The organism is Empedobacter sp. UBA3475, from assembly GCF_002378465.1.
Taxonomy (GTDB): domain Bacteria; phylum Bacteroidota; class Bacteroidia; order Flavobacteriales; family Weeksellaceae; genus Empedobacter; species Empedobacter falsenii_B.
Map to the genome: position 1 here is coordinate 1 of NZ_DFRA01000068.1, position 57,671 is coordinate 57,671.

At 31.0% G+C, this 57,671-nt stretch carries 49 protein-coding genes and 2 riboswitches (1 of these 51 running past the window's edge); of the genes, 26 read left to right on the top strand and 23 right to left on the bottom strand.

Annotation, left to right across the window (positions count from 1 at the left end; genetic code table 11):
- Window positions 1-105 precede the first annotated feature (105 nt).
- Window positions 106-471: a DUF1573 domain-containing protein gene (locus B3I31_RS13800; RefSeq protein WP_038334454.1), complete on the top strand. Its 366-nt coding sequence runs from the start codon at window positions 106-108 to the stop codon at window positions 469-471.
- Between the two features lie 74 nt (window positions 472-545).
- Here B3I31_RS13800 and B3I31_RS13805 read toward each other — a convergent pair whose 3' ends face one another.
- Window positions 546-1,202, bottom strand: coding sequence for a metal-dependent transcriptional regulator (locus B3I31_RS13805; RefSeq protein WP_286496173.1), 657 nt, complete (start codon window positions 1,200-1,202; stop codon window positions 546-548).
- 106 nt (window positions 1,203-1,308) lie between these two features.
- Between B3I31_RS13805 and B3I31_RS13810 the strand changes: the two genes are divergently transcribed.
- Both B3I31_RS13810 and B3I31_RS13815 read left to right on the top strand, forming a co-directional pair.
- On the top strand, window positions 1,309-3,363 hold the full coding sequence (locus tag B3I31_RS13810; RefSeq protein ID WP_219035242.1) for a TonB-dependent receptor plug domain-containing protein: 2,055 nt from the start codon (window positions 1,309-1,311) through the stop codon (window positions 3,361-3,363).
- Window positions 3,363-3,809, top strand: a complete 447-nt coding sequence (locus B3I31_RS13815; RefSeq protein ID WP_125350313.1) for a thioredoxin fold domain-containing protein — start codon at window positions 3,363-3,365, stop codon at window positions 3,807-3,809. The genes B3I31_RS13810 and B3I31_RS13815 overlap by 1 nt, the downstream gene beginning before the upstream one ends.
- 56 nt (window positions 3,810-3,865) lie before the next feature.
- Here the strand turns inward: B3I31_RS13815 and B3I31_RS13820 are convergent, their stop codons facing one another.
- Window positions 3,866-5,047, bottom strand: coding sequence for a homoserine dehydrogenase (locus B3I31_RS13820; RefSeq protein ID WP_221856801.1), 1,182 nt, complete (start codon window positions 5,045-5,047; stop codon window positions 3,866-3,868).
- A 124-nt stretch (window positions 5,048-5,171) separates the two neighbouring features.
- Window positions 5,172-5,270: riboswitch (SAM riboswitch) on the bottom strand.
- Window positions 5,271-5,715: 445 nt separating this feature from the next.
- Window positions 5,716-5,814: riboswitch (SAM riboswitch) on the top strand.
- 43 nt (window positions 5,815-5,857) lie between these two features.
- Here B3I31_RS13820 and B3I31_RS13825 point away from each other — a divergent pair.
- The 4 genes from B3I31_RS13825 to B3I31_RS13840 all read left to right on the top strand — a co-directional run bounded on the left by B3I31_RS13825 (window position 5,858) and on the right by B3I31_RS13840 (window position 11,809).
- Window positions 5,858-6,856, top strand: a complete 999-nt coding sequence (locus B3I31_RS13825; RefSeq protein WP_219035074.1) for a homocysteine S-methyltransferase family protein — start codon at window positions 5,858-5,860, stop codon at window positions 6,854-6,856.
- Window positions 6,844-9,507 carry a methionine synthase gene (metH, locus tag B3I31_RS13830; RefSeq protein WP_291059358.1) on the top strand — a complete coding sequence of 888 codons (2,664 nt, stop codon included), beginning with the start codon at window positions 6,844-6,846 and terminating at the stop codon, window positions 9,505-9,507. The genes B3I31_RS13825 and metH overlap by 13 nt, the downstream gene beginning before the upstream one ends.
- A gap of 274 nt (window positions 9,508-9,781) precedes the next feature.
- Window positions 9,782-10,738, top strand: coding sequence for a methylenetetrahydrofolate reductase [NAD(P)H] (gene metF, locus B3I31_RS13835; RefSeq protein ID WP_125350316.1), 957 nt, complete (start codon window positions 9,782-9,784; stop codon window positions 10,736-10,738).
- Between the two features lie 456 nt (window positions 10,739-11,194).
- On the top strand, window positions 11,195-11,809 hold the full coding sequence (locus B3I31_RS13840) for an alpha-ketoglutarate-dependent dioxygenase AlkB family protein (RefSeq protein ID WP_219035071.1): 615 nt from the start codon (window positions 11,195-11,197) through the stop codon (window positions 11,807-11,809).
- On the opposite strand, the gene B3I31_RS13845 is transcribed toward B3I31_RS13840, so the two are convergent.
- On the bottom strand, window positions 11,810-12,346 hold the full coding sequence (locus B3I31_RS13845) for a hypothetical protein (protein ID WP_219035070.1): 537 nt from the start codon (window positions 12,344-12,346) through the stop codon (window positions 11,810-11,812). It lies immediately after the preceding gene.
- Window positions 12,347-12,449: 103 nt separating this feature from the next.
- Window positions 12,450-13,196, bottom strand: a complete 747-nt coding sequence (locus B3I31_RS13850) for a M15 family metallopeptidase (protein ID WP_291088176.1) — start codon at window positions 13,194-13,196, stop codon at window positions 12,450-12,452.
- A 69-nt stretch (window positions 13,197-13,265) separates the two neighbouring features.
- Between B3I31_RS13850 and B3I31_RS13855 the strand changes: the two genes are divergently transcribed.
- Window positions 13,266-14,540, top strand: coding sequence for a hemolysin family protein (locus B3I31_RS13855; protein ID WP_125350320.1), 1,275 nt, complete (start codon window positions 13,266-13,268; stop codon window positions 14,538-14,540).
- A 297-nt stretch (window positions 14,541-14,837) separates the two neighbouring features.
- On the opposite strand, the gene B3I31_RS13860 is transcribed toward B3I31_RS13855, so the two are convergent.
- The 6 genes from B3I31_RS13860 to B3I31_RS13885 form a co-directional block, all read right to left on the bottom strand.
- The gene (locus B3I31_RS13860; RefSeq protein ID WP_125350321.1) at window positions 14,838-16,277 is read right to left on the bottom strand and encodes an MFS transporter; all 1,440 of its coding nucleotides are present in this window, start codon (window positions 16,275-16,277) and stop codon (window positions 14,838-14,840) included.
- Between the two features lie 297 nt (window positions 16,278-16,574).
- Window positions 16,575-17,402, bottom strand: coding sequence for a 5'-nucleotidase, lipoprotein e(P4) family (locus B3I31_RS13865; RefSeq protein WP_125350322.1), 828 nt, complete (start codon window positions 17,400-17,402; stop codon window positions 16,575-16,577).
- Between the two features lie 56 nt (window positions 17,403-17,458).
- Complete coding sequence (locus tag B3I31_RS13870) at window positions 17,459-18,010, bottom strand: hypothetical protein (RefSeq protein WP_219035068.1); 552 nt, start codon at window positions 18,008-18,010, stop codon at window positions 17,459-17,461.
- Between the two features lie 58 nt (window positions 18,011-18,068).
- Entirely contained in the window at window positions 18,069-18,275 is a 207-nt protein-coding gene (locus B3I31_RS13875; RefSeq protein ID WP_125350324.1) for a hypothetical protein, read from the bottom strand.
- A gap of 237 nt (window positions 18,276-18,512) precedes the next feature.
- Window positions 18,513-19,088 (bottom strand): acyl-CoA thioesterase, encoded by a 576-nt coding sequence (locus B3I31_RS13880; protein WP_376741545.1) that lies wholly within the window; start codon window positions 19,086-19,088, stop codon window positions 18,513-18,515.
- The gene (locus B3I31_RS13885; protein ID WP_286496170.1) at window positions 19,085-20,587 is read right to left on the bottom strand and encodes a GH3 family domain-containing protein; all 1,503 of its coding nucleotides are present in this window, start codon (window positions 20,585-20,587) and stop codon (window positions 19,085-19,087) included. The genes B3I31_RS13880 and B3I31_RS13885 overlap by 4 nt, the downstream gene beginning before the upstream one ends.
- A 349-nt stretch (window positions 20,588-20,936) precedes the next feature.
- On the opposite strand from B3I31_RS13885, the gene B3I31_RS13890 reads away from it, so the two are divergent.
- Window positions 20,937-23,267 carry a tetratricopeptide repeat protein gene (locus B3I31_RS13890; RefSeq protein WP_291088180.1) on the top strand — a complete coding sequence of 777 codons (2,331 nt, stop codon included), beginning with the start codon at window positions 20,937-20,939 and terminating at the stop codon, window positions 23,265-23,267.
- Between the two features lie 21 nt (window positions 23,268-23,288).
- Window positions 23,289-24,551: a DUF3472 domain-containing protein gene (locus B3I31_RS13895; protein ID WP_286495172.1), complete on the top strand. Its 1,263-nt coding sequence runs from the start codon at window positions 23,289-23,291 to the stop codon at window positions 24,549-24,551.
- A 57-nt stretch (window positions 24,552-24,608) separates the two neighbouring features.
- Here B3I31_RS13895 and B3I31_RS13900 read toward each other — a convergent pair whose 3' ends face one another.
- The 3 genes from B3I31_RS13900 to B3I31_RS13910 form a co-directional block, all read right to left on the bottom strand.
- Window positions 24,609-25,625: a PTS transporter subunit IIC gene (locus tag B3I31_RS13900; protein WP_286495173.1), complete on the bottom strand. Its 1,017-nt coding sequence runs from the start codon at window positions 25,623-25,625 to the stop codon at window positions 24,609-24,611.
- Between the two features lie 37 nt (window positions 25,626-25,662).
- Entirely contained in the window at window positions 25,663-27,078 is a 1,416-nt protein-coding gene (locus B3I31_RS13905; protein WP_291049241.1) for a DUF4932 domain-containing protein, read from the bottom strand.
- Between the two features lie 76 nt (window positions 27,079-27,154).
- Window positions 27,155-30,616 (bottom strand): methylmalonyl-CoA mutase family protein, encoded by a 3,462-nt coding sequence (locus B3I31_RS13910; protein ID WP_291049238.1) that lies wholly within the window; start codon window positions 30,614-30,616, stop codon window positions 27,155-27,157.
- A 184-nt stretch (window positions 30,617-30,800) separates the two neighbouring features.
- On the opposite strand from B3I31_RS13910, the gene B3I31_RS13915 reads away from it, so the two are divergent.
- On the top strand, window positions 30,801-31,703 hold the full coding sequence (locus B3I31_RS13915; RefSeq protein ID WP_280049674.1) for a hypothetical protein: 903 nt from the start codon (window positions 30,801-30,803) through the stop codon (window positions 31,701-31,703).
- A 1-nt stretch (window position 31,704) separates the two neighbouring features.
- Here the strand turns inward: B3I31_RS13915 and B3I31_RS13920 are convergent, their stop codons facing one another.
- Window positions 31,705-32,382, bottom strand: a complete 678-nt coding sequence (locus tag B3I31_RS13920; protein WP_219034364.1) for a uracil-DNA glycosylase — start codon at window positions 32,380-32,382, stop codon at window positions 31,705-31,707.
- Between the two features lie 45 nt (window positions 32,383-32,427).
- On the opposite strand from B3I31_RS13920, the gene B3I31_RS13925 reads away from it, so the two are divergent.
- The 7 genes from B3I31_RS13925 to B3I31_RS13955 all read left to right on the top strand — a co-directional run bounded on the left by B3I31_RS13925 (window position 32,428) and on the right by B3I31_RS13955 (window position 38,961).
- The gene (locus B3I31_RS13925) at window positions 32,428-32,811 is read left to right on the top strand and encodes a DUF5004 domain-containing protein (RefSeq protein WP_115000084.1); all 384 of its coding nucleotides are present in this window, start codon (window positions 32,428-32,430) and stop codon (window positions 32,809-32,811) included.
- A gap of 68 nt (window positions 32,812-32,879) precedes the next feature.
- Window positions 32,880-35,027, top strand: a complete 2,148-nt coding sequence (locus B3I31_RS13930; protein ID WP_286495176.1) for an endonuclease MutS2 — start codon at window positions 32,880-32,882, stop codon at window positions 35,025-35,027.
- A gap of 561 nt (window positions 35,028-35,588) precedes the next feature.
- Entirely contained in the window at window positions 35,589-35,864 is a 276-nt protein-coding gene (locus B3I31_RS13935; protein ID WP_219034361.1) for a hypothetical protein, read from the top strand.
- A gap of 417 nt (window positions 35,865-36,281) precedes the next feature.
- Complete coding sequence (locus B3I31_RS13940; protein ID WP_038336698.1) at window positions 36,282-36,908, top strand: peroxiredoxin; 627 nt, start codon at window positions 36,282-36,284, stop codon at window positions 36,906-36,908.
- A 159-nt stretch (window positions 36,909-37,067) separates the two neighbouring features.
- Window positions 37,068-37,385, top strand: coding sequence for a thioredoxin family protein (locus B3I31_RS13945; protein ID WP_286495177.1), 318 nt, complete (start codon window positions 37,068-37,070; stop codon window positions 37,383-37,385).
- Window positions 37,366-37,617: a DUF6952 family protein gene (locus B3I31_RS13950; RefSeq protein WP_038336694.1), complete on the top strand. Its 252-nt coding sequence runs from the start codon at window positions 37,366-37,368 to the stop codon at window positions 37,615-37,617. Before B3I31_RS13945 ends, B3I31_RS13950 begins: the two co-directional genes overlap by 20 nt.
- 171 nt (window positions 37,618-37,788) lie before the next feature.
- Complete coding sequence (locus B3I31_RS13955; protein WP_225542925.1) at window positions 37,789-38,961, top strand: IS4 family transposase; 1,173 nt, start codon at window positions 37,789-37,791, stop codon at window positions 38,959-38,961.
- Between the two features lie 87 nt (window positions 38,962-39,048).
- Here the strand turns inward: B3I31_RS13955 and B3I31_RS13960 are convergent, their stop codons facing one another.
- Both B3I31_RS13960 and B3I31_RS13965 read right to left on the bottom strand, forming a co-directional pair.
- A complete protein-coding gene (locus B3I31_RS13960; protein WP_219034359.1) occupies window positions 39,049-39,669 on the bottom strand; it encodes an L-threonylcarbamoyladenylate synthase in 621 nt (206 codons plus the stop codon).
- Window positions 39,670-39,732: 63 nt separating this feature from the next.
- Entirely contained in the window at window positions 39,733-40,608 is an 876-nt protein-coding gene (locus B3I31_RS13965) for a DUF808 family protein (RefSeq protein ID WP_286495179.1), read from the bottom strand.
- A 197-nt stretch (window positions 40,609-40,805) separates the two neighbouring features.
- Here B3I31_RS13965 and B3I31_RS13970 point away from each other — a divergent pair, with 197 nt between their 5' ends.
- The 7 genes from B3I31_RS13970 to B3I31_RS14000 all read left to right on the top strand — a co-directional run bounded on the left by B3I31_RS13970 (window position 40,806) and on the right by B3I31_RS14000 (window position 46,496).
- Window positions 40,806-41,390, top strand: coding sequence for a Crp/Fnr family transcriptional regulator (locus B3I31_RS13970; protein WP_286495180.1), 585 nt, complete (start codon window positions 40,806-40,808; stop codon window positions 41,388-41,390).
- Between the two features lie 54 nt (window positions 41,391-41,444).
- Window positions 41,445-41,879 (top strand): carboxymuconolactone decarboxylase family protein, encoded by a 435-nt coding sequence (locus tag B3I31_RS13975; protein WP_286495181.1) that lies wholly within the window; start codon window positions 41,445-41,447, stop codon window positions 41,877-41,879.
- 93 nt (window positions 41,880-41,972) lie between these two features.
- Window positions 41,973-42,686, top strand: a complete 714-nt coding sequence (locus tag B3I31_RS13980; protein ID WP_115000956.1) for an AAA family ATPase — start codon at window positions 41,973-41,975, stop codon at window positions 42,684-42,686.
- A gap of 74 nt (window positions 42,687-42,760) precedes the next feature.
- A complete protein-coding gene (locus B3I31_RS13985; protein WP_260392513.1) occupies window positions 42,761-43,183 on the top strand; it encodes a GNAT family N-acetyltransferase in 423 nt (140 codons plus the stop codon).
- A 79-nt stretch (window positions 43,184-43,262) separates the two neighbouring features.
- Window positions 43,263-44,300 carry a sulfite exporter TauE/SafE family protein gene (locus B3I31_RS13990; protein WP_291059367.1) on the top strand — a complete coding sequence of 346 codons (1,038 nt, stop codon included), beginning with the start codon at window positions 43,263-43,265 and terminating at the stop codon, window positions 44,298-44,300.
- A gap of 81 nt (window positions 44,301-44,381) precedes the next feature.
- Window positions 44,382-45,665, top strand: a complete 1,284-nt coding sequence (locus B3I31_RS13995) for an MFS transporter (RefSeq protein ID WP_291059369.1) — start codon at window positions 44,382-44,384, stop codon at window positions 45,663-45,665.
- Window positions 45,666-45,731: 66 nt separating this feature from the next.
- The gene (locus B3I31_RS14000; RefSeq protein ID WP_280051168.1) at window positions 45,732-46,496 is read left to right on the top strand and encodes an Eco47II family restriction endonuclease; all 765 of its coding nucleotides are present in this window, start codon (window positions 45,732-45,734) and stop codon (window positions 46,494-46,496) included.
- Here B3I31_RS14000 and dcm read toward each other — a convergent pair.
- Entirely contained in the window at window positions 46,472-47,710 is a 1,239-nt protein-coding gene (gene dcm / locus B3I31_RS14005) for a DNA (cytosine-5-)-methyltransferase (protein WP_115002090.1), read from the bottom strand. The two genes, B3I31_RS14000 and dcm, sit on opposite strands and share 25 nt — an antisense overlap.
- Before the next feature lie 121 nt (window positions 47,711-47,831).
- Entirely contained in the window at window positions 47,832-50,216 is a 2,385-nt protein-coding gene (locus tag B3I31_RS14010) for an outer membrane beta-barrel family protein (protein ID WP_291059372.1), read from the bottom strand.
- Between the two features lie 165 nt (window positions 50,217-50,381).
- Here B3I31_RS14010 and B3I31_RS14015 point away from each other — a divergent pair, with 165 nt between their 5' ends.
- Complete coding sequence (locus tag B3I31_RS14015) at window positions 50,382-50,936, top strand: DUF4303 domain-containing protein (protein WP_291059375.1); 555 nt, start codon at window positions 50,382-50,384, stop codon at window positions 50,934-50,936.
- 37 nt (window positions 50,937-50,973) lie between these two features.
- On the opposite strand, the gene rpoN is transcribed toward B3I31_RS14015, so the two are convergent.
- The 5 genes from rpoN to frr all read right to left on the bottom strand — a co-directional run.
- Window positions 50,974-52,446: an RNA polymerase factor sigma-54 gene (gene rpoN / locus B3I31_RS14020; RefSeq protein WP_286485672.1), complete on the bottom strand. Its 1,473-nt coding sequence runs from the start codon at window positions 52,444-52,446 to the stop codon at window positions 50,974-50,976.
- An 81-nt stretch (window positions 52,447-52,527) separates the two neighbouring features.
- Window positions 52,528-53,976: an asparagine--tRNA ligase gene (gene asnS, locus B3I31_RS14025; protein ID WP_180904648.1), complete on the bottom strand. Its 1,449-nt coding sequence runs from the start codon at window positions 53,974-53,976 to the stop codon at window positions 52,528-52,530.
- Window positions 53,977-54,139: 163 nt separating this feature from the next.
- A complete protein-coding gene (locus tag B3I31_RS14030; RefSeq protein ID WP_280051165.1) occupies window positions 54,140-54,577 on the bottom strand; it encodes a hypothetical protein in 438 nt (145 codons plus the stop codon).
- 58 nt (window positions 54,578-54,635) lie between these two features.
- Window positions 54,636-57,047, bottom strand: a complete 2,412-nt coding sequence (locus B3I31_RS14035; protein WP_219034348.1) for a DUF5686 family protein — start codon at window positions 57,045-57,047, stop codon at window positions 54,636-54,638.
- A 76-nt stretch (window positions 57,048-57,123) separates the two neighbouring features.
- Window positions 57,124-57,671: the 3' portion of a ribosome recycling factor gene (frr, locus tag B3I31_RS14040; RefSeq protein WP_115000990.1), read on the bottom strand. 7 nt of this gene lie beyond the right edge of the window; only the last 548 of its 555 coding nucleotides appear in the window; its start codon lies beyond the right edge, outside the window; it ends in the stop codon at window positions 57,124-57,126.

Genomic DNA, 57,671 nt, shown 5'->3' on the forward strand with positions numbered 1-57,671 from the left:
CCTAAATGCACTACGGGTATATTAATTATTTTAGTACTAAAATACAAAAAAAGGTAGACTTTTTGTATTATTTATTTTAACTTTGGTTACAAATTAATTATCGTCATGAAAAAATTAATGTTTTTAGGTGCTTTTGCTTTAGGCGTTACAAGTTTATTTGCTCAAACACTTAGTTTAGAAAAAGAAGAAATTCAATTTGGAAATATAAAGTTGAATACCGAAGTAACAGCTAAGATGAAAGTAACCAACTCAGGTGATAAACCTTTAATTCTTAAAAGCGTTGTTGGTTCTTGTGGATGTACAGTTCCTGAATATCCTACAACACCTATCGAACCAGGAAAATCTGCGGATATTACCGTTAAATATTCAAGTGGTTCTGTGACTGGAGATTTCAATAAATCTGTAACAATCACATCTAACGATCCAGTTTCTTCTCGAAAAATTTTCAGAATAAAAGGAAAAGCGGAATAATTGTAAAGCAAGTTAAATAACTTGCTTTTTTAAGTTAAATAACTTGCTTTTTTCTTTTTATAAATTAAAAACCATTATCTACCTAATAATCTTGAAGTCACATGATTACTAAATATTTCAATTTCATTTGATTTTAGGAACTTAACCTTCATTGTTCCATCAAAATCTTCAACAGAAATGATTTCAATTTCATCATTCAAATGAATATTTTTTGAATTCAAATACTTCAAAAATTCATCAGAAGAACCAATAACAGCGCATATTTCTACTTTATCACCTTCTTTAAATTCGGCCAATTTTTTGTAATTGATAATTTCTATTTTTCCATTTTTATCTGGAATTGGAGAACCATGCGGATCTAATTTAGGAAAATTCAATAATTCGTCCATTTTATCGAAAAAAATTGGACTTTGAATATGTTCTATTTGCTCAGCAATTTCATGAACTTGTTCCCAACCAAATCCCATTTTATCTACCAAAAACATCTCTGTTAATCGGTGTTTTCTTACAATCAAAGAAGCTTTCAGAATTCCTTTATCAGATAACCGAAGTGGTTTATACGATTCATAAATCACCAATTCTTTTTCAGCTAATTTTTTCATCATACTGTTTACAGTAGGCATTTTTATTTCCAAATGCTTACTCAAATCCTTCACATTCACTTCTCCTTTCCCATTTTCAGAAAGATGAAATAATGCTTTTAGGTAATTTTCTTCGACCAATGAATTCATGGAAACAAATATAGTTGAAAATTAAGTAAAATTTAAAAATTCATTTTTAATAATATTTTTGTTAGATTTGTCTAACTTTTTAATTTGATTATAAATTTTACTTAACATGAAAACAACATTTTATTTATTCATCACCTTAACCTCCATTCTATCAAATGCTCAGGAACAAAAAGATTCTATTTATATGGAAGATTCTTCAGAAAATTTAGATGAGATTGTAATTACAGGAACAATGAAAGCTGTAAGAAAATCTGATAGTCCAGTTCCAATTGAAATCTATACACCAAAGTTTTTTCAAAAAAATCCAACACCTTCATTATTTGACGCTGTACAATTAATAAATGGTGTTCAACCACAACTAAACTGTAATGTTTGTAACACAGGTGATATTCATATTAACGGAATGGAAGGTCCATATACCATGATTTTAATTGACGGAATGCCAATTGTTTCTTCTTTATCTACTGTTTATGGTTTGAGCGGAATTCCGAACTCTTTGGTAGAACGAATAGAAGTTGTAAAAGGACCAGCATCTTCCCTTTATGGAACAGAAGCCATGGGTGGTATAATTAATGTAATTACGAAATCTCCTAAATCTGCTCCAAAATTATCTTTGGATGCTTTTACAACTTCTTGGTTGGAAACCAATCTTGATGGTGGATACAAATACAATTTAGGAGAAAAGGTAAATAGTTTATTTGGTTTTAATTACTTTAAATATGGTAATAAGAAAGATAAAAATAACGACGGTTTTACGGATGTAACGTTACAAGATCGCATCACGTTATTCAATAAATTTGATTTTGAACGTCAAAAAAATAGAACAGCATCAGTTGCTTTACGTTATTTATACGAAGATAGATGGGGAGGTCAAATGAATTGGAAAAGAAAACTACACAGAGGAAGTGACGAAGTTTATGCCGAAAGTATTATGACAAATCGTTTTGAAGCGATAGGAATGTATCAATTACCTATAAAAGAAAAAATAATGACTCAATTTTCTTATAATTTTCATCAACAGAATTCATTTTATGGTCCAGAATCTTATCAAGGAAAACAACAAGTTATTTTTGCTCAAGCTTATTGGGATAAGATAATTGGACAACATAGCTTACTTTTAGGATCTTCATTTAAATATACTTATTATGATGATAACACAAGAGGTACTGGAGAATATGATGAGGATAATAATCTAATCAAGAATAACCCAATGAATACACAGATTCCTGGTATTTTTGTACAAGACGAATGGACATTAAATTCTGAAAACAAATTATTACTTGGTTATCGATTTGATTATGATAAAACACATAAAGGAATACATTCTCCAAGAATTGCATACAAATTTTCACCTTCATCTCATCATACTTTAAGAGCAAGTTTTGGTACGGGATTTCGTGTTGTGAATGTCTTCACAGAAGATCATCGTGCATTAACTGGAGCTAGACAAGTAGTTTTTGAAAATGAATTAAAACCTGAAAAATCATATAATGGAAATATTAATTATGTATTCAAACTACCAACTTCTTTCACCGCTTTAAACTTTGATTTTACAACATTCTATTCTTATTTCACAAACAAAATTATTGCTGATACAGATACTGACGAAACAAAGATTATCTATGACAATTTAGATGGACACGCAATATCTCAAGGAGTTTCTTTAAACATAGATGCAACATTTGACTTTCCTCTAAAAATAATGCTTGGCGCAACCTATATGGATGTATACAAAAAAGAAGATGGAGAAAAAGAAGTTCAATATCATGCACCAAAATGGTCTGGAAATTTCTTAGCAAGTTATACATTCAAAAAAGGTTTTACTGTTGATTTAACCGCCAATTATAATGACAAAATGAAATTACCTCAAGTAGAAAATGATTATCGACCAGAATATTCAAAACCAACTGTTATTGCAAATATTCAATTAAGTAAATCATTTAAGAATAATATTGAAATCTATGGTGGAATCAAAAATATTTTTAATGTTTTACCAAAAGGCGATGTTATTGCTCGTTGGTGGGACCCATTCGGAGAACCTGGAAATGGCGTTACTCCTCCTAAAGGAAGAAACGATGTTATTTTTGAACCAAATGATTACAGCTATACACCTATGCAGGGAACAAGAGGTTTTATAGGTGTTCGATACAATTTACGTTAATGAAAATCTGGTACTTCATATTCATTTTATCATCATTGAATCTCCAAGCACAGATTTCATTAGAAAAATTTAATTCAATTTCTAATGAAAATCCTAAACCAATTCTACTTTATTTTTCGACAAATTGGTGTAGTTACTGTATGATTCAAAAGAAACAATTAAAAAAGGATAAAGAATTACTTCAAATTCTAAATAATGACATTTATTTTATTGAATTTGAAGCAGAAACAAATGAATCTATTATCTTTTTAAACAAAAAATATGAACCTAAATCGAATAAAAAAACTCACCTATTTTTAGAAGAATTCATTGATAAAAATGAACAAATTAGTTATCCATATTGGGTTTTAATCTCAAAAGATTATAAAATTGAAATGACTTATACTGGATTAATTAAAAATAAACCCCTAAAACTTTTATTGGAAAAGTATTTACAAAAACCTTAATTTTTAGATTTACAAAAAAGCCTCAATTAATATTGAGGCTTTTTAATCACAAAAATTTACTCAAACGCAATTATCGAAAGTTTTGGATTTTCAATAGTCTCTTTTTGTTTGAGCTTTTCTATATCAATCACACCAACAATATGATTGTAATTTTTACTCTGATAACGTTCTTCTATTTCATCAAAAATATTTGAAACATCATCTGCTTGATTCTCAAAACCGATATAAATTCGCTTCTTTCCTGTTTGATTAAAAACTCCTTCTTCTTTGTTTTCATATTTTCGAATCGAATATTGATAATCATATTTCAACGCAGAAATATCACTCAAAACAGCCGAAGAAGTTGGGAAACGCCCTGCTCCTTTTCCATATAAAAATTGCTCATCTGAAAGCGAACTTCCAATCAAAACTCCATTATATTCGTTATTCACAAGCGCAATTGTTTTATTTAATTCAACAAAAGTTGGCAAAACTGTTGATGTAATTTCACCCGTTTGATGATTAATTTTAGAATTAGCAATCAACTTTATTGTATAATTTTTTTCTTTTGCGTATTTAAAATCTTCAACTTTCAATGAAGTAATTCCTTTTCGAATAACTTGATCAACATCAATCTTTTTACCGAAAGCATGCAACGTAATAATTGCTAATTTACTCGACGCATCAAAACCTTCTACATCAGCCGTTGGATCAGCTTCTGCAAAACCACTTTCTTGCGCTGCTTTTAAGGCATCTTGATACGACTCATTTTCATTCGCCATTTTCGTCAAAATGTAATTTGTTGTCCCATTTACAATTCCAGATACATAATTCAATAAATCGTTATCAAAATATTCTTCTAGATTTCTAATAATCGGAACTGACCCGCAAACAGAGGCTTCATAAAGAAAAGAAACATTGTTTTGTGCTTGCAAATCCAATAATTCTTTGTGATGATCTGCAATCAATTTTTTATTTGCACTTACCACATGTTTACCTTTATTGAACGCTTTTATAATGATATCATGTGCCGCATCAGCATCCGAAATTAACTCAACAACAACATTTATTTCATCGTCATTTAAAATATCATCCGCATTAGTCGAAAATAATTCAGACGGAGCATTTCTAGATTTAGAATTATCTTTAATTACAATTTTTTTAATTGCAGCATTCAATTGTGGTTTTTCTTCCAATACCTTGTAAATTCCTTCTCCTACAACTCCAAATCCGAACAATCCGATATTTATTTTTTTCATTTATTTGTTTTGTTTTTAATTATTTACCAAAGAAAAGTGAAGAAAAAAAATGGTTCAATCGCATAAAAACAATTGAACCATTTTGAATAAAGAATATTATTGAAGATTGGTTTACAGTAGTTTTTATTCATCTTTCCTATAAGGATGGATTTAGCACCTTGATTCATTAATCAGGTTGCTAAAGTTTCTTTGGGCCATTTCCCTCCACTTTTCTTGATAAAATGTAAATTTTAATGAACTATTTCTGAGGACAAATTTAGGCGAAAGAATTCTATATATCCAAATTAATTTCATTTCTTTAATTTAATATTTTCCGTAATTATAGATAAAAATACACAAATAATGAATTTTATTCTATAAATATTTATAGACAAAAATAATTTTCTAAAAAATACAATTAAAAGAAAAAACAAATCTTAATAATTTTTAATAAAACCCTATTTTTATTAAAAATATTCTAAAAACTACAATTTTCAATAACTAATTAAAATATTATTTCTTTAAAATAGTAATTTTAAAGAAATATTTTCTAAAATAAATTTCAAAAATGACCTATTAGAGATTTTGAACTATTTCAAACAAAAATTATTTCTATGAACCAAGTTTCGAACTCGTTTTTTTCAATCTTGATTTTTTTATTCTCAATACTTTAAATAATTTTGCACATAGCTTTATAAAGAAAGATGGAGGGAATAGGCCCGTTGAAATCTTAGCAACCCAAAGTATAGTTGGGTGCTAAATCCTACTCAAATAGAGAAAGATAAGGACTTACCTCACACTTCTTCCCATAAGGCTTTTAAAATATTTAGAATGAAATTAGACGATATACTAAAAGAGCGTATTGTTATTTTAGATGGTGCAATGGGAACGATGATCCAAAAGCACAATTTACAAGAAGAAGATTATCGTGGAGAACGATTCAAGGATTTTCATACTTCTTTAAAAGGAAATAACGATTTATTGGTTTTAACCCAACCTCAAATCATAAAAGATATTCACCGAGAATATTTGGCTGCTGGTGCAGATTTAATCGAAACAAATACGTTCAATGCCAATATTATTTCTATGGTTGATTATGATATGGTTGATTTGGTTGATGAATTAAATTACGAAGCCGTTCGCTTAGCAAAAGAAGCTTGTGAAGAGTTTTCTACCCCAGATAAACCTCGTTTTGTAGTTGGATCTTTAGGTCCAACCAACAAGACAGCCTCTATTTCGCCACAAGTAAATGACCCTAGTTATCGCGATGTGGATTTTGATTTATTGGCAAATGTATATTATCGTCAAGCAAAAACAATGTTAGAAGCTGGTGCAGATATTTTACTTGTCGAAACTATTTTTGATACTTTAAATGCAAAAGCAGCATTTTATGGAATTCAAGATGCGATAGAAAAAACAGGAATCAACGTTCCTCTAATGGCTTCTGGTACAATAACAGATAAATCTGGACGTACACTTTCTGGACAAACAACAGAAGCTTTCTTGATTTCATTAGAACATATTGATTTAATTTCAGTTGGGTTAAATTGTGCTTTAGGTGCAACAGATTTGATTCCATATTTAGAAGTATTAGCCGAAAAAGCACCATTTTATGTCAGCGCATACCCAAATGCTGGTTTACCAAACGCTTTCGGTGGATACGATGAAACTCCTGAAATGATGCGAGATTTTATCAAACCTTTCTTAGATAAAAAATTGGTTAATATTTTGGGTGGATGTTGTGGAACTACACCAGATCATATCAAATTGATGGCAGATTTAGCAAAAGAATACGAACCTCGAAAAATTAGTGAACAATGTCAGGCGTAAAAATTCAACTTTCTGGATTAGAACCTTTAATTGTACGAGAAAATTCAAACTTTGTAAACGTTGGCGAACGTACAAATGTAACTGGTTCTAAAAAATTCTTGCGATTAATCAAAGAAGAAAAATTTGAAGAAGCACTTCAGGTTGCACGTGACCAAGTGGATGGTGGCGCGCAAATTATCGATATCAATATGGATGAAGGTATGCTTGATGGTGTAGCTTCTATGGTAAAATATTTGCGTTTGATTGCTTCTGAACCTGATATTTCGAAAGTTCCAATTATGATTGATTCTTCGAAATGGGAAATTATTGAAGCTGGTCTAAAAAATGTTCAAGGTAAAGCGATTGTCAACTCAATTTCTTTAAAAGAGGGAGAAGAATTATTTATCGAACATGCGAAGAAAATTAAACGTTACGGTGCTGCAACAGTGGTTATGGCGTTTGATGAGAAAGGTCAAGCGGATAATTATGAACGTCGAATCGAAATCGTAAAACGTTTGTATGATATTTTGGTAAATCAAGTAAATTTCAATCCAAGAGATATCATTTTTGATGTGAATATTTTCCCAGTTGCAACAGGAATGGAAGAACATCGCCGTAATGCCATCGATTTTTTTGATGCAACAAAATGGATCAAAGAAAATCTTCCACATGCGTTAGTTTCGGGTGGAGTTTCGAATGTTTCGTTTTCCTTCCGTGGAAACAATGCGGTTCGTGAAGCGATGCACACGGCGTTTTTATATCACGCCATCAAACACGGAATGGATATGGGAATCGTCAATCCAGAAATGATTGAGATTTACGATGATATTCCAAAAGATTTATTAGAGCACGTTGAAGATGTTTTATTGGATCGACGTGACGATGCAACAGAGCGTTTGATTGATTTTGCCGAACATCTAAAAGGTGTTACAAAAGAGAAAAAGAAAGATGATACTTGGCGCGAATTACCTTTGGAAAAGCGTATTGAAATTTCTTTAGTAAAAGGAATTACAGAATTTATTGACGAAGATACTGCAGAAGCTTTGGAAAAAATTGGTTCTCCATTACGTGTTATTGAAGGTCCTTTGATGGACGGAATGAATGTCGTTGGAGATCTTTTCGGAAGTGGTAAAATGTTCTTACCGCAGGTAGTGAAATCGGCTCGCGTAATGAAAAAATCTGTTGCTTATTTAACGCCATTTTTAGAGGAAGAAAAACTTAGAAATAAAACAGACAAAGAGCCTTCTAAGATCTTGATGGCAACTGTAAAAGGTGATGTTCACGATATCGGAAAAAATATTGTTTCAGTCGTTTTAAGCTGTAATGGTTTCGAGATTATCGATTTAGGCGTAATGGTTTCTTCTGAAACAATTTTAGACGAAGCGCAAAAAAATAATGTCGATGTGATTGGTCTTTCTGGATTGATTACTCCATCTTTAGATGAAATGGTGCATGTTGCCAGAGAAATGAAACGCCTTAATCTTGATATTCCATTGATGATTGGTGGCGCAACAACTTCTAAAGCGCATACAGCTGTAAAAATTGCACCAGAATATGACAAAGCAATTCATGTTTTAGATGCTTCGCGTTCGGTTACGATTTGTCAAAAATTGATTGGAAATCAACAGGCGGAATTGCTAACAGAAACTACTACTGATTATACAAAAATTAGAGAAGGTTTCTTGAATCGCGCTGTATCAAAGGAATATCTATCGATTGAAGATGCTCGAAAAAACAAATTAAAAGTTGATTTTGAAGAAAATAAACCTTTTAAACCAAATAAATTAGGTGTTTTTACACATCAAACAACAGTTTCTGAATTAAGAGATTTTATCGATTGGACGCCATTTTTCAAAACATGGGATTTACATGGTAAATTTCCTGCGATTTTAGATGATGAAATTGTCGGAACAAATGCCAAAGAACTATATGTAGATGCTTTGTCAATGTTAAATAAAATTGAAGCTGAAAATTTAGCTAAACCGAAAGCTGTTTTTGGACTTTTTAAAGCGAATACAGTAAACGATGATACGATTGAATTGTTTGATGAAAATAATAATAAAATAGAGGAGTTTTATACACTTCGTCAACAAGCGAAAAAATCGAAAAAACAACCAAATATTTCGATTGCTGATTTTATTGCGCCGAAAGATTCAGCAATTCAAGATTATATCGGTGCATTTGCTGTCACAGCTGGTCATGAAATTGAAGAAGTTGCTAATGCTTACGAAACAAATTTAGATGATTACAATTCGATTATGGTGAAAGCAATTGCCGATCGTCTAGCTGAAGCTTATGCAGAATATTTGCACAAATATGTTCGTACAGAAGTTTGGGGTTATGCGAAAGATGAAACTTTATCAAATGACGAATTAATTTCAGAAAAATATAAAGGAATTCGCCCTGCTCCTGGTTATCCTGCATGTCCTGACCATTTAGAAAAAGAAACAATTTTCAAAATTTTGGATGTAGAGAAAAATGCAGGGATTGAGTTAACAAGTTCGTTGGCGATGTATCCAGTTTCATCTGTTTCGGGTTATTATTTTGGAAATCCAGAAGCAAAATATTTCGGAGTTGGTAAAATAAAATTGGATCAGGTTGAAGATTTTGCGAAACGTAAAAATATAGAACTTGATAAAGCTGAACGTTGGTTGAGTCCTAATTTGGCGTAAAAGCGTTAAGTAAAAATAAAATTTATCATTCAAAATGAGCATTTCGAAATAAAGAATCTCAGATTCCTCGACAAGCTCGGAATGACAACGAACGTAGAACAAAATAAAAAAATGCGTTAGGGATTGTAGTGAAAATCCTTTTTTGTTGATTGGACGAAGTCGAAATTAACAAAAAAGATTGTAACGAAAAGCCCGCCCGAAGGAAACGCCCATATAAAAGAAAATATATAATCGAAATTCGAGATTCGAACTTCGCTAAACGATAAAATAAAGAATGAAAGTTACCGAACATATAGAACGCGCAAACGGAAAACCATTATTTTCTGTAGAGATTTTACCGCCTTTGAAAGGACAAGATGTCAATGCGACGTTCAAAACTTTAGACCCGTTAGTTGAGTTAAATCCAGCTTTTATCGATGTAACTTATCATCGTCAAGAGTATATTTACAAACAGAAAGAAAATGGGTTATTGAAACGTTATCAGGTACGAAAACGTCCTGGTACAGTTGCAATTTGTGCTGCAATACAGAATCATTATAAGATAGACGCAATTCCGCATTTGATTTGTGGTGGATTTACAAAAGAAGATACAGAAGATGCGTTAATCGATTTGAATTTCTTGGGAATTGACAATCTTTTGGTTTTACGTGGAGATCCTATAAAATCGGAAAAATCTTTTGTTCCTGAAGTTGGTGGACATGCAAATGCTTCGGAATTGATTGAGCAAATTACTGCTTTGAATACAGGAAATTATCTAGACGACGAACTACAAGAATCGCATGCAATGGATTTTTGTATTGGTGTAGCGGGTTATCCTGAGAAGCATTTCGAATCACCAAATCTTGCAATGGATTTGTATTATTTGAAAAAGAAAGTGGAATTGGGAGCTGATTATATCGTGACGCAAATGTTTTTTGATAATCAGAAATATTTTGATTTCGTTAAAAAATGTCGCGAAATGGATATTAATATTCCGATTATTCCGGGTATAAAACCTTTGACAACTTTCAATCAACTAACGTCGATTCCACAAAATTTCTATTTGGACTTACCAGAAGCTTTGGCAATGGAAGTTTTGAAGTCGAAAGATAAGGAACGAATCAAGGAAATCGGAATTGAATGGTGTATTCAACAATGTAAAGAGTTGATCGATTTTGGTGTTCCTGGATTACATTTTTATACAATGAGTAATTCTATAAATACAAAAAGAATCGCTGAGGCAGTTTATTAAAATAACAATAGTTGGTTGTTTATCTTTTCACAAATAAACAACCAAAATTATTAATTAAATTAATACGTAAAAATTAATCCATAGAAAAATTGTTTTTCCCCCTTATAGTCTTATAACTCATCATTACAGCGATAAGCGAAATAATTGTAACCGAGAAACTGATGTTCAAGATAAAATCCGCATGATCTACACTTAACATTTTTAAAAAGACAGAAACAAGAAGTAAAATACTACTTACAAGGAAGAACTTAATTGTGTTCTTAAAAATCAATTTATTCATATTGTGTTAAATTTTGGTTAAATAAAAATAAATAAAAAATTATATAATCCAATTTTTTTTTGACTTATTCAATATTAAATTTTAAATAACAAACGTTAGTAAAACTTTATTTATCTGCACATTACATTAACTGAATTAAATCTAAATTCCTTATTTTTGATCATATAAAACTATAAATGGATCTTTTTAACGATTTATTTGACGGACAACAAAATCTACTTCCAAAAGATGGAACTGTAAATTATTTTGGACAAATTATGACCGATGAAAAAGCGCATCATTATTATTCTATATTATTAAATGAAATTGAATGGAAAAACGATCAAGCAATAATATTTGGAAAATTGATAGAAACTAAACGAAAAATTGCTTGGTATGGAGATTTTCCATTTGCTTATACCTATTCCAAAATCATGAAAACAGCTTTGCCTTGGACTGATACTTTACTTGAATTAAAAAAATTAGCTGAGGAAAAAACTGGCGAAACTTATAATTCTTGTTTGGTAAATTTATATCACGATGGTTCCGAAGGGATGGCTTGGCATAGTGATGGTGAAAAACAATTGAAACGTCATGGCGCAATTGCCTCGCTAAGTTTCGGCGCTGAACGTAAATTTGGTTTTAAACATAAAGAAACTAAAGAAGTAATTGCTTTAAATCTTGCAAGTGGTAGTTTATTAGTTATGAAAAATGAAACACAAGATTATTGGCTGCATCGCTTACCTCCTACTAAAAAAGTAAATTCGCCACGAATTAATCTAACATTCAGAACAATAGATTTGGAGCAATAATTATTTTTGCTTGGAGATTTCAGCTTTATAAAAAGTCAAACTTTGTTGATTAAATTTATTCAGAAATGCATCATTAAAATCATTCAAAGAAATAACATCCAAATCAATTTTAGTTTTTAGCGTTGGTAAAGCAATCACTTTATTTGATGATTTATCCAAACTATTCCATTTCGCAATAAACTCTTTTGTAGCTGTAATAAAAGTTGATTCGCCATTTTCTTTCGAATAATCATCCGAAACTATTGAACGTTTTATGGCAGATAATTCAATCTTTTTTGTCTGACGATTGTATCGAAAATAAGATGTAAACAAAACATCTCCTATTTTATTGATAATCTTGAAACCTTTCTTTGTTTCCTCAATCTTCGTATTACGATCCAATTCATTAAAAGCTAAACTACTCTGCTTTTTATATTCAGTATCAGAAAGTAAAAACTCTATTTTATTCGTTTCAAAATTAATTGAAACCTTGTCAAACTTTCCATCGCCATCCAAATCTTTCACAATCGATTGTTTGGCAAAAGTTAGTAAACTCATGCTCAAAAATAACGATATGAAAAATGTTAATCTCATCAGAAAGTATAATCTCTTAAATTTTATTTAAAGATACCACAAAAAAAGCTCCAAAAAGGAGCTTTAACTATTTAATAACAGGATTTATATCCAAAATATTTTCTTTTCGATATTTTTCGATAAAATCATCTGTAAAATTTTCGCTTCCTAACAATTTATTTTCTTGTAAAACCTTTTTAATATCAAGCTTTTTATAAGCTTGTAACATCGGTTCAGAAATCGCTTTATACGTAAAATGCCACGGTTCATATTTGAATCCTTTTCTCGCTGAATTATCCGTGTACACCAAATAAAAACCATATTTAGATGCATTTTCATCTAACCAAAGTTTAAATTTATGCATTGATCCTCCTTCGTTAAAATGTTTCTCATTCAACGGATCTGCTGGTATTCCGCGCGTTCCGTCTATAATATCCAAATCAGTTCCCCAATGGTGACGAGAAGTTCCTGGAATGGTAGAATATTCAATAATCTTTTCGATGTTTTCTTTCGCTGCAATTTTCTTCGCTTGATTTGCTTTATACTTGCGCTCCCAAATTCCGTTTTGATACGTATAATTTCTATAGCTCGAAATCACTTGTATTTTAAAACCTGCTTTTTGTGCATCAGCTTTCATTAATTCAAATTGTTTTGCAACTACTGGCAACAATTTATACCCATTTCCAACCATCGTAGGGTTGCCTTTACCAATCAATTCAGCCGTTGTAAAAGTAGGTAAAATAGTATCTGTTTCTTCTGGAGTTTGATCGCTGTTACCGAAAGCACAACCAGCATTTAGCATAAAAGCAAGTAAAATTAAATAAGAAAATTTCATAATATTAAATTGAGACATTATGGTAAGTATTAGATTTTGGTTTATTTTTATCAAAATTAAAGAATAAAAGTGGAGATTGTTATAATAATCGTATTGATTTTATTGAACGGAATTTTTTCCATGTCAGAAATGGCACTTGTTTCGTCAAGAAAATTCAAATTAGAAAATCAAATGAAGAAAGGAAGTTCTGGTGCTAAAACGGCTTTAGAACTTGCTGAGAATCCGAACAAATTTTTATCAACCGTACAAATCGGAATTACCCTTATTGGTATCTTATTAGGGGTTTTCTCGGGTGATAAACTAACTGCAAATTTAACAGAATTTTTAACATCTATTTCTTTCATTGCACCTTACGCCAAAACACTTTCTCCAATTATTATGGTAGTAATCATCACTTATTTTTCGATTGTATTTGGCGAATTATTACCAAAACGTTTGGGAATGAAATTTCCTGAAATGGTTTCTACTATTGTTTCGAAACCGATGAAATGGTTATCTATCATCACTTCTCCATTCGTTTGGTTGTTAACAGTTACCAATAATTTTTTCTTAAAATTGTTTGGTATTAAAGACGATAGCAGCGAAGTTGTTTCGGAAGAAGAAATTAAAAATATCATCAAAGAAAGTACAGAAGGTGGTGAAATTCAGGAAAAAGAACACGAAATCTTAGAACGTGTTTTCGAGCTTGGAGATCGTCGTGTGAACACGTTAGCAACGCATCGTTCGGAAATTGCTTCATTAGATATTTCAGATGATTATGAGAAAGCACGTGCAAAAGTTAAGAAAAATAAATATTCAGCCTACCCTGTTACGAAGAACAATAATCTGGACGAAATCGTTGGTATCTTGAAACTAAAAGATATGTTTGGTGTAAGTAAGGAAGATTTTAGCCTGAAAAAATTTATACACAAACCTATTTTTGTCAATGAAAATTCGTTTAGTTATCCTTTGTTGGAAATGTTACAGAATTCACAAGCACATTTTGCCATTATTTTAGACGAATATGGTACGACGGCTGGAATTGTAACAATAAACGATATTTTGGACGAATTGGTTGGTGATACACCAGAGAACCAAGACGAAGATTACGAAATCGTAGAACGTGAAGATGGTACATGGTTGATCGATGGGCAATTTTCGATCTATGAATTCGAGAAGTTTTTTGAGATTGATATCGACGAAGACATCGAAAATAGATATGTTACCGTTGCTGGAATTTTCTTAGATAAATACGAAACCATTCCAAATGTTGGTGATAAGGTAGAAGTAGAAGATTTGACACTAGAAATTGTAGACAAAGACGGTAATCGTATTGATAAAATATTGGCATATCGTAAGAAATAAAAAACTCAACCAAATGGTTGAGTTTTTTATTAACTCACTAATTTATTTTTTGAGCAGTAATATAATTTTCTCCATTAGCACTAATCCCTAGACCAGTAAATAGATTTATAGCGATGCTGTCTGGGTAGTGGTATTTGAATTATTCTAATTAGAATATTTTCTAGAACCTTGTCAAAATGTTGTAATTTGTTGTTTCTCTTGTCCCTTCACCTATTATATTAATTCAATAACTGAAAAGGCTGTTTTATAATAAATTATAAAACAGCCTTTTATTAAATTACTAAATATTAAATCTTCCTAATGTCCTCCTTCAGATTTAACTTCACCAAGATTTATTCCTTGTTTTTTAAGAATTTTAGGCGTTGCAATTGCATAAAATACAAGATACACAAAACATAAAATACAAACAATATAACTAGAATGAACAGTTGATAAATCTGCAATATACCCTTGGAATATACTTACTAATCCTCCTCCCATAATCATCATAATTAAGAAGTTACTTCCTTGCGAAGTGTTTTTTCCTAAACCATTAATTGCTAATGCAAAAATACAAGGCCATAATGTACTACAGAACAAACCAACACTTGTAATAGAATAAATAGAGACTAAACCAGTTGTATTCATTCCGATTAATAATGCTACAATTCCAATAATTGAGAAAGTTAATAACATTTTAGCAGGGTTTCCATTTGTCCATAAAGAAGCTAAAATCATTATTAAAATAATTACACTATATAGATAAAATGGTTTCAAATCATGCCCTGCAATGTAATTAACTAATAAGAAAATCCCAAAAGCTAAATAAGGTGCTATAAATTTAAGAGCCAATGTTTTTGTCTTATCTAAACCAAATGCTTCTGCTGCACCACCCCAACGACCAATCATCATACTTGCCCAATATAACGAAACATATGGTGTTACTCCTTGTATATCGAACCCTAATTCATTGTGCATATATGCTGGTAAATTACTTACAGTAGAAACTTCTACACCTACATATAAGAAGATCGCAAGCATTCCTAATAATAATTGAGGATATTTTAAGGCTGATGATTTATCATTTTTTGAAGTTGCAATCGCACTATCCTCTTCTTGTTCTGGATGATTTGGTAAAGACGAAAATTTCAAGAAAATAGCAACAGCTAAAAAAGCAACACCCAAACACAAATATGGAATTTTAACTGCTTCTATACTCAAAGTTGTTTCTCCTTCTCCTCCTGCACCAAAAATTGCATAAGCAACAATTAAAGGTCCAATTGTAGTTCCTAAGTTATTAATACCTCCAGCTAATGTTAAACGTTGAGATCCAGTACTTGCATCTCCTAAAGCAATTGCAAGCGGATTAGCAACAGTTTGTTGCAACGAAAAACCTAGACCTACAGTAAACAAACCTGTTAACATTAAAGGAAATGATCCTGTATTGGCTGCTGGAATAAAAAAAAGCGTTCCAATAGCTGATAAAAGAAGTCCAAAAGATAATGAATTCTTATACCCAAATTTATTGATTAAATCTTGTTTAGCTAATAATGAAACGCCCATATAAATTAAAGCTCCAACCGTATAAGCTATATAATAAGCTACTGCGACTAATTGACTTTCGGCTTGGGATAAATCAAATGATTTTTTAAAAACTGGAATTAAAATTTCATTACTTGCCGCTACGAATCCCCAAAAGAAGAATACTGTAACCAGTGGGATAAATTGACCCCAATTAGTTTTTTGTGATTGACTCATGTGTTTTGATATAATTTTTTTTTAAATATTGGTTGATGATTGCCTAAACAACCAGCTTATAAATATAGGTTATTTATAGTTTAATTTACAAATAGGTGAATGCTTAAATATTATACAGCACAAAGAAAAAAACTATATATTCAATAAATAAATATTATTTTTTTACAGATCAAATAATAATTAATAGATTATTTTTAACAAAAACATGTTAAATGTATTTAAAATTTAATTTCTCACTTTTTTATAAATCAAAAAAAAACTGTCCGATTAAGACAGTTTTCATTGTGTATTTATTCTTTATTTCACAGGAGTTTCTCTCGCAGCTTCGTATATAATCGAATCTCTTTGCTCTTGCGTCAAGTCATATTTGTAATCAAATATTGCAGATTCCCAATCTCCATATCCAACATTCGGCAATACAATAAATCGTTTTCCAAATTCAGATTTTAAAGTTTCTACAGCTGCCGCTCTTTCTTTTTCAGATTTATGATTATCAAATAAAGAAGAAAAATCTGTTAAACTATCTCCTAACAATAAAACAATGTCATAATCTTTCGAAATATTTTGACGACGTGCTTCTTTGCTACTTTCTTTACTTCTCAAAATCAAATTCTGAGCACTTTGAATTGGATAATTGTATTTTTCTAAATTTGCCAAAGTTCCAGGACGCTCTACTTCGTATCGATTTGTAACGTAAAAAATCTGAACACCTTTACTCGCTGCATACTGAAAAAACTCTTGAGAACCAGCCAAAGGAGTTGCAATTCCTTTCGACGTCCAATTTGCCCAAGTTTCTTGCGACCACGTTTTTCCTTGACGCGCCATTTCTACTGCATAGTACGAATTATCCAAAAAAGTTTCGTCAATATCCGTTACAATCGCTAAAGGTTTTGCGCCTTTTGTCGCAATTGCTTCATCCAATCTCATTTTAGCAACATTATAAGCTTGCTGGCTTAAGGCTTGATATTCAGCAGCACGTTGTTGAAAAAATGCAGCATAAATTTTACCATCAACTTGCAAACTTTTTTGCTGAACTGGTTGTTGTTCAGTAACTATTTTTGGTGTTTGACAAGCTGTTAATCCAAAAAGCATCAAGCTTCCAAGCATCAATTGTATATGTTTCATATCTCTAAATTCTGAAATGCAAAATTAAGCCTTACAATTCAAATCAAAAAATCAGATTACTGAATGTATTTAATCGATTCGAAAGTTGTTTGATGAAAATAGTTTTTGAACTGATGATGTTCTCCATTAATTTCTATATCAATTTCCAGATAATCGTTTTGATTAAAATGAATTAAATCTGTTTCGAAAAAATAAATATTTCGGATAACGTGAGAATCAGGTAAAATGGTATTTTTCAATAAAATATCATTTGTCCCCATTGCCAATTCTCCATAAAATGTAACATCAGCTTTGATTTTTTTTTGAGAAAAATTTGAATAAAAATCAGCTTCAACGATATTTATACGAACTGTTTTTTCGGTATTATTTTGAATAGAAATTAAGAATTCTAATGTATTTTTTTTCTTTGTTACCGAATCTATTTTTACTTGAAATTCTGAAATTTGTTGATTAGAATCATCAATCAAATCATCATTTTTTTCAATTTTTAAAAACGATATTTTTGGTTCTTCTTCTTTCGGAAGTGGTTTTTCAATTGGAACTGTTTTTAATTTTTTGTAAATAACAAACAGCACTAACAATACAAGTAAAATGAATAAATATTTCATTTTACAAATTTAGAAATTAAATCGTTTTTCTGATTTCGAAAAAATGATTTGTTTCGTTTTAGACAATTTTTTTTCTGAAACGAAAAGCACAAAAAGCTAAAACAAATACACTTCCTGCTACAGCAAAACTAATAGGATTTGAAGATTTAGAGCTATTTTCAGTAAAATTTGTTTGTATTAATTGACTATTTAAACCAGAAGATTGAGCAAATGAAATAGTTGTACTTGCAATGAATAGTAATAAAAATTTGAAGAGAGTTTTCATAATAATGAATTAAATAAAAAGTTTGGTTTTGATATTAAGAATCGATAAAACAAATACAATGCCTAATTTTCTTAAAATTAAATAATTTGCAATTTAGTAATGCCACTCAAATTCAATAATCAATTTTTTGGAGCATAACAATTAGGAGATAAAATATAAACTATTTATCAAAACCCTATAAACAAAATAACTCAATTCATTTTCAGAATTGAGTTATTTATTAATGATGTAAAAACTTTAATCTAGTTCTATTTTCACGAAATGATTATCCAATAAATGATCAATTAAATCTTGCGATTTATAATCAATCGGATCTTTTATTTGTTCTTTTGCTTTTGTATGTTCTTCAATTCGATGCAAAGCTTTATAAAAGCGTCGAACTTCGTTCAGATTCTTCAAAATTAATTTTGGAGCTTCTGCTTTTTCACCATTTTCTTCTTTGCATATCATCGTAAAATAAGACGAATTACAATGTTTAATTTCACTTGTTTGGATATTTTGACTTTCTACTCGAATTCCTACGACGATTGACGTTCTTCCGACATAGTTTACCGATGCTTTTAGCGTTAATAATTCTCCTACTTCTACTGGCGTTAAGAAATCTACTCTATCCACAGACGCCGTAACACAGTATTTTCCAGAATATTTGGAAGCACATGCGAATGCAATTTGATCGAGTAGAGAAAGAATGAATCCACCGTGTATTTTTCCACTAAAATTGGAATGTGATGGAAGCATTAATTGCGAAAAAGTTACCAATGAACTTTTTACCGTTTTGTAAATCATTTTATCTATTGTTGTGTGTGTGTTCAATTTGTAGTAATTAAGTTTAGACTGTAAAATTCATCTGCAATTTCGCGATTATTAGACAAACGAGGAACTTTATTTTGTCCACCTAATTTCCCTATCGATTTCATATAATGCTGAAAACCTTCTGTTTTAACCTCAGAAACGACAAGCGGACGCAAGATATTTCCCGTAATTAAATCATCGTAATACGTATTTTGGCGACGCATTTGTGTATCTAATTCTTGATTAAAAATAGTTATATCTTGTGGTTTTTGATCAAATTCTATTAACCATTCGTGATAAGGCAAACCTTCTGCTGGATTGACTTGAGGCGCAACTGTAAACTCATTTACACTCGCTGGATATTTTTCTAAAGTTTTTTGCAACGCCTGTTCCACTTCGTGACCAATTACATGCTCACCAAAAGCAGATGTATAATGTTTAATTCGACCAGAAACAACAATTCTATAAGGTTTTATCGAGGTAAAACGAGCTGTGTCACCAATATTATATCCCCACAAACCTGCGTTTGTATTGAGAATTAGAACATAATCTTTTCCTACTTCAACATCTTTCAATGAAATTCGGGTTGGATTTTCATCAAAAAACTCTTCAACTGGAACAAATTCATAAAAAATTCCATTATTCAATAAAAGCAATAAATCATCATTTTTTTGAGAATCTTGATACGCAATAAACCCTTCTGAAGCAGGATAAGTCTGAATACAATCTATTTTTCGACCAATTAGTTGATTCACTTTATCACGATAAGGTTCATAATTTACACCTCCTGTTACCATTAGTTGTAAATTCTTAAAAATAGATTGAACGTTTTCTTTTCCAGAAACTTTAATCAATCGTTCAAAATACATAATCAACCAAGGCGGAATCCCAGAAATCAGCGTCATATCAGCTTTCACCGTTTCATCCACTACCCTATGCACTTTTGTTTCCCAATCTTCAATCACATTTGTTTCATAAGATGGTAAACGATTTTTTTGCAAATAATTTGGAACAAAATGCGCACTAATTCCAGAAAGTCGACCAACTTTCAAACCATTTTTATCTTCGAGAATTGGACTTCCTTGCAAGAAAATCATTTTTCCGTCAACAAAATTAGAGTTCTTTGTTTCATTAATATAAAACAATAAAGCATTTCGAGCAGAATTTATATGCGAAGGAACGGATTCTTTTGTAAGCGGAATATATTTTGCACCAGAAGTAGTTCCAGAAGTTTTAGCTAAATAAAGAGGTTTTCCAGGCCATAGAATATTAGGTTTCCCTTCAATTACCTCATCAAAATAATGTTTCAACCCTTCGTAATCGTTGATTGGAACTTGCGATTTGAAATCTTCATAATTTTTGATTGATTCAAAATGATGATCAACTCCAAACTTTGTATTTTTTGCAGCAACAATCAATTCATTTAGAATTTTGTCTTGTGTTTCCAGCGGATTATTTATCCACTTTTGTTCTTTATTGACAATGTATTTTGCAAAAATTTTCGCTAAAAAAGCTTTCATGCTGTTCCTTTAAAACATTATTATTGGTCGAATTTAAACGAATATTCTAAATAATTTAACAACAATTGCAATGATTTTTCTTAGTCAAATCACTAATTACATTAAAGCTAAAACGTTAGCTATCATTTTATAATCATCCCGTAAAAAGTCGCTTCTCTATTATTTCTATTCCACATAAAATTATCTTATTTTTTCGAGGGATACAAGATTTTTTCTAATCGAACGTTTTATTGTAGATTTGTTTTTATTCGCTATCATGAAAAAGATTGTACTGAGTATCTTCGCCGCAAGTTTTTTAATCGGCTGTTCTACGCAAAAAAATAGTTTCAAAAACCGACAATATCACAAGATGACATCGTGGTTTAATGGAGTATTCAATGCTGAGGATGAGTTAGAAAAAAAGAACACAGAACTACAAACAAATTATGTAGAAAATTACTCGAAAATTTTACCTATTGGAATAGAATATTTTTCTGTTTCGGACTCTGCTAATTTAGGTGAATTTAATACGCCCAATTTTGGTATTGGAAGTGGAAATCGAAATAATCAAGATAAAGTAGAAAAACCTGTTGGATTTACTGCTGTAGAGGCAAAAGCTTCGAAAGCAATCGAAAAACATTCGATGTTAATTAAAGGAAAAGAAAATAATCCTTTGATGGGTCGCGCTTATTTATTGATTGGAAAATCATTATTTTATCAAAAAAAATACTTTGAAGCGCTTGATGCTTTAAACTATGTTGTCAAAAATTTCAAAGATTCTAAATACGCTCAAGAAGCGCATGTTTACAAAACTGTTTCCGAAATAAAAGGAGGAAATTACTTTGATGGAGCTGAAACTTTGCAAAAACTTTACGAAAACGATCCGTATAAAAGTAAAGAATTAAAAACAATGATTGCGCGTACCTATGCTCAATTTTTAATTGATCAAAAAAAGTACGAAGAAGCACTTGATCCATTGCAAAAAGCCGAATATTTTTCTACAAATAAAGATGAACGAGTTCGAATATTTTATACGTTAGGACAAGTTTTTTCTAAATTAGGAAAACAACAAGAGGCTGGTGAAGCTTTCACGCAAGTTTATAAAATGAAGCCTGGATTTGATATGGAAATCAAATCGCAGTTGGCGATTGCAGCTAATTTTGATCCAAAAATTAATAATTACGGAAATTACAAGCAAAACTTGTTGGACATCTCGAATAAAGGAATTTATGCATCGAAGAAAAACGAGTTATATTACGGAATTTCTGAAATGGCTTTTCGAGCTGACAAAATGGATGATGCTGTAGAATATGCAAAATTGAGTTTGAAGGAACCAATGTCTGATCCTTATATTCGTGGGCGCGCTTTCGAAAATTATGGTGATATAAAGTTCAAGCAAAACGATTATGTTTACGCATCGGCTTATTATGATTCGGCACAAACAAGTTATAATTTGCCAGAAGATCAAACGCGTATTCAGAAACGAAATGATGTTTTGAAAAAATTGATGGAAAAACATTATTTAGTTCAGAAAAATGATTCAATTCTAAAACTTGCAGCACTTCCAAAAGAAGATCAATCAAAATTCTTCACAGATTATATTGAAAAATTAAAGAAAAAAGAAGAAAAGCAAGCTATAGAAGAGCAAAAAGAAATGGAAACTTTTCAGTTAGAGAATAAAACAGCAAGTTTTACGACGAGTTTTAATAATGCTGATAAAGGAAAATTCTATTTCTATAATCAAAATTTAAAATCGACTGGACAGCAAGAATTCCAACGTATTTGGGGAGGAATTTCCTTAAAAGATAATTGGAGAAATTCGAATGCGATAAGTACTGCAATTGAGGATAAACAGAATGAATTGACAGGGCAAATTGCTGCTGGCGATCCAAGACGTTTTGAACTTGATTATTATTTAGATCAAATTCCAACTTCTCAAAAAGCATTGAATGAGTTGAAAGTTGTGAGAGATACAACGCAATTGTCTTTAGGTACTGGATATTTTGATATTTTCAATAACTCAGAATTAGCTGGAAAAGAGTTGAAAGCCTTGGTTGCTTCGCCTCCAAAATCGGAAGATGTGTTATTAAAAGCGACTTATCAATTGTATCGTATTTATAAAAATCGTGATCAAAAATTAGAAGATGAATACAAAAATATCATTCTAACAAAATATCCAAATACGATTTATGCAGGTTATATTCTTAATCCAGAAGTTGAATACATCACTGCTGAAACAAAAGAAGCTTTAGAAGCCTACAAAGTTGCATACACGTTGTATCAAGATAAAAAATATGATGACGTAAAGAAAAAAGTACAAGAAGCAATTGTAAAATTTCCTACTGAAATTATCATTGCTAAATTTGCTTTATTAAATGCTTATGTAATCAAACAAACGGGAAAAGATAGCGATTTTGAACAAGCTTTAGAAATTGTAATTACTGCTTATGACGGAACTGAAGAAGCTAAGCAAGCAAAACGTTTGTTGGATAAATTGCGTAATACTAAGAAAAAAACTACTGAAAATCAAAAAATTGAAGAAAACCAGCCACAAATTAATACTGTAGATAGATCACCTACACAAATCATCGAAAAAGAAATAAATCAACCGAAAAATAACAATGATGATAAAAATGTTATTAAAAAAACTGTAAAAGAATCAAATACAGTTGGTCTTGAAGGAGGGGATACGAATTATTAAAATATAAATTAAATTAACACCATGAAAACAATTCATTACATCTTATTCTCTCTTTCCGTTTTGGTTGGAGGAAATGTAATCGCTCAACAAACAAAAACTTATGACATTCCTTTGGTTGGAAATGCTTTTGAAGTCGGTCATAAAGAAGGATCATCATCTACAGTTACAAAAGTGGATGCTTTAATTTCTCCACAAACTAAAAATGTAACAAAAACGTATTTCAAAGTTTTAGGAACTGGAAATGTTAATATTCAATTAAAGGGTGAAGCTAAAAATGACGCTCAATTAAATGTTGGTTTCAATAAAAAAACAAAAAAATACAATTGGAAATCTACTGATAAAACTATTTCTGTAGGTACATTCGCTATTTCAAAACCGGGTTATGTTTCTGTTGATTTAAGCGGATTGAAAGGCGAAATTGCTATTACAGATTTTATAGTTAGTGGAACTGCTGTAGACAACGGAATTATTTATAGCAACGATCCGCAGTACTATTATTGGGCGAGACGTGGACCTTCTTGCCATTTAGCCTATGAAATTCCTTCTGATAAAAATGTTTCATATTACTACAATGAAATCGTTGTACCAAAAGACGCTGATATAATTGGTTCTTATTATATGGCAAACGGTTTTGGAGAAGGATATTTCGGAATTCAAGCTAATTCAGAAACGGAAAGACGTATTTTGTTTTCAGTTTGGAGTCCTTTCGTAACTGATGACCCAAAAAGTATTCCTGATGATGAAAAAATCGTTTTGTTAAAGAAAGGAGACAATGTGAAAACAGGAGAATTCGGTAACGAAGGTTCTGGTGGACAAAGTTATATGAAATACAATTGGAAAGCCGATACAACGTATAAATTCTTATTGAAAGGTGTTCCAAATGGTGATAATTCGACAACTTATACAGCTTGGTTTTTTATGCCAGAAACGAATAATTGGCAAATCATCGCAAGCTTTAAACGCCCTAAAACAAATACATACCTAAAAAGATTTCACTCTTTCCTAGAAAATTTTATGCCAACACAAGGTTACTTAACTAGAAAAGTAAACTTCAACAATCAATGGGTTTATGATGGAGAATGGAAAAAAGTAAATGGAGCAAAATTAACTGTTGATGCAACTTATAAAGCAAATCAACGTATTGATGCAACTGGAGGAACAACATCTACTGGATATTTCTTGAAGATGGGAGGCTTTTTTAATGAAATTGAACAACCTGGAACAGCTTTCAAGTTTGATAACAAACAAACTGCACCACAAATTGATTTTTCGAAATTACAATAATCAATATTGTATAAACTAAATAAAAAATCGGTTGGAATTATCCAACCGATTTTTTATTTACCCCAACTTCATATCACCATCTTTTATCCAGTTTTTCTTTTTCATGAAAATGTAAATTAAATATGAAATAATTGCTGGAGCAATGATTTGCAAAATTAATATTGAAGTTAAAATATATGAAGTATCATATTTAGATTTCATGGCATTGAAAGTTCCTATTTGTCCAACCAAACCACAAGAACCCATCCCCGATTCTAGAGCTGTATTTTCCATATTGAAATAAATAATTCCAATTGGACCTATAATCACTGAAGCTAAAGTTGGTGGAATCCAAATTTTCCAATTTTTATAAATGTTCGGAACCTGTAACATACTTGTCCCTAATCCTTGTGCTAAAACACCTTTCAAACCATTATCCTTAAAACTGATTGTAGCAAATCCAATCATTTGTGCACAACAACCTATTGTTGCAGCTCCAGCTGCTGAACCGTCTAATTCTAACATTAGACACAAAGCAGCTGATGAAATTGGTAAAGTCAAAACCATACCGACAATTACAGCAATTACAACTCCCATTATCAAAGGATTAGAATCGGTTGATAATATAATTATTTCACCAATCCATTTCATCATTTGTTGAACAGAAGGACCAATGATTTGTGCTAAGATTACTCCAACCAAAACAGTAATAATCGGTGTAATTACAATATCTATACGTGTTTCGCCTGCTACCATTTTTCCCACTTCAACCGCTACAATTGTCGCTATAAAAACACCTAAAGGTCCACCTAATTGATATGCTGCAATTCCTATAACTGCTGACGAAAATAACACCAATTGAGGTGCTCGTAAACTATAAGCAATAGCCAATGCTATCGCAGGTCCTGTCGCTTGATTCGCAACTGGCCAAACAATATCAGTTAAAAAAGAAATATCTAACTCTTCACCAATAGTTTTCAAAATTGTACCAACCAATAAAGTCGCAAATAAACCATAAGCCATTGCGCCCATTGCATCGATAAAATATCGTTTTGCAGAAATTTGTATATCTTTTTTGAGTAGGAAATTTTTCATGTTTGAAATTAAAAAAATCTATTATTTGTATAAAAAACTAATCTATTTCATTCTCTTTTTTACACCAATCAAGCATATATTCATATAAATCAGTCATATTAATTGATGGATTTTCTTTGTACTTTGCAAGCATTACTTGATTAAAATCTGTAAATTTCGCAAAACCTCTCATATTACTCATCATTCCATTCAATTCTGGCAAATATTTATCCAAATCTGTTTTGCTATAATTATCATGAACATATAATATATAAACAGCAAAAGTCATGTATTCGTTAAAAACCTTGTAAGGTGATTCATACATATCAGTTATTGTAGGTTTCGCCCACTTTTTACGATTTGACAATGCTTCATTGATTTGTTTCACATATTTATCAGAAACAGGATTTACATAATTATGATCGATTTCAGTAAATACAACACGTGATTCTAACAATTCATTTTGCGTAGGAGTCAATTTTGAATCAAAATCTGCACGAGCAATGAACATAATAGTTTGTGTAAATCCGTTATCCTCAAAACGCGATGTAGAATGCGCTCCATAAATTAACGGCGAAAAATATACTGCGTATGAACCATAACCAAATCCGAACTTTTTATCCAACCAATTTTGCATTTTCTGAATTGGATTTAATTGATTATACCTTTGCAAAAGTTCTGTATAATACGGTTGGTTGTTCTTATAGAATACTCTAAAATTACTCACTTTTGCAAAATCTTGGAACACTTTTGCATCTTTCATCGGATCAAACGTATACCAGCCTTTTGCCATTTGACCTATGTTTCCATTATTTTTAATCTCTCCGTTTTTATCAAAATTATATGCACAAGCATTCATTTTCAAGGCATAATAATAGCGATAACTTGTATTAGAAAACATATTTCCTTTGTAATCCTCAATATACTGTAAATCTGTAATATATTTTTTAATCGTATCTATCGCAGGATGATTCAAATAAGGCTTAAAGTACTCTTTTACTTGTTTATAATATTCTGTTTTGGTGTCAAACATATTAATTTCTTTCTCAGCATCGGGATGCAAAGCCATTAAAATATTGACCAATTCACTCACTTCCGGAATCGCAACTTCAGTTTTTCCTTTATATTTATTGATATAATCTTTTGTAAAATTTACGTTAGGTGCAATTCCAATAATACGTTGATAAGCGGTATCTTTCTTATTCTGAATGATTAAAAAATCAATCGTTTCACCTTTTTTTAAATCAAAAGAAAGATTATTCTTTCCATCAGAATAAATCACTTCACTCTTTTCATTTGAAACTTCTGCCATAAAAACATCTGGCTTAATTTTAGAATTAATAGCCCAAGATTTGCTTGATATTTTACCATTTACTTTTATTTCAAGCATTTTTTCATTGGTATGTAAAACTTTTTGTGCAAAACTTGGCATTGCTAACAAGGTGAATAAAGCTACAATTACATTTTTTTTCATATTAGTTTATAAGTATTTTTAAAAGAAAACAACCCCATCAAAAGATGAGGCTGTTAAAGTATTATTAATAAAAAAATTACATATTTCTACGGTACTGTCCGCCTACTTCGAATAAGGCAGAAGTGATTTGTCCTAATGAACAAACTTTGGTTGCTTCCATCAACACTTCAAAAATATTTTGATTGTTAATAGCCGCTTGTTGTGCAGTTTCTAATGCACTTTCAGCTTGTTGTTCATTAATTTTATTCAAGTTTTCTTTAGTTTTAATTTGAAATTGTTTTTCCTCTTCTGTTGCACGAATAACCTCCGCAGGAACCACTGTTGGCGAACCTTTTGAACTTAAGAACGTATTTACACCAATAATTGGGAACGTTCCGTTGTGTTTCAATGTTTCGTAATACAATGATTCTTCCTGAATTTTAGAACGTTGATACATCGTTTCCATCGCTCCTAAAACGCCACCACGTTCTGTAATACGATCAAATTCTTGTAAAACTGCTTCTTCTACTAAATCCGTTAATTCTTCAATTATAAATGAACCTTGAATTGGATTTTCGTTCTTCGCTAAACCTAATTCTTTATTGATAATCAACTGAATAGCCATTGCACGGCGAACCGATTCTTCTGTTGGCGTTGTAATTGCTTCATCGTACGCATTGGTATGTAACGAGTTACAGTTGTCGTAAATCGCATATAAAGCTTGCAACGTCGTACGAATATCGTTGAAATCAATTTCTTGCGCGTGTAACGATCGACCCGAAGTTTGAATATGGTATTTCAACATTTGTGCACGTTCGTTAGCTCCGTATTTATTTTTCAAGGCTTTTGCCCAAATTTTACGCGCCACACGACCAATTACTGAATATTCTGGATCGATACCATTGGAGAAGAAAAACGATAAGTTTGGCCCAAACGCATTGATATCCATTCCGCGAGATAAATAATACTCAACATACGTAAATCCGTTAGCTAACGTAAACGCTAACTGCGTAATAGGATTCGCTCCTGCTTCAGCAATATGGTAACCCGAAATAGAAACCGAATAAAAATTACGTACATTTTGATTGATGAAATATTCTTGCACATCGCCCATTAAACGCAACGCAAATTCTGTTGAGAAAATACACGTATTTTGTGCTTGGTCTTCTTTTAAAATATCTGCCTGAACAGTTCCACGAACCTGAGCTAACGTATTTTTCTTAATTTCAGCATAAACTTCTGCAGGTAAAACCTGATCACCAGTTACACCCAAAAGCATTAACCCCAAACCATCATTTCCTTCTGGTAAATCGCCATTATAACGAGGTCTTTCCAAACCTTTGTCTTCGTAAATAGCTTTGATTTTTGCTTCAATTTCAGTTTCTAAACCATTTTCTTTGATGTATTTTTCACAATTTTGATCAATTGCGGCATTCATAAAGAAACCTAACAACATAGGCGCAGGACCGTTAATCGTCATAGAAACCGAAGTAGCTGGATGTGATAAATCGAAACCAGAATATAATTTCTTCGCATCATCTAAACAACAAATCGAAACTCCAGCATTACCAATTTTTCCGTAAATATCAGGACGATGACCTGGATCATTTCCATACAAAGTTACCGAATCAAACGCTGTAGACAAACGCTTTGCTGGCATTCCTTTCGATACATAATGGAAACGACGATTGGTACGCTCTGGTCCACCTTCACCCGCAAACATACGCGTTGGATCCTCACCTTCACGTTTAAATGGATATAATCCCGAAGTAAAAGGAAACTCACCCGGTACGTTTTCTTGTAAAACCCAACGTAAAATATCGCCCCAAGCTTCGTACTTTGGCAATGCAATTTTAGGGATTTGTAAATGCGATAAAGACTCAGAATGTGTCTGAATTTTAATTTCTTTATCACGCACTTTAAATGTATAAACTGGATTTTTATATTTGTTTACCTTTTCGTCCCAAGTCGTGATTACTTCCCAGTTGAAAGGATCTAAATTCATTTTTAATTTATCAAATTCAGCTAAAAGAATTTTAACTAAATCTGCATTTTCAGTTCCAGAAATATCAATTCCGTGTTGAGAAATTGTTGGCTTTTTTCCAGAAAGTGTTTCAATTGTTTTAAAGAAACCATATAGTTTTTGAGCTACATCTCTCTGTGCATTTGCACGAACATCATATCCACGATTATTTTCAGCAATCTCTGATAAATAACGCGTTCTTGATGGTGGAATAACAAAGATTTTCTCTGACATTTCTTTTGTAATTTGAAAAGAAGATTTCAAATCTGCATTTGTTTTTTCAACCACTTTATCAATGATTGATTGGTATAATTGATTGGTTCCTGGATCGTTAAATTGTGAAGCAATTGTTCCAAAAACAGGCATTTCATCAGGATTTATATCCCAAAGATTATGATTACGTTGGTATTGTTTTTTTACATCGCGTAAGGCATCTAACGCACCACGTTTATCGAATTTATTAATCGCCACAATGTCAGCAAAATCTAACATATCAATCTTCTCTAATTGCGTTGCAGCACCAAATTCTGGCGTCATGATATACAATGAAGCATCAGAATGATCTAAAATTTCGGTATCTGACTGACCAATTCCAGAAGTTTCTAAAATAATCAAATCATATTTCGCAGCTTTCAACACCTGAATCGCTTCCTCCACATATTTCGATAACGCTAAATTTGATTGACGAGTAGCCAGCGAACGCATATAAACACGAGGATTGTTGATAGAATTCATTCGAATACGATCTCCTAACAAAGCACCACCCGTTTTCTTTTTTGATGGATCGACAGAAACCAAAGCAATTGATTTTTCTGGAAAATCAATCAAAAAACGACGCACTAATTCATCTACCATAGACGATTTTCCTGCTCCTCCTGTTCCCGTAATTCCTAAAACCGGTGCAGATTTATCAGCTACTTTATCGAAATCAAATGCCTTCAAAAAATCTTCTTCACGATTTTCTGCCAACGAAATTAGTCGCGCAATCGTCGTGATATCTTTATCTTCTAATGATTGATAAACATCTTTTCCTTCTGGCAATTCTAATGGCCCTGTCGGAAAATCTGCTTTCTCCACCATATCATTAATCATTCCTTGCAAACCTAATTCGCGACCATCATCAGGAGAGTATAAACGTGTAATTCCGTAATCCATCAACTCTTTAATTTCTGACGGTAAAATTACTCCACCTCCACCTCCAACGATGCGGATATGACCCGCTCCTTTTTCTTGAAGCAAATCGTACATATATTTGAAATATTCGTTGTGACCTCCTTGATAAGATGTCATTGCAATTGCATTTGCATCTTCTTGTATCGCAGTATTTACAACATCTTCAACCGATTTATCGTGACCTAAATGGATTACCTCGCAACCCGTTGCTTGAATAATGCGACGCATAATATTAATCGACGCATCATGCCCATCAAACAAAGCAGCAGCAGTTACAATACGTACTTTGTTTTTAGGAGTGTATACTTCTTGTATTGGATGTACAAACTTTTCTTTCTTTTCTTCTTGAGTAATTTGTGACATTTATTTGTGATTTTGATTTTTTATGACTCTTGCTAAGATAACATAAATTTCAATGTTTTTCGTGCAGATAAAATTATCATATTCAATAAAATATTAATGTTTTATTAATAAATCACTATAATTTATATTGATTTATTTACAATATATTATTAACTTTAAAGAGAACTATTTTAGAATTCTACTTATGAATACTTATTCTCTAAAAGATCTATCAGATCTGTCAAGACTAGATGAACAAATGATTGTTTTATGGGATAAAAAGTTCAAATTGTTTAACGAGGATAAGATTGATAAAAATTCATTATTTAACCACGATCACTTAAAAAAAGTTATTATTATTTCTTTTTTAATTGAATCAAACAAAAAATATACAGTAGAAAATTTAAGTGTAAAATCACTTTCAGAAATACAACTTTTATCCGAATTTGAAATTCAAAATTATATCCAGAAAAACAAAAGTTATGAACCAATTATTGTGTTATTAATCTGTTCTTGTTTTTCATATGATACACGTTTCTTTGACGCTATTCTTACACTTTGTTTCAATAAAATTGGAATCGAAAAATGTTGTATAGATATTGTTTTTCCTTTTTTAAGCAAAATGTCTATCATTATGGAAAAGTATACTATTCAAGAATCGGTTATTTCGTTTTCTAAAAACCTAATTAGAAAACATCTTTTTTATTTGATTAAATCAATTCCATATTCAGATCAAAATTCTCGTAAATGGCTTTTATTTTTACCTGAAAAAGAAAATGAAGATTTAGAATTAATTTATACTCATCTTCTTTTAAAAATTAATAACGAAAAAGGAATTTATTTAGGGGAAAATCAGAGTTTAAATTCTATTTTAGAATGTATTGAAAATACTCAAATAACACATATTTTTATTTATATCTCTAAAAATTATGATTCCACTTCTCTTGAAATTTATCTCGAATCAATCACGAAAAATCTTCCAAATGTTACCATTTTTGTAGCTACTTATACTATTCTAAAAGAAAAAATAACCGAAAAAGTTCCGTATATAAACGTAAACACCCCAACAGCTTTTAATTCTTATTTACAAAAAATTATGGCGATGTAAATTATTTACTTTTGATTTCCCAATTTATAGGTTGTAGATTCTTACTTTTCAAAAAATTATTAGTTTTCGAAAAAGGTTTACTTCCCCAAAAACCTCTGTAAGCTCCTAATGGAGAAGGATGAGCAGATTCTATAACAACATGCTTATTTCGGTCAATTTTTGCTCCTTTTTTTTGAGCATAAGCTCCCCAAAGTATAAAAACTAAATTTTCTTTTTGATCAGAAAGCTTCTGTATTACAGCATCTGTAAATATTTCCCAACCTTTTTTCTGGTGCGAACCTGCCTTAGAAGCTTCAACCGTCAATGTTGCATTTAATAATAATACACCTTGTTTAGCCCATGTTTCCAAATTTCCAGAAGTAGAAATTCTTATTCCTAAATCATCATTCAACTCTTTATAAATATTTTGCAAACTTGGAGGTAATTTAATTCCATCGACAACCGAAAAAGACAAACCATTTGCTTGTCCAATCCCATGATAAGGATCTTGACCAATCAAAACCACTTTAACATCATCAAAAGGCGTATAATCTAATGCAGAAAATATTTTGGATGCGGGAGGATATATTGTTTTTGTTTCATACTCATTTCGTACAAAATCTGTCAATATTTTAAAGTAATCTTTTTCAAATTCATTCTTTAAAACTTCTTTCCAAGAAGCATCTAATTTCACATCCATTTTCATATATTTATACAGAAACAAAATTAACCAATTTTAACCTCTATGAAAAAGTTTCTTTACCTAATTCCCTTTTTTATACTAAATTCTTGTATAGATTTTGCTGATGATGATCCTTATGATTTAGGCCGGAAAATTGAAAATAATATAAAAGTTTTGAATACAGATATGATATATAATGCAGACCGAACATACAACATAAGCACTGAAGTGAAGAATAAAAACAAGGATTTTTCAGTAAAAGTTAAATTAACTTTTGAATTTAAAAATCCAAATCCGACAATCAATTCCGAAACTTTAACTATTGATTTAAAACCAAATGAAACTAAAAAATCAGTTTTCAGAAGTAGCAAAGCAAATACTAACACAGATCAAATGACATATATTAATAAGGTCAAAATTAATGTCATTCACTTTGATCGGTCATAAAAAATCACGGATTTCAAAGTATTTCATGATTTTGAATTTGTCGAAATTTTATCCGTAATTTTGCGTTAATGCAAATATCAGAACAAACTTTAAAAGATTTAGAATTTAATGCGGTTCAAAAAGAAATCGCAGAATTTGCTTATACAGAAAAGGTTGAGGCACTTATTTTTAACTTAAAACCTTATCAGGATCACCAACTTTTGGTACAAGATCTACAAACGACAAACGAATATTTAACAAGTTTCGAGACGGGAAATCGTTTTCCGTTTTCAGAATATTATATTTTAGATGAAAATCTAAACCGATTAGAAATTGAGAATTATTATTTGCCTGCAGAAGAATTCTTCAAAATCAAGGCAAATACGCTTCAAGTGAAAGAAATCTTGAAATATTTGACAGCTTTCAACGAATATGCACCTGTTTTGTTTGAGAAAGCTTCAACGATTACTTACGAAAAAAATATCATAAAATTAATCGATCAAGTATTCAATAAATTTGGAGAAATCAAGGACGACGCAAGTCCTGAACTGAAAATTGTACGCGATCGTTTGCGTCATTTGAATGGACGAATTACCGAATTATTCAATAAATCGATGTCTTATCATTCGGATTATTTGGATGACATTCGTGAATCTGTTGTTGGAAATCGTCGCGTTTTGGCCGTTAAATCTGCTTTGAGAAAACGTGTGAAAGGGCAATTTTTAGGTACTTCTAAAACTGGATCGATTACGTTTATTGAGCCAGAAAGTGTACAAAATCCTCGTCGTGAATGGGAAGAATTAAAAGAAGAAGAAAAACATTTGGTTATTCAGATTTTATTAGATTTAACTGCTCAAATTGCAGAATACAAACCAAATCTTGAAGAATATCAAACGTTTTTAGAATACATCGATTTTACACAAGCGAAAGCAAATTATGCTTTTTTGATTAATGGAATTTTACCTCAACTTTCTGAGAATCGAATTATCAAATTAGTCGATGCTTATCATCCTGTTTTATTTTTAAACAATAAAAGAAAAGCTCAAAAAACGATTCCGCAGAGTTTAGAAATTAACGAAGATTGTCGAATTATCATTATTTCTGGTCCAAATGCTGGAGGAAAATCAATTACGTTAAAAACAATTGGTTTACTTCAAATTATGATTCAGAGTGGTGTTTTAGTTCCTGTAAAAGATCAAAGTCAATTTGGATTTTTTAATCAAATTTTCACAGATATTGGAGATAATCAATCCATTGAAAATCATTTATCAACATACAGTTATCGTCTAAAACAAATGTCCTATTTCTTGAAGAATGCAGACGATAAAACATTATTGTTAGTTGATGAATTTGGGACAGGTTCTGATCCAGAATTGGGTGGAGCTTTGGCCGAAGTTTTCTTTGAAGAATTTTATGAACGTAATTCTTTCGGTGTTTTTACGACGCATTATACAAATATCAAATTGAGCGCAGAAAGTTTGCCAGAAGCGATAAATGCTTGTATGTTGTTTGATAAAAAAACATTGGAACCACTTTATCGTTTGGAAATTGGACAAGCCGGAAGTTCATTTACATTTGAGGTTGCTGAGAAAAATAAAATTCCGTTTCGTTTGATTAATCGTGCGAAGAAAAAAGTTGAACGTGAAAAAGTGAGTTTGGATAAAACTATTTTAAAACTTCAACAAGAAAAATTTGAAATTCAGAAAACAAAAGATCATGTTGAAGAGTTGCGCGAAACAAATCTTGAGCACAACGAAAAATTAGAGCAAACGAATGAAAAAATTCAGCAAAAACTATATGATTTTCAGCAATTATATGATCGCGAGCAAAAACGTTTGAAACTTGGAGAACGTATTTCAGACATGGCGGATTCTTACTTGAAAACGAAAAATAAAAAGCAAATGATTTCGAATTTCTTGAAATTAATTGAAATGGAAAACTCGAAAAAAACGAAAGAAGTTCAACGATTAAAGAAAATTGAAAAGATTGTAGAGAAAGAAGTTAAACGCGAGTTAAAAGAAAATTCAGAAACAATTTCTCAACAAAAAGAAGTCATCGAAAAGAAAGAAAAAGCAGCTACTCAGAAAAAAATTGATGCGTTGAAAGTTGGTGATCGTGTCAAAATTCATGGTTCGTCTAGTGTTGGAACAATTGATAAGATAAAAAAAGAAATTGTTTTTGTAAATTACGGTTTATTTACAACTCAAATCAATGTTAATGAGGTATATAAAATTTAGTTTTTTCGTTTAATTAAAAAGTTTTCAATCTTGTTTGTGGCAAGATGATGACATTAAACACTATTCTTGTTCTTTTATAATAGATGTAACAAATTGAAATAACACATTGAGTGATTGTAAATATATAGTTACTATCAACAATCGAGGAATGATGAATGAAAAAGGTATTTTTTAATTTAAGTTTAAGAATTCTTCAAAAATTTACACAAAAAATTCAGCTATATAAACTGTTAAATCTGGTGTTAATAATATTCCGGTTGAAATTAGCAACTGTAATTATGAAGATGAAATAATCGAAGTTTGTTTTATGCAATACAAATAACACACGATATATAAATTATTTATAAAAGATTAATTACCCAAACTTTATTTCTAAATATTACTAATTGTGCATTCGCACAAACGAATAATAACTGGGGTTGGTTAATTGGAAATTGGGGAGGAATTGGTATTGGAAAACCTGGCGAAGGAAAAGGAACTTTTTCTTTTGGTCATCAATTAAATAACAATATTATTGTCCGAAAAAGTCATTCTGAATATCCTTCACGAGATTCTAAAAAAATGACAGTATATGATGATTTACTGGTTGTTTATTTAGATGAAAATAAAAATTTATCGAAAGCTATTTATTTTGATAACGAAGGTCATGTTATCAATTATTCGATTACTTATCCCGAAAAAAAGATTACATTTCTGAGTGAAACAAAACCCAATCAACCCATATTTAGATTGATTTACTCGCTACTCGAAAATAATGAAGTTAACACAGCTTTTGAAATTTCAATGGATGGAAAAAATTTTAATACCTATATCGAAAGAAAAATTAAAAAAATATAAAACGAAAAAGGTTAGTGAATTCACTAACCTTTTTCGTTTTAATATCTTAATCTTTCTCTATGCCTTGTGAACTTATCATTAAATCATAATTATCACAGTCGTTTTTAAATAAAATTTAATTCATTTTAAATAATCATCAACATAATGAATATCATTCTTTAGGGTAAATAATCTTCGTAAATTAGCGTATAAATAAGATAAAAAGGCTGTTGTATTGAATTTCAATAGAATATTAACTCAATAATTATTATTAATCATATATCATAAATATAATTTATAGTATAATCTATATTTGAAATTGAAAATATATGGACAGTTTAAAATATCAGTCTAAATTTGTATCAGTAAAAGAGATAAAAACTATTACAAGTTTTATCACATCGAGAAGTAAAAAACAAAATATAAAAAATTAAAATTATGTCATTAGTAGGAAAAAAAGCGCCTTTATTCACAGCGCCAGCAGTAATTGATGGAGACGAAATCGTAGAAAACTTTTCAATGCCAATCGGAGAGAAAAACATCGTTTTATTCTTCTACCCAAAAGATTTTACATTTGTTTGTCCAACAGAATTACACGCATTCCAAGCTAAATTAGCTGAATTCGAAAAAAGAGATGCTGTTGTAATCGCTGCTTCTTGTGATTCAGAAGAAACTCACTTAGCGTGGTTAAACACTGCAAAAGATAACGGAGGTATCGAAGGTGTTACTTACCCAATCGTTGCTGACTTAGCAAAAACTATCGCTATGGATTACGGAGTTTTAGCTGGTGAGTATGTTTACAATGAAGAAAATGATTCTTTAAAATTTGAAGGAGCTCCAGTTGCTTACCGTGGTACTTTCATCATCGACAAAAATGGTGTTGTTCGTCACGAAACAATCAACGATTTACCATTAGGACGTAACATCGATGAGTATGTACGTTTATTAGATGCAATTTTACACGTTGAGAAATATGGTGAAGTTTGTCCAGCAAACTGGGAAGAAGGAAAAGATGCTATGAACGCTACTAAAGATGGTGTAGCTTCTTACTTAGCTTCTCACTAAAAATAACTTGAAAATCTTTTGATTTTCAAAATTCACGAAGAGGCTGTCTAAAAAATTTGACAGGAGATTTTAACGAATTCATTTTCAATAAAAATCACTAAGCTCAACACTTAGACAGCCTTTTTTATACCCAATTTTTAACTTATAAAAATTAATAAAATGTTTGCAGAATTAGAACAAGATAACTTAGCACAAGTAGTTGCTGATAACAATATAGTAATTGTACAATATGGTGCTGGATGGTGTGGAAACTGCCGTTTAGTAAAACCAAAATTCAAAAAATTAGCGGCTGAATATGAAGGTCAAGCTGAGTTTTTATATGTTGATGCTGAAAAATTAGTAGAATCAAGAAAATTAGCTGAAGTTCCAAATTTACCAACTTTCGCGGTTTTCAAAGGAGGAGAAAATGTAGGACAAGTAACTGCGTCTAAAATTGATGCTGTAAAAGAATTGATCAATGAAGTTGCCGGTATTTAAGAATTTAGCAAAAAACGTTTCTATTGAAGCAATGGAAACAGCTTTAGAAGTTTTGGAAGTTTATGCTGATTCTCCAGCTGTAAAGGAGCCAGAACAAGAAGTAATTGGAGAAATGATTTCTAACATTTGTGGAGCTATGGAAATGAAGCAAATGATGGAAGAAGAAGGATTGGACGAGCGTACTGCTGCCAATACTTTTATGCAACGCGTAATGGGTTCGATTGATAAATAATTTTATCAATTAGTTAGTATAGAAAAAGGATTTCAATTGAAATCCTTTTTTGGTTTTATATAATTAATGTTGAATCATTAGCGTCCTAAACGTTAAAAGAAAGCGTAAAAAAAGCGCGTAAATTTCGGATCTCAAATTATCTTTGAGTTGGACACCAAAAAAAACACGCGCTTGATGGTAAATATAACATTGTTTTCTCAGATAATAACAAAACTTAACCGCTCAAATTTCAAAAAATTAGTAAACGAAAAGCAAACGGATAAGCACAACAAAGGTTTTGACAGTTGGAGTCATTTGATTTCCATGCTATTTTGTCATTTTGCACGTAGCAAGTCTGTTCGTGATATAAGCAATGGCCTTCGATCTGCTACGGGAAATCTAAACCATCTTGGTATAGTTAAAGCGCCCTCTAAATCATCAATAAGTTATCAGAATAAAAACCGAAGCCATGAGCTATTTAAAGAATATTATTTTGCTTTGCTTCAAAGTTTAGGACAGCACCCCAAGTTTAAACAGGTAAAGTTCCGCATAAAATCAAAAATCCTATTATTAGACTCCACCACAATATCCCTATGCTTAAGTATTTTTGATTGGGCAAAATACAAGACCACCAAAGGAGCTGTTAAAATGCATACACTTCTTGATTTTGATGGGAATCTACCAGCTTACATCAATATCACCGATGGTAAAACAGCTGATAATAAAGGAGCTTACGACATTCCTTTGCTGAAGGGTAGTGTTATTGTTGCAGATCGATTTTACAATGATTTTAGCCTGTTAAACATTTGGGACAGCAAGCAAGTATACTTTGTAATTAGACACAAGGATAACTTGAAATTTGAGACAATTAAGGAGTTAGAATTACCTAAGAACAGGCATCAAAATGTTCTGAAAGATGAAATCATTACTTTGGCTAATGAAAAATCAAAACAGCTATACCCTAATAAACTAAGGCGTGTAGCGGTATGGGATCAAGAAAACGAACAAGTCATAGAGCTTATTACCAATCAGTTTACCTGGACGGCTCATACGATTAGTGAGCTTTATAAAAGTAGATGGATGGTGGAGATATTCTTTAGAGACTTAAAACAACTTTTACATATAAAAACCTTTGTTGGAACCTCGGAAAACGCTGTAATGATACAAATATGGACGGCGCTTATCACTATTTTAATACTTAAAGCACTACGTGCGCAATCAAAATTCAATTGGCATTTATCCAATTTAGTCGCTTTTATAAGACTAAATCTTTTTGTGAAGATTGAATTACAAAAATGGCTTGATAATCCACTAAAGGAAGTAGAAAAACCTCCTCCAAAATTGGAACAAGGGGTTCTATTTTAAATTTTGTCCAACTATAGCTTGTATCCTACTAAAGTGGGTGGATATTTTATGCCCTAAATTTATTTAGGACGCTATTGATGTTGAATCCTATAAATAATCTTCAATATCACCCTTACCTTCACGTAAAACCTCTACTCCATCCGTCATATCAACAACAGTAGACGCAATATTATCTCCATAACCACTATCAATGACAGCATCTACAAGCTTCTCCCATTTTTCAAAAATCAATTCAGGATCTGTTGTATATTCTACAATTTCATCTTCATCATAAATAGAAGTTGAAGCAATAGGATTTCCTAATTTTTCGACAATCATTTGCGGAACAGCATGATCTGGAACACGAATACCAACCGTTTTTTTACCTTTGTAAGCAACAGGTAAATTGCGCGATGCATTCATGACAAATGTAAAAGGACCTGGTAAAGCGCGTTTCAAAATTTTGAACGTACTGTTATCAATTGGTAAAGTATATTGTGACAAATGGCTTAAATCATTACAAACAATAGAAAAATGAGATTTTTCAAGTTTAACACCTTTCAATCGAGCAAGTTTCTCCATTGCTTTAATATTCGTAATATCACATCCTAATCCATACACAGTATCGGAAGGATAAATAATTAAACCTCCATTTTGTAAAATCTTAACCACTTGATCAATCGCTTTTTCTTGTGGATTTTCTGGATGAATTCTGATATAATCTGCCATTTGTAAATCTTTATTCAAAGATACGAAATAGTTAACAATTCTTTTCGAAATCTATTCTATCTCCTAACCTTTAGCTAAACCTATTATTTTCTTAACTATTGTGACAAGTACCACAACCAATAATCCTGCAATCAAAGCAATCAAAGCTTCGCTAATCATCATTGGAATTGCTGTAGGTAAATGATGATGAATATAATCGATGTTATGAACAAATATCCCGCCTGAAACCAATAAAAGCGCAACAGTCCCTACAAATCCTAAAATTTTGATCACATATGGTAATGCATCAACCAAAAAATGTCCTAATTTAGAAACAGCTCCTTTGTCGTGTGATGCTTTTATCAGTTTAAAACCTGCATCATCCATACGAACAATTAAGGTTACAATCCCGTAAACACCAATGGTTGCTAAAATTGCAATAAACGAAACTGTAAAAACTTGTGTCAACATTGGTTGTTCCAAAACTGTACTCAATGCAATAATCACAATTTCTATCGAAAGGATAAAGTCCGTAATAATCGCAGATTTCACTTTTGATTTTTCCGAAACATGCTTCTTATCTTCTACTTTATCTTCATGAATAACTTCTGAACCTTTTTTTGGACGGTGAAAAATAAACTCGATTATTTTCTCTACACCTTCAAAAGCTAAATAAAAACCTCCCAAAATCAAAACATATTTTATCACTTCTGGCATATAATGATTTAGTGTCAAAACAATTGGAACAATGATCAATTTATTGATAAAAGAGCCTTTTGTTATTGCCCATAAAACTGGTATTTCGCGCGAAGATAAAAATCCCGTTGCTTTCTCAGCATTTACAGCCAAATCATCTCCTAAAATCCCTGCTGTTTTACTCGCTGCTACTTTACTTGTAACCGCTACATCATCCATCAATGCTGCAATATCATCTAAAATTGCAAATATTCCTGAAGCCATATTATTGTTATTTTTTGGTTCGTAAAAGTAAAAAAAAATGTCAAATCTTTATAGATTATTTTTATGTTCTTTCGACGATTCATTTCAAGTAAATTGCACTCCAAATTCTGACTATAAACCTGATTAATTTTAAACTAAATTAAGTCCTTTCGGAAACTAATCATTAATTTTAAAGAGAAATATATTAAGCTTATAAAATGGAAAATTCTTTCGGTCAGTTAAAGAAACATATTCAAATTTTCACTTCAATTTCTGAAGAAGAATTTCACGATTCAGTCCAATATTTTGAGAAATTTTCGGTGAAGAAAAAAGAAATGATTCATAAAGCTGGAACAGTTTGTACGTACAATTATTTTATTATTTCTGGATGTATTCGATTATTTTTCATCAATGAAAAAGGTGTAGAACAAACCATTGATTTTGCTATCGAAAATTGGTGGTTGACAGATTTGTTTTCTTACATTAATCAACAAAGTTCTGAGTTTTATATTCAAGCTGTAGAAAATGCAATTATTATGAAAATGAGTAAAACGAACGAAGAAATTTTATGCGAAAAACATCCTATTTTCAATTCGTATTTCAAACAAATTTATCAAAAAGCAAATGCTGCTGCTCAAATGCGTTCCAAATATTTGAAAGAGTTTTCGAAAGAGGAGTTTTATCTTCACTTCAAGAAAAATTTTCCTGAGTTTTTACAACGTGTTCCGCAATATTTATTAGCTTCTTATTTAGGTTTCACACCCGAATATTTAAGCGAAATCCGAAAGAAAGAGTTTTCTTAAACCAGTTTAATTTTATTGAATAAATAATCAACGAACTTTGTAAAAAATTAAGAAATGAAATCACGATTAAACATTCAAAAATTAGAACCAAAAGCTTACGAAGCAATGTATGGTCTAGAGAATTATTTAGCAAATTCTGAATTAGATAAATTACATTTAGAACTTATTAAAATCAAAGCTTCACAAATCAATGGTTGTGCTTTTTGTATTAATATGCACACCAAAGACGCGATGAAATTAGGCGAAACAAATCAACGTATTTTTTTGTTGAATGCGTGGCGAGAAACGACACTTTTTACAGAAGAAGAGCGTGTGATATTGGAGATGACAGAAGAAATTACAAATATTAGTCAACATGGTTTATCAGAAGAAACTTATCAAAAAGCATTAACACTTTTTTCTGAAAATTATATTGCGATTATCATTATTGCAATTACCACGATTAATGCTTGGAATAGAATTGCAATCAGTTCTCATATGACGGTTTAAAATTTTAGCTTCAGAAATCTGAAGCTTTTTTTGTGCTAAAAATCGGCTTTCGGATTAAAATAGTTTATTTTTGAGTCTTGAAGTAAAATTGATATGAATATTTACGATTTAATTGTTGACGATAAGGAAGAAATTTCTTTGAATGATGTTTTTTTAGATGATCAAAATCTTGCTCAAGTAAAACAACTTATCAAAGAACATAGATATATAGAGGAATTGAGTAAATATAATTTACCTGTCAATAATAAAATTTTGTTGCATGGATTTTCAGGTTGTGGAAAAACAACAACTGCAAAAGCAATTGCAAATGAAATCGGAAAACCTATATTGATTTTGAATTTAAGTAATATTGTTTCATCAAGAATTGGTGAAACTTCACAAAATATTCGAATGCTTTTTGATAAAGCTGCTCGTGAAAAAGCGATTCTATTTTTGGATGAGTTTGACCAAATTGGAAAAGCGCGTGGAAATGACGACAAAGATGTTGGCGAAATGCGTCGTTTGGTAAACACGGTAATTCAATTAATTGATTATTTGCCACAAAATTCGTTGTTGATAGCCGCAACAAATCATCCACATATTATTGATGTTGCATTATTGAGAAGATTTCAGTTAAAAATTGATTTCAAAATGCCAACATCTGAAATGTTAGATGTTTATTACGATAAACTTTTAAACGATTTACCAAAAGATATTCAATCTCTTAAACGAAAATACAACGTTTCATTTGCAGAAGCTAAAGATTATGCGCTTACAAATGCAAAAGCATTATTGATTGAAAAATTAGAACGTCAAGCAAATTCTTAAAACCAAAATATGGAAGACGAATTAATTTATTTCAGAGAACTTTTGGACACTGATGTAGCACACGGCTTTTCGAAATTTATTCGAATGCAAAAGCCATGAAATACCGCGAAACCGCATCAATGAAAACGATCAAAGATTCGTACAAAATGCTAGAAAGAGATAAAGAAAAAAAGAATTCTGGATATGAATTTCGCTTTGCTGTTATCGAAAAATCTTCTGAAACCTTGATTGGTACTGTAATGTTTCAACCTGTTCATGACAAAGCGATTATTGGCTATTCCATTGATGAACAATTTTGGAACAGAGGTTACGCAACACGAATCATCAATCTGATTTCGAAAGAGTTGAAATTGAGAAAATATATGCTGATTGAAGCTTGGGTGAAAAAAGAAAATATCGCCTCGTCTAAAGCCTTATTAAAAAATAATTTTCAGCAAATTTCGCAAACAATTTATCCGAAAAATCATCTTTTTCAATTAAGATTTACTTATTCTTAAGTTTTACTTAAGATAAGTCTTTAGACATTTATTTCTAAAATCATCGTCCTAATTTTGTAACAGAATAAAATTTCTGATCATGATTTTTACTATTTTTCTCCTATTTATTGGAGCAATTTTAGCATTTTGGATAAGTGCAATTTGTGGCGGTGGCGCAAGTTTAATCTTAATTCCAATCCTCAATCTTATTATTCCAACTTCGTTAGTCCCTTTTTCGTTAACAATCGGAACATTTACAAGTTCTGCCTCTCGAATAGCGGCTTTCAGAAAATCTGTACATTGGAAAATCTTCTTTTGGTTCGTGCCATTTTCGATTCCAGCAGTTTTAATGGGCGCTTATTTAATCAAATTTATCAACCCAATTTATTTACAAATTATTGTAGCTGTATTATTGATTTCAAATGTTCCACAATTATTTCTAAACAAAAAACAACAAGACAATGAAGAAAAACCTTCATCAAAATATATTTTGGCCATTGTTGGTTTTTTAGCTGGATTAGTTTCTGGAATAACAGGAGCAATAGGTTTATTATTCAATAGATTTTATTTAAAATATGGATTAACAAAAGAAGAAATTATTGCAACGCGAGCTGCCAACGAAATTATACTTCATATCATAAAATTAATCATTTATATTGTTCTTGGTTTATACTCAAAGAACGCATTATTACTTGGATTGACGATTGCAATTGCCTCAATTATTTCTTCTTATACGGTCAAATATATTTTACCTTATTTTAGCGATTTTATTTTCAGAAAAGTTGGTTATGCAGCGATGGTTATTTCTGGAATTACACTTTTTTATACAAGTTCCCAAAAAATCATTCAAGAAGATAAAGTTCAACTTACAACAACAAGTAAAGGTGACGAAAATGAAACCACTTTAAAATGGCGAAACAGCGATTTTGTGATGGAATATTCGTTAGATGGTGAATTTGAGATTGAACGTCCAATTCAACCGAATGAATTACCTAAAAATTTATTAAAGAAATACAATGAGATTTTACCTAATTACGATAAAATCCATCTCGAAAAAGTATTCAGAATTGGAGAAGATAGTTATGAGTTTTATTGTTACAAAGACAATAAACTGACCAAATTTGAACTGAAAGAATAGAAGATTGAACAATTAATTTTTACGAAACATTATTTTTGATAAATTATTCTTAAGTTTAACCAACATTACTATAAAAAATTTATGAATACAAAAGATAATCCCAAACTAATACGAGCTTGGATTTCTTACGACTGGGCAAATTCTGTTCATTCTTTAGTTATTGCCTCTGCTATTTTTCCGGTTTATTACACTTTAATGACCTATGATGCGAACGATCACCCAATTAAATTTTTAGGATTATTACCAGAGTCCGCATTCAATTTTTCATTGGCAATTGCTTTCTTTTTTGTGATTGTTTTGTCTCCTGTTTTATCTTCAATTGCAGATTTAATCGGAAATAAAATAAAATTTCTTCGCTTTTTTTGCTATTTAGGATCTTTCTCATGCATCGGAATGTTTTTCTTTACATCAAGCGATTTAGTTTGGTTAGCTTTATTACTCAATATCACTGCAAGCATAGGTTTTTGGGGAAGTTTAGTTTTTTACAACGCCTATTTACCAGAAATTGTCTCAGACGAAAAAATGGACAAAGTTTCGGCGCAAGGTTATATGTTTGGTTATATTGGTTCTGTCATTTTATTGACGATTTGTTTGGCAATGATACAATTCGCCCCAGAAGAACAACAAGCAATGTTTACTCGAATAAGTTTCTTATTAACAGGAATTTGGTGGTTAGGATTTGGACAAATTGCATTAAGTAAATTACCAAACCACAAATATGATCGCGAAATTCCAAAAGATATCATCAAATCGAGTTTTAGAAATTTAAAACATACCTTCAAAGATCTTAATCAATACAAAAATATTCGTGTGTTTTTGGCTGGATTTTTCTTTTACAGTTTAGCAATGCAAACTATCTTTTTGATGGCGGCAATGTTTGGAAGTTCAGAAATAGGAATGGAATCTTCAGAATTGATTATGACCATTTTATTAATTCAAATTGAAGCTGTTTTAGGTGCATGGTTATTCTCTTTTCTATCAGGAAAAATAGGAAATAAGAAAACCTTATTAATCGGGATTTTTATCTGGATTATTACATGTATTATTGGTTATTTAATTAATAAAAATGAACCTAATGTAAAAACTCAATTTTACGTAATGGCAGCAATGGTTGGTCTTGTAATGGGAGGTTTGCAAGCTTTATCACGTTCTACATACGCCAAATTATTACCAGAAACAGAAGACACAACAACCTATTTTAGCTTTTACGATGTGTTCGAAAAATTTGCCTTATTTTTAGGTTTAGTTATTTACGGATTATTGATTGAATATTCTGGCGGAATGAAAGCTTCTGCACTTGCAATGGGCGTTTCGTTTGCGATTAGTTTCGTTATTTTATTGTTCTATAAAATGGAAAAGAAGTAAAGCATAATTACATTTTTATATAATCGAATAATTATTCTAACTTAGCAATATTATACAATACTGGTAATGAAAAATAAATATGTAAACTTTATTTCAGATGAGCATTTATTAAATTGCATTGAAAATTTATATAAATCTTATCAAAAGGCTAAAAGCAAAATTTCTAAAAAAAGTTTTTATACAAATAAAGTTGACACTATTAAATTAACTTTTGATTCAAAATTTAATAATATTGATGAAGAAGATTTGATACAATCTGAGATTCTTAGACAAATTGATAAATCTATAAACAATTCTATCGGAACTTTTCATGAACAAATTTTAGGTGGAATAAAAGGTTATGAAATTGGAAATTTAAGTGGATTTGATATAAAAGCAAATGATGACACGTTATTTGCAGATATCAAAAACAAACATAATACAATGAATAGCAGTTCTTCGGAAGCTCTTTTTCAAAAATTGGCTCGATATGCAGATGATTACAAGAAAGCTAAATGTTATTGGGTTCAGATTTTAGCGAAAAATAGTTTTAACGAAAATTGGAAAGGCGAAATTAATGGCAAAGAATATAGTCATTCAAGAGTTTTTAAAATCTCTGGAGATCAATTTTATGCTTTACTAACTGGAGAAGAAGATGCTTTCTATCAACTTTATAAAGCGCTTCCTATTGCAATAAATGATTTTTTAGAAACCACAAAAAAAGAACAAAACGAAAATGAAAATTCGGCTTTAGAAGAAATTACTTCAGAAACCGAAAATTCAAAACGTTCTATTCTTGATCAAATTTCCTTTGATAATTATTCTTATTATTCAGGTTTTAATAAACTATAATATTGGTTAAGAAAATTAATTATTGAATAACCAACCTCTTTTCCTAAATTAACGGGAACTGCATTACCAATTTGCTTATATTGTTGTGCCATAGGCCCTGAAAATTCCCATTCATCAGGAAAAGTCTGAATACGAGCATATTCTCTTACTGTAAAAGGGCGAGTTTCATCTGGATGACAACGCTCTGTTTGTTTTTGGGCAGGGCTACATGTTAAGGTTAAACAAGGTTCGTCCCAGCCTATTCTTCTTGCCATTCCTGTTTTTCCTCCACCTAAATAAAAACTTGCTCCCATAAATTCTTTCTGAATTTCAAGAGGTAAATCTCTCCAATAGCCTTTTGGAGGAACTAAATCTAATACACTTTTCTTGCTTTCAGGATATTTAGCTCCAGTAGATTTTGGAACATTACAATCGAACAATTCTCCTTTTTTCAATGCATCAGAAAGATTATATATTTTTTTGTACGGCGTTGGATAGTGATAATCTATTGGAATATCTTTACGAATTCCTACTAAAATTAATCGTTCTCTTTTTTGTGGAACATTATAATTAATTGCTTTCAAAACCTCTACTGGAACTACTTTATACCCAATTTCATCTAAAATTGAAATCATTCCACGTAAAGTATTACCATTATCATGATTCAATAAACCTTTTACATTTTCTCCAATACAAATAGGTGGATTAACTTCTTTTACAGCTCTTGCAAATTCATAAAATAAAGTTCCTCTTGCATCTTCTAAACCAAGTCTTTTTCCTGCGTAACTAAAAGCTTGACAAGGAAATCCTCCTGTTACAACATCAACTTTATTATAATATTCAGAAAAATTAAAATTCTTAATATCACCTTCTAAGACATTCCAATTTGGTCTATTTTTTCTTAAAGTTTCACAAGCGTGTTTATCAATTTCATTTAATGCAACACATTTCAACCCTGCTTTTTCCATACCAATTGCCAAACCTCCAGCTCCAGCAAATAATTCTAAGACATGAAAATCTTGCGTTGGCTTTACAAAATTTGAAACAGTTTCTTCAATATCTGTCTGCAAAAATTCAGCAAACAACGTCTCTACATCTCTTCTCCTATAAACTCTATAATTACTTATAGGTTCTCGAACAGCCGATAACTTCCCTTCTTCATCCCAACGACGAAGTGTTTTTGTACTTTTATTAAGTAATTTCGCTGTTTCTGAAATAGTTAAATATTCACTCATAACCAAATTATACAACATTAGACATTGGTTACAAAATAAAAGAAAAAAAATAGAATTTCAAAGAAAAAATTATAAAAAAACAACCCCAATATCATCGAATATTAGGGTTTAGTTTTAAAAATTATAATCTTCCTTTTTCAGAACTACTTTTTGATTGTTCTATTGTGAATGATTTTCCGAAATTGTATCGAATTCCAACACGATAATAACGAGCGGATTGTCCTGTATAAACAAATTTTGTATCGTTACTAAAACTTTGATCTTGCCAAGCTCTATCTTTAAATACATTGTTTACATTAAACGAAACTTCGAATTTTTTATCCAAAAATAACGCTCTCAAACCAAAAGCTGTACTCCAATTCGCGCGACTTCTTGACATAGCATCAATCGTTTTTGTTGTATAATTTGTGGTATGATTAAATAATAATGTTTTCGATTTATTCAATTCCAAATTATTTGTCAAACGAAATTCTCCATTAAATCCATCCAATACATAATTATATTCTGGAATAATTCCTTTCGTTTTTTTGTAATACAAATCAATCGCTCCATTGACTTTCCACCATTTTACAAGCTTAAAATTTACATTTTCACTAATCCCAAAACTCTCCGAATCAGCATAATTGTATGGAATCCAGTTTTGCGTATTTTCGCTCGGATTTACAACCACAATTTGATTGATTTCATCCGTAGAATTTCTGTAATATAATGTTGTAACTGCCAAATCTTTGTATGCATATTCCAACTCATAATTATACGAATAAGAAGGTTTTAATTTCGGATTTCCTTCGGCAAAAGAATAAGGAGAATAAATGGTACGAAACGGATTCAATTGTCCCATAAAAGGTCGATCAATACGACGCCCAACATTAATACTTAACGAATGATTTTCAGCAGGTTTATACATCAAATAAGCGGTTGGAAATAATCCATCATATTTATAGGTATCATGTTGATTTTCTTGCGGAGAAAAACCTTTTGCATCTGTATTTTCGTATCTCAAACCAACTTTTGCAGACCATTTTTCTGAAATATCTTTTTCAATACTCGCATAAAAAGCCAAAATATTTTCGTCATAATAAAAACCATTACTCAACTTTTCATCATAAACAGGCGACCCAGAAGATGTGTTGTAAAATAAATTATCGCTATTATTTTTCGTCCAACTATAACGTCCACCATAATTTAGTTTCCAAGTATTAACGGGATGTTCCATATCAATATTCAAACTATAATTATTTGCTTTTTGGTCGGACAAACTTTTATTTCCTTGATATTCTGTTTTATTTTCAACATCTTCTGAATTAAAAAATCGGTTTGAAGTTACACTTGTATTGTTATTATTAAAATTTACCCAATCAAAATCAAATGTCAGTTTTTTTCCGATCGTATCCATTTTATAAATCACATGATAATTCAGCGTATTGTATTTCGTGTTTCCTTTGCTTCCATTTCGATCATTCAGAATATAACTCAACAATTCATTTTTATCCAAACTATTTATCGTTGTTTTCGTGCCACCAGTTCCTTTTCGATTTCCAGCATATAAATCAACCGTAAAACCAGTCGTCAATTTATCTGAAACTTTATAATCCAATCCTAATTTTCCGCCAATATTTCTATTTTTTCCACTATTTTTTTCTCTTTCAGTCCAAACTTCATTAGTCTTTCTAAAATAAATATCAGATTGTCCAATTCCATCATATTCACCAAAACCACCAAAAATATTCGAAACTAAAGTCCATTTATTTTTTCGGTAATTAAACGATGCACTATTGTTCCAATATGGTTTGTTATAATGTTGCAATGATGACGACAAACTTCCATTCCACGAGTCTTTTTTGCCTGATTTCAGTACAATATTGAGAATTCCACTATTTCCTATTGCTTGATATTTTGCGGGTGGATTTGTAATTACTTCAATTTTCTCAATATCATCTGCACGAAGCGTTTTTAAATAATTTGTCAATTGATCACCAGACATTTCCAATAAACGATCGTCCACCATCACACGCAAATTACTTTTACCAATTATCGAAACTACATCATTATCAACCTTTACACGAGGCGCCAATTTTAGCAAATCTAATGCATCTCCGCCTTTTGCTCCCTCCGCTAAATCAGCATTAAAAACAAGTCGATCAACTTTCTTTTCTATTAATTTTTTCTGACTCTTTACAACCGTTTCATTTAATGTAATATTTTCAGTTTTAGGAAGAATAATAACGCCTAAATCCTGATTTTTTCCACATAAAATCGTTTGAGTATGAAGCAAAACACCAGCTTCTTCTATTCGAAACATATAATTTCCTTCGGCTAAATCAACTGTAAAACTTCCTTTATCATCAGTTGAAATTTCTTCAATAATTTGATCATCTTTCAGAATAATCACATCTGCTAGACTAACAGGCATTTGATTCGTATATTGCAAGCTTCCTTTATATTGTTGTTGCGCAAAAATCGAGGTCGAGGCAAATAATAAAATTGGTATATATAATTTAGACATATTAGGTTTGTTTACTATAATGACGTGTGAATTACAGAAAAGTTACATAGAAAATGAATAATAATTGAATTTGTCTTTAAAAAATAAATTAACAATGATTTAATATTTAAAGAATTTTACTACATTTCAAAAAATAATTTTAACCGATTAAAAAAATATAAATGAATGGATTTTAATGAATTAAAAAACAAATTAGTGCAATCAACCAAACAAGCCTTTTTGAAAATTTATAACGAAAATCCTTCCCAAGACCTTTACGCTTTTGCCTTGTGCAATAACGACTCGAAAATAGCTATTCATCCTTCGGCAAATTCTGTAGAACATTTGGAAAAAGTTTCGGATGAAGACGATTTTTGTTACTACAAATACGAGCCTTCTGAATGGAAATATGATTATTTAGGAGCTGAAAATTCTTTCCAAGAAATCAATCAAATGTGCAAAGAAATCGTTGATGAACACGACGATGACGAAGATTGGTTTTATCAATTTCAGAATAAAATTAATGAAAAATGTATCGAAGTTTTAGAAGAATTAAAGAATGAAAATTTCTTTTCAAAATTAATCGGTAGAGATATTTTCTTAAACTTTTCTGTAATTGATGATGATTTGAACAAAGAAAAACAACAAAAAATTATTACGCAATTGAATGATAATTCGTACAAAGAAGATTATTTTGAATGGATGACAACTTGGGGTAAAAACAAAAAAAGAGCTTTATAAAAAGCTCTTTTTTTGTTTGATGATATTTCTAAAAATTTTAGATTTCTTTTCTCAATCTTGCAACCGGAATATTTAGTTGTTCACGATATTTTGCAATTGTACGACGAGCAATTGGATAACCTTTTTCTTTTAAAATTTCGGTTAATTTTTCATCTGTCAAAGGTTTACGTTTGTCTTCATCTGCAATTACATCTTGCAAAATTCGTTTGATTTCGCGCGTCGAAACTTCTTCACCTTCATCATTTGTCAACGATTCTGAGAACAAATCTTTTATTAAAAATGTTCCATAAGGCGTTGTGACATATTTTGAATTTGCTACACGAGAAACTGTCGAAATATCCATTCCAATTCTGTCTGAAATATCTTTCAAAATCATCGGTTTGATTTTCGTTTCGTCTCCTGTTAAGAAATATTCTTTTTGAAATTTCATAATCGCTTCCATCGTGTATAAAAGCGTGTTACGGCGTTGCTGAACCGCATCAATAAACCATTTCGCAGAATCTAACTTTTGTTTTACAAACATTACAGCTTCTTTCTGTTGATTCGATTTATTTTCGGTTTTCTTATATGTATCTAACATTTCTGCAAACGCACTCGAAATTTTCAATTCTGGTACATTACGTCCATTTAACGACAATTCTAAATCGCCATCGTTGATATGAATCGTAAAATCTGGCGTTATTTGCTCTACAATTTTACTACTACTCGAAAATGATTTTCCTGGTTTTGGATTCAAACGTTCAATCTCCGAAATTGCATCACGCAACTCATCATCATCCGCATCATATTTTGCCATCAATTTCGAATAATGCTTTTTCGTAAATGCATCAAACGATTCTGAAATTAATTTTTCGGCTAACTCTACTGCTTCTGTTTGATTTTTATTTTCTAATTGAATCAATAAGCATTCTTGCAAATCACGCGCACCTACACCAACTGGATCCATTCGTTGAATATAATTAATCAACAAATTTTCAACCTCTTCTGGCGAAGTGTAAATATTTTGCGAGAATGCTAAATCGTCAACCAACGATTTAATATCACGACGCATATAACCATCATCGTCAATATTTCCTAAAATAAATTCAGCAATTTGAAATTGTTCCGAAGTTAATCGATTCGTATATAATTGTGATGTCAAAAACTCGATAAAGCTCTCTCCTTGCGCATAAGGAACAGATTTATCTTCGTCATCATCACTATAATTATTCGTATACGTTTTATAATTTGGGATGTCATCATCGCTCAAGTAATCATCAATATTGATATCACTTGTATCAATCACTTGCTCGTCGCCAAAATCATCACCCTGATTGTCCCATTCTTCCTGCTCTCCTCCGTAATCTTCATCATATTCAGAAGATTGATCATCCAAAGCAGGGTTTTCTTCCAACTCTTCCTTTACGCGTTGTTCAAAAGCAACCGTAGGAAGTTGAACCAACTTCATTAATTGGATTTGTTGTGGCGATAGTTTTTGTTGTAATTTTAAATTTAATTCCTGCTTTAACATATTTTGGGTTTTGGCTTATATAAAAAACGGATTTAGCTTAAAGTTACAATTTTTAAGCATAAATCCGTAAAAATATTTTGATTAAAATTCAGCGTTATTCGGTGTTCTAGGGAAAGGAATTACGTCACGAATGTTACCCATTCCTGTAACGAATAATACCAAACGCTCCAAGCCTAAACCGAAACCTGAATGTGGCACAGAACCGAAACGTCTTGTGTCGCGGTACCACCATAATTCTTCTTTATCGATTCCGAATTTTTCCATTTTTTCGTCTAAAACTTCTAAACGCTCTTCACGTTCAGAACCTCCGATAATTTCTCCGATTCCAGGGAATAAAACGTCCATTGCGCGAACTGTTTTTCCATCATCATTCATACGCATGTAAAATGCTTTGATTTCTGCTGGATAATCAAATAAAATTACTGGCGTTTTGAAGTGTTTTTCAACTAAATAACGTTCGTGTTCTGATTGTAAATCTGCTCCCCAACCTTCGATTGGATATTTGAATTTACCTTTTTTATTTGGTTTAGAATCTTTTAAGATATCAATTGCTTCTGTATAAGTTAAACGAATGAATTTGTTATTTAAAACATATTCTAAACGCTCAATTAGACCTAATTCAGAACGCTCTGCTTCTGGTTTTTGTTTTTGCTCTTTGTCAAAACGCTCTGCTAAGAATTTCAAATCATCTTTACACGTTTCCATTGCGTAAGTGATAACAGATTTCATGAAATCTTCTGCCAAATCCATATTTTGATCCAAACGGAAAAACGCAACTTCTGGTTCAATCATCCAGAATTCAGCTAAGTGACGAGAAGTATTCGAGTTTTCTGCGCGGAAAGTAGGTCCAAATGTATAAATTTTCCCTAATCCCATTGCTGCTGTTTCTCCTTCTAACTGTCCAGAAACCGTTAAGTTAGTCGATTTACCAAAGAAATCTTGTGTATAATCTACTTTTCCTTCTTCATTTTTAGGCAAGTTTTCCATATCCAAGTTTGTGATATGAAACATCTCTCCTGCTCCTTCAGCATCAGATCCTGTAATAATTGGCGTGTTGATGTAAACGAATCCATTTTCGTTGAAATACTTGTGAATTCCGAACATTAACGCATTACGAACACGCATAGTTGCAGCAAAAACATTCGTTCTGAAACGTAAATGTGCTTGCTCACGCAAAATCTCTAAACTGTGTTGTTTTGGTTGTAAAATAGTTCCTTTTAAATCATCAGATGGCGCAGTTCCTAAAATTTTGATTTCTTTCGCAACAATTTCAATATCTTGACCTGCTCCTTCACTTTCTACCACTTCTCCTTTCACTTGTAAAGAAGCTGCTGTAGAAATTTGTTTTATAATTGATTCGTCAAAATTTTCGAAATCTACTACTACTTGAATATTATTAATTGTAGAACCGTCATTCAACGCGATGAAACGATTACTTCTGAACGATCTTACCCATCCATTTACAACTACTTCCTGTAGCAACAAATCCTTGCCTTTTTCTAATAAGGCTTTAATTCCGTACGATTGCATAATTTTTTAATTTATCCTTACAAATTTAGTTATTATTTAAAGTTATAAAAATTATAGGCATAATTTTTGCGAATATTTTTCAACCAACCTAAAAATCCTTTACAATTTCAATGAAAATGTAAAGGATTTTTGATTTTAGTTTATTTTTTGAAGTGAAATTATTCTAGTTCTTAGATTCAAAACGCAAAAGAAGTTCATTTATTCTTTGAATAAGAACTTTATCAGAATTATTATTTTGAATTAAATAATCTACATAATTTTTTAATTCGTAAAATTGACTATCAGTTTTAATTTGATCTTTCTCAATTATCTTTTCGATTCTTTTAAAATATGATTCAAAAATATCAATGTCATAATTGGTTGTCTTTATCAAATATTCATTAAAACCAAAATCTCTATCTTCGATAAAATCAGACGTTAAATCTTTAAACCAGTTTTTTAAAATAGTTAATTTTCTTTTTGAATAATACTCCTCTGTTTGAGTTTTTAGACGAATATATTCATCTTTCATTTCATTATTAAAAGCAAGATGAACAATATAATAATCTATAGTCGCAAGTACTAAATCTCTATATTTTTTAAGTTCAAACTCTTTATTCATAAATTTAAATCAATATATACGATTCTGAAACGAGTCCAGAATGACAAAATCTAAATACCTACAAAAAATTCAAATTTACAGTTAATTTTAAATAGAAATTATCTTGGAATTTTTCTTCTGAATAAGCACCTAAACGGTAAAATGCTCCCAATCCAAATGTTTTGAAAATTAAATTATTTACTTCAACTCCTGTTTCGTGGTAATAATGATTCAATGTTTTGAAATCTAAATTTTGATGATCTGTTTTATCTTTCATATCACCTAAAACTCCACGGTAAACGAATTGTGGGAAAATAATTTTGTTTCCGACTTTAACGCCAGCAAAAATATGTTTCAATTGAAAGGATACAAATCGATCCGAATAAAATTCTCCAGGACGCATTGTTTCGAAATTTGTTAAACCTCCTACTCCAAAGTTTGCAAAATCATTACGTTTTGCGTTTCCTTGTCCTTCGAACAAGTTCATCAACGGCATTTTTCCTTCAACCCAACCCGCATTTACATTGAAATTTGTTTTACCAACTCGCGTATCGAACACATCAAAATAAGAAATATTGAAACGAAGTGGATCATAATCAGAATTGAAAATATCCCAATATTTCGTCAACATTGCATAGAAAACAGATTTCCCGCTATTCACCGTCACTTTTCCGTAAGGCGTGCGGATAAACTTGTCTTTTGGTGCAAAACGGATCGCTAATTGCGTATTATACAAATCGTACCAACCTATATTATTCAGGAAAGAATAATCAAATTCTGCTTGTTGTTTTTCATAATTTGCCGAAATATTGAAGGTTACATTCTTGAAAATATCTTGCTCATATCCAAAAGAATAATGTTTATACGAAAAATATTCGTGATTATAAATATTACTAAAAGCTCCAGAAATTAGACGTGTATAATTCGATTGTAATAAAATTGGCGTTTTCCCAGAAGCCGAAACATCTTGCGAGTATTTTGCAAAAATTCGACCCGAATAAGGCTTATTTACATAATAATCTCCACCAAATCCAAACTTGAATGTTTCATCTTTGAAACCATAAGCTGAATACGCATTCAACGAATATTTATCGCTCCAATTTTCATTTGTATTAAACGCGGCACCAAGTCTAAAACCTTCGTAATCATTAAACGCTAAGATTTTTGTTAAATCTAAATCAACTTTTCCTAATGATAATTTCCCACCAGAATTGATGATTCTCATCAATTTCATTTGACGTTCTAACTTATATTTATCGCCAATACTATCAATTGTCGTATAAGTATTTCGCTCTTTGTTTGATAATGACGAATCGCGGTAATCTTCCATCACATTGTCCCATTTCTTTTCGTTCATATTTTGAAAAGAAATTTCGTCTTCGTAACCTAAAAATTCGTTGCGTTTGAAATGTGCTGGATTTTGAATATCCTTGAAAGTTGTTTCAAGATTAATCCAAATTTTTTCTTTTTTATCAATAAAATCATCATCGGATAATTTCTCTGTAATCTTAAAATTACCAGCTTCCATGCGATATTTTTGTTGATTTGGAATCCAAGAACCATTATTCAATTTCCAATCTGCTTCTAATTCTGCAACATAATTTGAAATCGTATTTTCTGCTTCAATTTTGATTAAAGCATACGTTCTATCATCAATCCAAAGTGTTCCTTTAATTTGTCTTTTATCCGTTTTGATTGAAGGGAAAAAGCTAATAACAGCCGTTTTTCGCCCATCAATAAAAATATCCTCTTTGAAACCATAACGGTAATGCGAAAGACCTTCTCGACTTACTGGATTAATAATTCCTTTGAAGAAAAAATTGATTTTATCTTGATCAAAATTGAACGCAATTGGTTGCATCGCCAAATATTCGTACAAAGGCGAACGCATTCCAGAAATACGAGAAGATTGCACGATATTTTTTAGTCCAAAACGCTTCGAAACTTTATGATCCATTGCACGTTCTCCCAAAAATAAATGACTGTTGTCTAACAATTTTTTCCATTGATTATTGACAGAATCTTTGTGATTTTGAGGTTGAATGATAAACGGAATCGAATCGTTATTTACTGTACTCCAAAATTTAGTGTATGATTTTAGGAAAATATTTCCTCCGTTTCTGATTGTATTTTTGGATTGATTGCGAATTGCTTTGATAATCAAATTACGACCAACAGAATCATTTGTCGTAAAACTAACCTCATCCAAACTAATGAAAGAAGGTTTCATCATAATTTCCACCAACTTTTTACCATCAGTCTGAATACTTTCTGAGAAATATCCGTTTTTGATTATATCAATAAAATGAACAGAATCATTGATATCCAATTCTCCTAATTCGTCTGTTTGACCAAGAAATTGTTTGGTATCGCTGTAAACATTAGCACCAGTTAAACGAAATTCGTCTTGAGCATCGAATACTCTCACTTTAATTTGAGCAAATGTGGCAATTGAAATACAGAAATTTAGCAGGAATATATAGTTCTTCATCTTTTGAAATTGATTATGCAAATAAATAAAAAAAGCAGCGAAACGCTGCCTTAAAATATTTTTTTTTCAAGAAAGATTAAACTTTCATGATTTCAGCTTCTTTTTTCGTTAAAGCTTCTTCTAATTTCTTAGAAAACTTGTCTGTTAATCCTTGAACACGTGTTTCGTAATCTTTCACCATGTCTTCAGAAGCTTCTTTTACAGCTTTTAACGCTTTGTTCGCATCTTGACGTGCATTACGAAGAGAAATTTTAGCAGTTTCCATATCCGATTTGGCCATTTTCACCAACTCTTTACGACGTTCTTCTGTTACTGGAGGAATACTGATAATAATTGTATCTCCATTGTTAGAAGGTGCAAAACCTAAATTAGCATTGATGATTGCTTTTTCAATTTCATGAATTAAATTTCTCTCGTATGGTTGAATGCTCAATGTCATTGCATCTGGTGTATTTACATTTGCAATTTGAGTTAACGGAGATAAACTTCCGTAGTAATCAACACGAACTGAACTTAACATTGCAGGAGTAGCTTTACCTGCTCTTAATTTGTCGAATGCAACCTCTAAGTGACTTACAGTTCCCTGCATTTGCTCCTTAGCCGTTTCTAAAATAATATCTAATT

Coding starts and splice junctions, on each gene's coding strand:
- B3I31_RS13800 (WP_038334454.1), top strand. CDS start 106: ATGAAAAAATTAATGTTTTTAGGTGCTTTTGCTTTAGGCGTTACAAGT.
- B3I31_RS13805 (WP_286496173.1), bottom strand. CDS start 1,202: ATGAATTCATTGGTCGAAGAAAATTACCTAAAAGCATTATTTCATCTT.
- B3I31_RS13810 (WP_219035242.1), top strand. CDS start 1,309: ATGAAAACAACATTTTATTTATTCATCACCTTAACCTCCATTCTATCA.
- B3I31_RS13815 (WP_125350313.1), top strand. CDS start 3,363: ATGAAAATCTGGTACTTCATATTCATTTTATCATCATTGAATCTCCAA.
- B3I31_RS13820 (WP_221856801.1), bottom strand. CDS start 5,047: ATGAAAAAAATAAATATCGGATTGTTCGGATTTGGAGTTGTAGGAGAA.
- B3I31_RS13825 (WP_219035074.1), top strand. CDS start 5,858: ATGAAATTAGACGATATACTAAAAGAGCGTATTGTTATTTTAGATGGT.
- metH (WP_291059358.1), top strand. CDS start 6,844: ATGTCAGGCGTAAAAATTCAACTTTCTGGATTAGAACCTTTAATTGTA.
- metF (WP_125350316.1), top strand. CDS start 9,782: ATGAAAGTTACCGAACATATAGAACGCGCAAACGGAAAACCATTATTT.
- B3I31_RS13840 (WP_219035071.1), top strand. CDS start 11,195: ATGGATCTTTTTAACGATTTATTTGACGGACAACAAAATCTACTTCCA.
- B3I31_RS13845 (WP_219035070.1), bottom strand. CDS start 12,346: ATGAGTTTACTAACTTTTGCCAAACAATCGATTGTGAAAGATTTGGAT.
- B3I31_RS13850 (WP_291088176.1), bottom strand. CDS start 13,196: ATGAAATTTTCTTATTTAATTTTACTTGCTTTTATGCTAAATGCTGGT.
- B3I31_RS13860 (WP_125350321.1), bottom strand. CDS start 16,277: ATGAGTCAATCACAAAAAACTAATTGGGGTCAATTTATCCCACTGGTT.
- B3I31_RS13865 (WP_125350322.1), bottom strand. CDS start 17,402: ATGAAACATATACAATTGATGCTTGGAAGCTTGATGCTTTTTGGATTA.
- B3I31_RS13870 (WP_219035068.1), bottom strand. CDS start 18,010: ATGAAATATTTATTCATTTTACTTGTATTGTTAGTGCTGTTTGTTATT.
- B3I31_RS13875 (WP_125350324.1), bottom strand. CDS start 18,275: ATGAAAACTCTCTTCAAATTTTTATTACTATTCATTGCAAGTACAACT.
- B3I31_RS13885 (WP_286496170.1), bottom strand. CDS start 20,587: ATGAAAGCTTTTTTAGCGAAAATTTTTGCAAAATACATTGTCAATAAA.
- B3I31_RS13890 (WP_291088180.1), top strand. CDS start 20,937: ATGACATCGTGGTTTAATGGAGTATTCAATGCTGAGGATGAGTTAGAA.
- B3I31_RS13895 (WP_286495172.1), top strand. CDS start 23,289: ATGAAAACAATTCATTACATCTTATTCTCTCTTTCCGTTTTGGTTGGA.
- B3I31_RS13900 (WP_286495173.1), bottom strand. CDS start 25,625: ATGAAAAATTTCCTACTCAAAAAAGATATACAAATTTCTGCAAAACGA.
- B3I31_RS13905 (WP_291049241.1), bottom strand. CDS start 27,078: ATGAAAAAAAATGTAATTGTAGCTTTATTCACCTTGTTAGCAATGCCA.
- B3I31_RS13910 (WP_291049238.1), bottom strand. CDS start 30,616: ATGTCACAAATTACTCAAGAAGAAAAGAAAGAAAAGTTTGTACATCCA.
- B3I31_RS13915 (WP_280049674.1), top strand. CDS start 30,801: ATGAATACTTATTCTCTAAAAGATCTATCAGATCTGTCAAGACTAGAT.
- B3I31_RS13920 (WP_219034364.1), bottom strand. CDS start 32,382: ATGGATGTGAAATTAGATGCTTCTTGGAAAGAAGTTTTAAAGAATGAA.
- B3I31_RS13925 (WP_115000084.1), top strand. CDS start 32,428: ATGAAAAAGTTTCTTTACCTAATTCCCTTTTTTATACTAAATTCTTGT.
- B3I31_RS13930 (WP_286495176.1), top strand. CDS start 32,880: ATGCAAATATCAGAACAAACTTTAAAAGATTTAGAATTTAATGCGGTT.
- B3I31_RS13935 (WP_219034361.1), top strand. CDS start 35,589: ATGACAGTATATGATGATTTACTGGTTGTTTATTTAGATGAAAATAAA.
- B3I31_RS13940 (WP_038336698.1), top strand. CDS start 36,282: ATGTCATTAGTAGGAAAAAAAGCGCCTTTATTCACAGCGCCAGCAGTA.
- B3I31_RS13945 (WP_286495177.1), top strand. CDS start 37,068: ATGTTTGCAGAATTAGAACAAGATAACTTAGCACAAGTAGTTGCTGAT.
- B3I31_RS13950 (WP_038336694.1), top strand. CDS start 37,366: ATGAAGTTGCCGGTATTTAAGAATTTAGCAAAAAACGTTTCTATTGAA.
- B3I31_RS13960 (WP_219034359.1), bottom strand. CDS start 39,669: ATGGCAGATTATATCAGAATTCATCCAGAAAATCCACAAGAAAAAGCG.
- B3I31_RS13965 (WP_286495179.1), bottom strand. CDS start 40,608: ATGGCTTCAGGAATATTTGCAATTTTAGATGATATTGCAGCATTGATG.
- B3I31_RS13970 (WP_286495180.1), top strand. CDS start 40,806: ATGGAAAATTCTTTCGGTCAGTTAAAGAAACATATTCAAATTTTCACT.
- B3I31_RS13975 (WP_286495181.1), top strand. CDS start 41,445: ATGAAATCACGATTAAACATTCAAAAATTAGAACCAAAAGCTTACGAA.
- B3I31_RS13980 (WP_115000956.1), top strand. CDS start 41,973: ATGAATATTTACGATTTAATTGTTGACGATAAGGAAGAAATTTCTTTG.
- B3I31_RS13990 (WP_291059367.1), top strand. CDS start 43,263: ATGATTTTTACTATTTTTCTCCTATTTATTGGAGCAATTTTAGCATTT.
- B3I31_RS13995 (WP_291059369.1), top strand. CDS start 44,382: ATGAATACAAAAGATAATCCCAAACTAATACGAGCTTGGATTTCTTAC.
- B3I31_RS14000 (WP_280051168.1), top strand. CDS start 45,732: ATGAAAAATAAATATGTAAACTTTATTTCAGATGAGCATTTATTAAAT.
- dcm (WP_115002090.1), bottom strand. CDS start 47,710: ATGAGTGAATATTTAACTATTTCAGAAACAGCGAAATTACTTAATAAA.
- B3I31_RS14010 (WP_291059372.1), bottom strand. CDS start 50,216: ATGTCTAAATTATATATACCAATTTTATTATTTGCCTCGACCTCGATT.
- B3I31_RS14015 (WP_291059375.1), top strand. CDS start 50,382: ATGGATTTTAATGAATTAAAAAACAAATTAGTGCAATCAACCAAACAA.
- rpoN (WP_286485672.1), bottom strand. CDS start 52,446: ATGTTAAAGCAGGAATTAAATTTAAAATTACAACAAAAACTATCGCCA.
- asnS (WP_180904648.1), bottom strand. CDS start 53,976: ATGCAATCGTACGGAATTAAAGCCTTATTAGAAAAAGGCAAGGATTTG.
- B3I31_RS14030 (WP_280051165.1), bottom strand. CDS start 54,577: ATGAATAAAGAGTTTGAACTTAAAAAATATAGAGATTTAGTACTTGCG.
- B3I31_RS14035 (WP_219034348.1), bottom strand. CDS start 57,047: ATGAAGAACTATATATTCCTGCTAAATTTCTGTATTTCAATTGCCACA.